The 56071-nt window shown below is 36.4% G+C and carries 65 protein-coding genes and 2 pseudogenes (1 of these 67 cut by a window edge); 44 read left to right on the top strand and 23 right to left on the bottom strand.

Translation table 11 applies throughout. From position 1 onward, the window contains the following. The first annotated feature begins 36 nt into the window (after positions 1-36). The 3 genes from MOC86_RS03340 (at position 37) to MOC86_RS03350 (ending at position 2160) form a co-directional block, all read left to right on the top strand. Positions 37-642 (top strand): SCO family protein, encoded by a 606-nt coding sequence (locus tag MOC86_RS03340; RefSeq protein ID WP_268582709.1) that lies wholly within the window; start codon positions 37-39, stop codon positions 640-642. A 124-nt stretch (positions 643-766) separates the two neighbouring features. Further along, positions 767-1588, top strand: coding sequence for an SGNH/GDSL hydrolase family protein (locus MOC86_RS03345; protein WP_268582710.1), 822 nt, complete (start codon positions 767-769; stop codon positions 1586-1588). Further along, a complete protein-coding gene (locus MOC86_RS03350; protein WP_268582711.1) occupies positions 1585-2160 on the top strand; it encodes a YpmS family protein in 576 nt (191 codons plus the stop codon). The genes MOC86_RS03345 and MOC86_RS03350 overlap by 4 nt, the downstream gene beginning before the upstream one ends. 40 nt (positions 2161-2200) lie before the next feature. Here MOC86_RS03350 and MOC86_RS03355 read toward each other — a convergent pair whose 3' ends face one another. After that, complete coding sequence (locus tag MOC86_RS03355; protein ID WP_268582712.1) at positions 2201-2944, bottom strand: DUF4397 domain-containing protein; 744 nt, start codon at positions 2942-2944, stop codon at positions 2201-2203. A gap of 189 nt (positions 2945-3133) precedes the next feature. Here MOC86_RS03355 and MOC86_RS03360 point away from each other — a divergent pair, with 189 nt between their 5' ends. The 5 genes from MOC86_RS03360 to nagE all read left to right on the top strand — a co-directional run bounded on the left by MOC86_RS03360 (position 3134) and on the right by nagE (position 7219). Next, complete coding sequence (locus tag MOC86_RS03360) at positions 3134-3286, top strand: hypothetical protein (protein ID WP_268582713.1); 153 nt, start codon at positions 3134-3136, stop codon at positions 3284-3286. Then, on the top strand, positions 3276-3593 hold the full coding sequence (locus tag MOC86_RS03365; protein ID WP_268582714.1) for a hypothetical protein: 318 nt from the start codon (positions 3276-3278) through the stop codon (positions 3591-3593). The genes MOC86_RS03360 and MOC86_RS03365 overlap by 11 nt, the downstream gene beginning before the upstream one ends. A gap of 72 nt (positions 3594-3665) precedes the next feature. Beyond that, complete coding sequence (locus MOC86_RS03370) at positions 3666-3794, top strand: YjcZ family sporulation protein (RefSeq protein ID WP_268582715.1); 129 nt, start codon at positions 3666-3668, stop codon at positions 3792-3794. Positions 3795-3943: 149 nt separating this feature from the next. Then, the gene (locus MOC86_RS03375; protein ID WP_268582716.1) at positions 3944-5344 is read left to right on the top strand and encodes an ATP-binding protein; all 1401 of its coding nucleotides are present in this window, start codon (positions 3944-3946) and stop codon (positions 5342-5344) included. A gap of 513 nt (positions 5345-5857) precedes the next feature. Beyond that, positions 5858-7219, top strand: coding sequence for an N-acetylglucosamine-specific PTS transporter subunit IIBC (gene nagE, locus MOC86_RS03380; protein WP_268582717.1), 1362 nt, complete (start codon positions 5858-5860; stop codon positions 7217-7219). 30 nt (positions 7220-7249) lie between these two features. On the opposite strand, the gene MOC86_RS03385 is transcribed toward nagE, so the two are convergent. The 5 genes from MOC86_RS03385 to MOC86_RS03405 form a co-directional block, all read right to left on the bottom strand. Then, positions 7250-9172 (bottom strand): ABC transporter permease, encoded by a 1923-nt coding sequence (locus MOC86_RS03385; RefSeq protein WP_268582718.1) that lies wholly within the window; start codon positions 9170-9172, stop codon positions 7250-7252. 19 nt (positions 9173-9191) lie between these two features. Beyond that, positions 9192-11087 carry an FtsX-like permease family protein gene (locus MOC86_RS03390; RefSeq protein WP_268582719.1) on the bottom strand — a complete coding sequence of 632 codons (1896 nt, stop codon included), beginning with the start codon at positions 11085-11087 and terminating at the stop codon, positions 9192-9194. Continuing rightward, positions 11062-11832 carry an ABC transporter ATP-binding protein gene (locus MOC86_RS03395; RefSeq protein ID WP_268582720.1) on the bottom strand — a complete coding sequence of 257 codons (771 nt, stop codon included), beginning with the start codon at positions 11830-11832 and terminating at the stop codon, positions 11062-11064. The genes MOC86_RS03390 and MOC86_RS03395 overlap by 26 nt, the downstream gene beginning before the upstream one ends. A gap of 112 nt (positions 11833-11944) precedes the next feature. Continuing rightward, on the bottom strand, positions 11945-12928 hold the full coding sequence (locus tag MOC86_RS03400) for a sensor histidine kinase (protein WP_268582721.1): 984 nt from the start codon (positions 12926-12928) through the stop codon (positions 11945-11947). After that, positions 12925-13620 (bottom strand): response regulator transcription factor, encoded by a 696-nt coding sequence (locus MOC86_RS03405; protein WP_268582722.1) that lies wholly within the window; start codon positions 13618-13620, stop codon positions 12925-12927. Before MOC86_RS03405 ends, MOC86_RS03400 begins: the two co-directional genes overlap by 4 nt. Positions 13621-13809: 189 nt before the next feature. Here MOC86_RS03405 and MOC86_RS03410 point away from each other — a divergent pair, with 189 nt between their 5' ends. From MOC86_RS03410 to ablA, 6 genes and pseudogenes are all read left to right on the top strand, one after another. Beyond that, complete coding sequence (locus MOC86_RS03410; protein WP_268582723.1) at positions 13810-15159, top strand: aspartate aminotransferase family protein; 1350 nt, start codon at positions 13810-13812, stop codon at positions 15157-15159. After that, positions 15156-15854: a CoA transferase subunit A gene (locus MOC86_RS03415; RefSeq protein ID WP_268582724.1), complete on the top strand. Its 699-nt coding sequence runs from the start codon at positions 15156-15158 to the stop codon at positions 15852-15854. Before MOC86_RS03410 ends, MOC86_RS03415 begins: the two co-directional genes overlap by 4 nt. Continuing rightward, the gene (locus MOC86_RS03420) at positions 15833-16489 is read left to right on the top strand and encodes a 3-oxoacid CoA-transferase subunit B (protein WP_243513396.1); all 657 of its coding nucleotides are present in this window, start codon (positions 15833-15835) and stop codon (positions 16487-16489) included. The genes MOC86_RS03415 and MOC86_RS03420 overlap by 22 nt, the downstream gene beginning before the upstream one ends. Before the next feature lie 12 nt (positions 16490-16501). Further along, entirely contained in the window at positions 16502-17770 is a 1269-nt protein-coding gene (locus tag MOC86_RS03425; RefSeq protein ID WP_268582726.1) for a peptidase, read from the top strand. 14 nt (positions 17771-17784) lie between these two features. Further along, a complete protein-coding gene (gene ablB / locus MOC86_RS03430) occupies positions 17785-18651 on the top strand; it encodes a putative beta-lysine N-acetyltransferase (RefSeq protein WP_243513391.1) in 867 nt (288 codons plus the stop codon). Positions 18652-18694: 43 nt separating this feature from the next. After that, positions 18695-19699, top strand: a pseudogene (gene ablA, locus MOC86_RS03435) (lysine 2,3-aminomutase); the annotation flags it as partial. A gap of 209 nt (positions 19700-19908) precedes the next feature. On the opposite strand, the gene MOC86_RS03440 reads toward ablA, so the two are convergent. Further along, positions 19909-21465, bottom strand: a complete 1557-nt coding sequence (locus MOC86_RS03440) for a recombinase family protein (protein WP_268582727.1) — start codon at positions 21463-21465, stop codon at positions 19909-19911. 46 nt (positions 21466-21511) lie between these two features. On the opposite strand from MOC86_RS03440, the pseudogene MOC86_RS03445 reads away from it, so the two are divergent. Beyond that, positions 21512-21934 (top strand): annotated as a pseudogene (locus MOC86_RS03445) (lysine 2,3-aminomutase); the annotation flags it as partial. Beyond that, a complete protein-coding gene (locus MOC86_RS03450; RefSeq protein ID WP_268582728.1) occupies positions 21934-22206 on the top strand; it encodes a YokU family protein in 273 nt (90 codons plus the stop codon). The pseudogene MOC86_RS03445 and the gene MOC86_RS03450, both read left to right, overlap by 1 nt. Before the next feature lie 38 nt (positions 22207-22244). On the opposite strand, the gene MOC86_RS03455 is transcribed toward MOC86_RS03450, so the two are convergent. Then, positions 22245-23081, bottom strand: coding sequence for an aminotransferase class IV (locus tag MOC86_RS03455; protein WP_268582729.1), 837 nt, complete (start codon positions 23079-23081; stop codon positions 22245-22247). Between the two features lie 114 nt (positions 23082-23195). Further along, complete coding sequence (locus tag MOC86_RS03460; RefSeq protein ID WP_268582731.1) at positions 23196-24227, bottom strand: acyltransferase family protein; 1032 nt, start codon at positions 24225-24227, stop codon at positions 23196-23198. Positions 24228-24591: 364 nt separating this feature from the next. Here MOC86_RS03460 and MOC86_RS03465 point away from each other — a divergent pair, with 364 nt between their 5' ends. Next, the gene (locus tag MOC86_RS03465; protein WP_019393213.1) at positions 24592-24807 is read left to right on the top strand and encodes a YozE family protein; all 216 of its coding nucleotides are present in this window, start codon (positions 24592-24594) and stop codon (positions 24805-24807) included. A gap of 153 nt (positions 24808-24960) precedes the next feature. After that, a complete protein-coding gene (locus tag MOC86_RS03470; protein WP_019393214.1) occupies positions 24961-25629 on the top strand; it encodes a hypothetical protein in 669 nt (222 codons plus the stop codon). Here MOC86_RS03470 and MOC86_RS03475 read toward each other — a convergent pair. Beyond that, a complete protein-coding gene (locus tag MOC86_RS03475) occupies positions 25624-25794 on the bottom strand; it encodes a hypothetical protein (protein ID WP_019393215.1) in 171 nt (56 codons plus the stop codon). The genes MOC86_RS03470 and MOC86_RS03475 overlap by 6 nt on opposite strands. 144 nt (positions 25795-25938) lie before the next feature. Here MOC86_RS03475 and MOC86_RS03480 point away from each other — a divergent pair, with 144 nt between their 5' ends. After that, positions 25939-26112, top strand: a complete 174-nt coding sequence (locus MOC86_RS03480; protein ID WP_019393216.1) for a YozD family protein — start codon at positions 25939-25941, stop codon at positions 26110-26112. A gap of 36 nt (positions 26113-26148) precedes the next feature. Here MOC86_RS03480 and MOC86_RS03485 read toward each other — a convergent pair whose 3' ends face one another. After that, entirely contained in the window at positions 26149-27222 is a 1074-nt protein-coding gene (locus MOC86_RS03485) for a DUF2515 family protein (RefSeq protein WP_268582732.1), read from the bottom strand. Between the two features lie 168 nt (positions 27223-27390). On the opposite strand from MOC86_RS03485, the gene MOC86_RS03490 reads away from it, so the two are divergent. The 4 genes from MOC86_RS03490 to MOC86_RS03505 all read left to right on the top strand — a co-directional run bounded on the left by MOC86_RS03490 (position 27391) and on the right by MOC86_RS03505 (position 30028). After that, positions 27391-28188 carry a serine/threonine protein kinase gene (locus tag MOC86_RS03490; protein WP_268582733.1) on the top strand — a complete coding sequence of 266 codons (798 nt, stop codon included), beginning with the start codon at positions 27391-27393 and terminating at the stop codon, positions 28186-28188. Between the two features lie 246 nt (positions 28189-28434). Beyond that, positions 28435-29076 carry a phosphatase PAP2 family protein gene (locus MOC86_RS03495; protein ID WP_268582734.1) on the top strand — a complete coding sequence of 214 codons (642 nt, stop codon included), beginning with the start codon at positions 28435-28437 and terminating at the stop codon, positions 29074-29076. A gap of 36 nt (positions 29077-29112) precedes the next feature. Beyond that, a complete protein-coding gene (locus MOC86_RS03500) occupies positions 29113-29529 on the top strand; it encodes a hypothetical protein (protein ID WP_268582736.1) in 417 nt (138 codons plus the stop codon). A 190-nt stretch (positions 29530-29719) separates the two neighbouring features. Next, on the top strand, positions 29720-30028 hold the full coding sequence (locus tag MOC86_RS03505; protein WP_268582872.1) for a YodL domain-containing protein: 309 nt from the start codon (positions 29720-29722) through the stop codon (positions 30026-30028). Between the two features lie 24 nt (positions 30029-30052). On the opposite strand, the gene MOC86_RS03510 is transcribed toward MOC86_RS03505, so the two are convergent. Then, positions 30053-30181, bottom strand: a complete 129-nt coding sequence (locus tag MOC86_RS03510) for a hypothetical protein (RefSeq protein ID WP_268582737.1) — start codon at positions 30179-30181, stop codon at positions 30053-30055. A 181-nt stretch (positions 30182-30362) separates the two neighbouring features. Here MOC86_RS03510 and deoD point away from each other — a divergent pair, with 181 nt between their 5' ends. Further along, positions 30363-31067 (top strand): purine-nucleoside phosphorylase, encoded by a 705-nt coding sequence (deoD, locus tag MOC86_RS03515; RefSeq protein ID WP_268582738.1) that lies wholly within the window; start codon positions 30363-30365, stop codon positions 31065-31067. 158 nt (positions 31068-31225) lie between these two features. On the opposite strand, the gene MOC86_RS03520 is transcribed toward deoD, so the two are convergent. After that, positions 31226-31393 carry a twin-arginine translocase TatA/TatE family subunit gene (locus MOC86_RS03520; RefSeq protein WP_019393225.1) on the bottom strand — a complete coding sequence of 56 codons (168 nt, stop codon included), beginning with the start codon at positions 31391-31393 and terminating at the stop codon, positions 31226-31228. Positions 31394-31529: 136 nt separating this feature from the next. Between MOC86_RS03520 and MOC86_RS03525 the strand changes: the two genes are divergently transcribed. Continuing rightward, complete coding sequence (locus tag MOC86_RS03525; RefSeq protein ID WP_268582739.1) at positions 31530-32831, top strand: hemolysin family protein; 1302 nt, start codon at positions 31530-31532, stop codon at positions 32829-32831. Between the two features lie 213 nt (positions 32832-33044). Here MOC86_RS03525 and MOC86_RS03530 read toward each other — a convergent pair whose 3' ends face one another. Then, entirely contained in the window at positions 33045-34220 is a 1176-nt protein-coding gene (locus tag MOC86_RS03530) for an FtsW/RodA/SpoVE family cell cycle protein (RefSeq protein ID WP_268582740.1), read from the bottom strand. A gap of 328 nt (positions 34221-34548) precedes the next feature. Between MOC86_RS03530 and MOC86_RS03535 the strand changes: the two genes are divergently transcribed. The 4 genes from MOC86_RS03535 to yidC all read left to right on the top strand — a co-directional run bounded on the left by MOC86_RS03535 (position 34549) and on the right by yidC (position 36982). Continuing rightward, positions 34549-35124 (top strand): hypothetical protein, encoded by a 576-nt coding sequence (locus tag MOC86_RS03535; RefSeq protein ID WP_268582741.1) that lies wholly within the window; start codon positions 34549-34551, stop codon positions 35122-35124. Positions 35125-35258: 134 nt separating this feature from the next. Beyond that, positions 35259-35750: a PTS sugar transporter subunit IIA gene (locus MOC86_RS03540; protein ID WP_268582742.1), complete on the top strand. Its 492-nt coding sequence runs from the start codon at positions 35259-35261 to the stop codon at positions 35748-35750. Positions 35751-35915: 165 nt separating this feature from the next. After that, positions 35916-36209: a hypothetical protein gene (locus tag MOC86_RS03545; protein ID WP_019393230.1), complete on the top strand. Its 294-nt coding sequence runs from the start codon at positions 35916-35918 to the stop codon at positions 36207-36209. Positions 36210-36220: 11 nt separating this feature from the next. Beyond that, positions 36221-36982: a membrane protein insertase YidC gene (gene yidC / locus MOC86_RS03550; RefSeq protein WP_268582743.1), complete on the top strand. Its 762-nt coding sequence runs from the start codon at positions 36221-36223 to the stop codon at positions 36980-36982. A gap of 138 nt (positions 36983-37120) precedes the next feature. On the opposite strand, the gene MOC86_RS03555 is transcribed toward yidC, so the two are convergent. From MOC86_RS03555 to MOC86_RS03575, 5 genes are all read right to left on the bottom strand, one after another. Beyond that, positions 37121-37678, bottom strand: coding sequence for a class F sortase (locus MOC86_RS03555; protein ID WP_268582744.1), 558 nt, complete (start codon positions 37676-37678; stop codon positions 37121-37123). Next, a complete protein-coding gene (locus MOC86_RS03560) occupies positions 37645-38400 on the bottom strand; it encodes a DUF4397 domain-containing protein (RefSeq protein ID WP_268582745.1) in 756 nt (251 codons plus the stop codon). Before MOC86_RS03560 ends, MOC86_RS03555 begins: the two co-directional genes overlap by 34 nt. A 97-nt stretch (positions 38401-38497) precedes the next feature. Beyond that, positions 38498-38977: a helix-turn-helix transcriptional regulator gene (locus MOC86_RS03565; RefSeq protein ID WP_268582746.1), complete on the bottom strand. Its 480-nt coding sequence runs from the start codon at positions 38975-38977 to the stop codon at positions 38498-38500. 127 nt (positions 38978-39104) lie between these two features. After that, positions 39105-39362: a DUF2651 family protein gene (locus tag MOC86_RS03570; RefSeq protein WP_268582747.1), complete on the bottom strand. Its 258-nt coding sequence runs from the start codon at positions 39360-39362 to the stop codon at positions 39105-39107. A gap of 23 nt (positions 39363-39385) precedes the next feature. After that, positions 39386-40690, bottom strand: coding sequence for a hemolysin family protein (locus MOC86_RS03575; RefSeq protein WP_268582748.1), 1305 nt, complete (start codon positions 40688-40690; stop codon positions 39386-39388). A gap of 253 nt (positions 40691-40943) precedes the next feature. Here MOC86_RS03575 and MOC86_RS03580 point away from each other — a divergent pair, with 253 nt between their 5' ends. From MOC86_RS03580 to MOC86_RS03595, 4 genes are all read left to right on the top strand, one after another. Continuing rightward, positions 40944-41483, top strand: coding sequence for an HD domain-containing protein (locus tag MOC86_RS03580; RefSeq protein ID WP_243513324.1), 540 nt, complete (start codon positions 40944-40946; stop codon positions 41481-41483). A gap of 133 nt (positions 41484-41616) precedes the next feature. Then, positions 41617-42279, top strand: a complete 663-nt coding sequence (locus MOC86_RS03585; RefSeq protein ID WP_019393238.1) for a response regulator transcription factor — start codon at positions 41617-41619, stop codon at positions 42277-42279. Further along, positions 42276-43613 (top strand): sensor histidine kinase, encoded by a 1338-nt coding sequence (locus MOC86_RS03590; RefSeq protein WP_268582750.1) that lies wholly within the window; start codon positions 42276-42278, stop codon positions 43611-43613. Before MOC86_RS03585 ends, MOC86_RS03590 begins: the two co-directional genes overlap by 4 nt. Positions 43614-43950: 337 nt before the next feature. Continuing rightward, on the top strand, positions 43951-44082 hold the full coding sequence (locus tag MOC86_RS03595; RefSeq protein WP_260393240.1) for a hypothetical protein: 132 nt from the start codon (positions 43951-43953) through the stop codon (positions 44080-44082). A gap of 46 nt (positions 44083-44128) precedes the next feature. Here MOC86_RS03595 and MOC86_RS03600 read toward each other — a convergent pair whose 3' ends face one another. Next, positions 44129-44668: a 5' nucleotidase, NT5C type gene (locus MOC86_RS03600; protein ID WP_268582751.1), complete on the bottom strand. Its 540-nt coding sequence runs from the start codon at positions 44666-44668 to the stop codon at positions 44129-44131. 171 nt (positions 44669-44839) lie between these two features. On the opposite strand from MOC86_RS03600, the gene MOC86_RS03605 reads away from it, so the two are divergent. The 4 genes from MOC86_RS03605 to MOC86_RS03620 all read left to right on the top strand — a co-directional run bounded on the left by MOC86_RS03605 (position 44840) and on the right by MOC86_RS03620 (position 48002). Next, positions 44840-45250 (top strand): CBS domain-containing protein, encoded by a 411-nt coding sequence (locus MOC86_RS03605; protein WP_243513310.1) that lies wholly within the window; start codon positions 44840-44842, stop codon positions 45248-45250. Positions 45251-45262: 12 nt separating this feature from the next. Next, the gene (locus MOC86_RS03610; RefSeq protein WP_268582753.1) at positions 45263-46003 is read left to right on the top strand and encodes an NAD-dependent protein deacylase; all 741 of its coding nucleotides are present in this window, start codon (positions 45263-45265) and stop codon (positions 46001-46003) included. Positions 46004-46126: 123 nt separating this feature from the next. After that, positions 46127-46522 (top strand): MerR family transcriptional regulator, encoded by a 396-nt coding sequence (locus tag MOC86_RS27340; RefSeq protein WP_410914930.1) that lies wholly within the window; start codon positions 46127-46129, stop codon positions 46520-46522. A gap of 112 nt (positions 46523-46634) precedes the next feature. Then, positions 46635-48002: a hemolysin family protein gene (locus MOC86_RS03620; RefSeq protein ID WP_268582754.1), complete on the top strand. Its 1368-nt coding sequence runs from the start codon at positions 46635-46637 to the stop codon at positions 48000-48002. A 41-nt stretch (positions 48003-48043) separates the two neighbouring features. Here the strand turns inward: MOC86_RS03620 and MOC86_RS03625 are convergent, their stop codons facing one another. Continuing rightward, the gene (locus MOC86_RS03625; RefSeq protein WP_268582755.1) at positions 48044-49144 is read right to left on the bottom strand and encodes a mechanosensitive ion channel family protein; all 1101 of its coding nucleotides are present in this window, start codon (positions 49142-49144) and stop codon (positions 48044-48046) included. Positions 49145-49334: 190 nt separating this feature from the next. Here MOC86_RS03625 and MOC86_RS03630 point away from each other — a divergent pair, with 190 nt between their 5' ends. The 5 genes from MOC86_RS03630 (at position 49335) to MOC86_RS03650 (ending at position 52029) form a co-directional block, all read left to right on the top strand. Further along, positions 49335-50435, top strand: coding sequence for a M24 family metallopeptidase (locus tag MOC86_RS03630; protein WP_268582756.1), 1101 nt, complete (start codon positions 49335-49337; stop codon positions 50433-50435). 115 nt (positions 50436-50550) lie between these two features. Then, the gene (locus MOC86_RS03635; RefSeq protein WP_243513301.1) at positions 50551-50775 is read left to right on the top strand and encodes a hypothetical protein; all 225 of its coding nucleotides are present in this window, start codon (positions 50551-50553) and stop codon (positions 50773-50775) included. A gap of 152 nt (positions 50776-50927) precedes the next feature. Then, positions 50928-51218: a polymorphic toxin type 35 domain-containing protein gene (locus MOC86_RS03640; RefSeq protein WP_061803754.1), complete on the top strand. Its 291-nt coding sequence runs from the start codon at positions 50928-50930 to the stop codon at positions 51216-51218. Between the two features lie 83 nt (positions 51219-51301). Then, positions 51302-51742 carry a hypothetical protein gene (locus tag MOC86_RS03645; protein WP_268582758.1) on the top strand — a complete coding sequence of 147 codons (441 nt, stop codon included), beginning with the start codon at positions 51302-51304 and terminating at the stop codon, positions 51740-51742. Between the two features lie 68 nt (positions 51743-51810). Further along, positions 51811-52029, top strand: coding sequence for a hypothetical protein (locus MOC86_RS03650; protein WP_268582759.1), 219 nt, complete (start codon positions 51811-51813; stop codon positions 52027-52029). Positions 52030-52075: 46 nt separating this feature from the next. Here the strand turns inward: MOC86_RS03650 and MOC86_RS03655 are convergent, their stop codons facing one another. Both MOC86_RS03655 and MOC86_RS03660 read right to left on the bottom strand, forming a co-directional pair. Further along, complete coding sequence (locus MOC86_RS03655; protein WP_268582761.1) at positions 52076-52993, bottom strand: ABC transporter permease; 918 nt, start codon at positions 52991-52993, stop codon at positions 52076-52078. After that, positions 52990-53901: an ABC transporter ATP-binding protein gene (locus tag MOC86_RS03660; RefSeq protein WP_061803758.1), complete on the bottom strand. Its 912-nt coding sequence runs from the start codon at positions 53899-53901 to the stop codon at positions 52990-52992. Before MOC86_RS03660 ends, MOC86_RS03655 begins: the two co-directional genes overlap by 4 nt. 385 nt (positions 53902-54286) lie before the next feature. Between MOC86_RS03660 and MOC86_RS03665 the strand changes: the two genes are divergently transcribed. Further along, complete coding sequence (locus MOC86_RS03665; protein WP_268582762.1) at positions 54287-55603, top strand: MATE family efflux transporter; 1317 nt, start codon at positions 54287-54289, stop codon at positions 55601-55603. A 90-nt stretch (positions 55604-55693) separates the two neighbouring features. Further along, positions 55694-56071, top strand: the 5' portion of a protein-coding gene (locus MOC86_RS03670) for a DinB family protein (protein WP_268582763.1). 108 nt of this gene lie beyond the right edge of the window; only the first 378 of its 486 coding nucleotides appear in the window; it begins with the start codon at positions 55694-55696; the stop codon falls past the right edge of the window.

A 56071-nucleotide genomic window follows, 5' to 3' on the forward strand; every position in this document is an offset into this window, starting at 1 on the left:
GAAAGCGCTTTTTAACCTTTTTAGGAGGGATTGGAGATGAAAAGAAAAAGCTTTTTATGGTTAGTATGCTCTCTTTTTTTACTGACAGCATGTGGGGAGAAGAAAGAAGAAAGTAAGGCAGAAACAAAAGCAGAACAACAATTATCAGATCCAATTGCTGATTTTACATACGAAAATCAAAATGGTGAACCATTTTCATCAAAAAGTTTAGATGGAAAAGTATGGATAGCGAACTTCATCTTTACAAGCTGTACAACAGTCTGTCCACCAATGACGTCTCATATGGCGAAACTTCAAGAAAAAGCGAAAGAAGAAGGAGCAGATGTGGAATTTGTCTCTTTCACAGTTGATCCAACAGTTGATAGCAGTGAGAAGCTGAAAGAATTTAGCGAAGGATTTGAGGCAAATAGCGATAATTGGCAATTTCTCACGGGATACTCTCAAGAAGAGATTGAAACATTCGCAAGAGAGAATTTTTATATGAATGTTCAAAAGCCGAGTTCAGGAGATCAAGTGATTCATGGAACAACATTTTTTCTATTAAATCAAAAAGGTCAAATTGTAAAGGACTATGATGGGGTGTCTAATGTTCCTTATGATGATATTATTCATGAAGCAAAGGAATTAGAAAAATCGTCCTGATAAAACCAACTGACCCCTTTAGTAGGGGGAATATAGGTTGGTTTTTTTTTGTATGATTTTTTAGTTTTAAAGAATATGATATGATAATACATTAGAGACATCTAGTAACAGGGGTGAACATAGGATGAAAAAAATAGGTCTTATTTTTCTTATTCTCTTTTTGTCAGCTTGTTCTGCTTCACCTCCAACTCAAAATGAGGAAGAGTCCAAAGAAGTGTCAACAAAACAAGGAAAAGATATATTTCCTGCAAGTGTGAACATGGTTGCAATTGGTGATTCTTTAACAAAAGGAGTTGGCGATTCAACGAAGGAAGAAGGCTATGTAACACGCGTTGCTTCAGAAATTGAAAAACAGCCTTCTGTTGGAAAAGTAAAAGTGAGCAACTTTGGGAAAACGGGAAATCGTACAGATCAGCTTCTTAAAAGATTAGATTATGAAAATATCAAATCAAGCCTTGAAGATGCGGATATTATCTTCGTCACAATTGGCGGCAATGATATGATGAAAGTTATGCGAGATCATTACGATAACATTACCTTTAAAACGTATAACAAAGAGCAGAGAAAGTATGAAAAAAGACTACAAAAAGTAATGAAAAAGATGCGCAGTATTAACGAGGATGCTCCAATTTACCTTATTGGATTTTACAATCCGTTTTTAAACACGCTTAGTGATTTAAAAGAAATCGATACTGTTGTAGAGGAATGGAATGGTTCAAGTGAACGAGTGGCATCTCAATACAAAGGGATAACATATATTGAAATTGCTGATATTTTCACAAGTACAAATGAAAACTTGTTATCAAATGACTATTTTCATCCAAACACAAAAGGGTATAAATTAATTGCAGACAGAATTAGCGAGCGCGTTTTTCTTGAAAACATGGATGATGAAAAAATGGTGTTCGCCAATCCAACATATAGAGGAGAGGACATAGCAGGATGAAAAAATGGAAGACGCTTTTCTTTAGTTTACTTTGCTTAAATATTATTTTAGTTCTAGTCGCTGTAGTAGCTATTTTTCAGCCAATTGAAAAACGACAGGCTCCTTCAAAAGAAGAGGTGAACGGTATAGAACTCGGAGTTGTAGGAGATAAGAAAAACTTGAATGCGCTTATTGATAAGTATTTAAAACAAGAGTTTGCTAGTGATACGTTAGCATATAATGTTGTTTTAAATGACGAAGTTGAAGTATATGGAAAAATTGTCGCTTTTGGCCGTGACGTTGATATTAAAATGACATTTGCACCTATTGTCCAGAAAAATGGTAACCTTGTTCTTGAACAAACAGGTCTTTCCGTCGGGGCGTTACCATTACCGGTTGAGACAGTCTTGAAGTATGTAAATAATCATTTCCCAATGCCTGAGTGGGTAAGTATTAATCCGAAAAAAGAATCCATTTATGTTGCTCTAAATCAAATGGAGCTTGAAAATGGTTTCCGAGTAAAAGCTGAGAAATTCGACTTAAAAAATGACGAAATATCAATTAAACTTATTGATCCAAGTGTTCAACCGTAAAAAAAGAGCCTTCTAACGAGAAGGCTCTTTTTTTATTGAGCTAATCTTGTGTAACTAAAGCTTCAAGAGGAGGATTTCCATTTACAAGTCCAACTCCGTATACCGTATAGGCTCGGTCTGGACGAAGACGAAGCGGTGGGATTTTTAATAAAACTTCTTTTGATCCGCTTCTTCTCAACTCAAGGTTCACCTCCATTGGAGTTAATGCTAAATAGCTTGTAGCCTCTTTAAAAGATACATTAGGGAAAACAACGTCTCCACGCACTGCTGCAACATCAATGGAAGGAGCGTTTGGAGAAAGATGAATAAAGCGCAGCTTTGCTTCTCCTTTTGGTACTGTGTCTTCATCTTTTATAGCGAGCAGTGACAAATTAGTAGGTTCCCCAGCTGCAATAATTGTATATTGCATATCTTTTTTGATTTCTATTTCTGCACTAAGGAGAGGTCGAGCTGTTTCGCCTGCTTTGTACAGATCAATTCTATAACGCCCACCTTCTCTTAGTTCAATATAATCTGTTTCTTGTTTAAAGATTAAGTTTGGGATTGTTTTTCGTCTATTAAGGTATACATCAACAGAAGGAGCACCTGGAGAAGCGTGAAGAATACGGATTCTTGTTCCTTGTCTATTACGCATATTTGACAACGAATAGGAAAGCTTTGTAGCATATTTAAAATGTTTTTGGTAGTAAGCAATGTGTAAAGAAGGATCTCTGTATTTGTAGTACTGAGCTAATAAATCGTACATAGCCGCTTTTTGAGCATAGTGCTGCTGTTTACTATTCAAGACTTTGTCCTCCTCAAAGCAAAATTTTTACGTAGCAAGTTTATGCAAGAAAAGAATGAAAAATGCTACGTATCCTGTTTTTAAAGCTTATTTATGAATAACCTTTAAGGCGATAGGCGCATATAATGGGGTACGGAGAACTCGAAAGTAAAAAGATACTCGCTATACTGAAAAGTAAGGAGTGAGAGGATGAAACATTTCTATGTTAAAACATTTCGCTTCATGTTAGGAGGCATTATCCTCCTGTCGTGTTTAACATATTTTACGGAAAACGCAGTGGAGCATTCGCCTTCTAAAGCGAAGCACACTATAACGTTTGAGGTGGAGAACAATGGAGAATAAGAAGAAAGTTTTTACTGCCTACCGTTATATCCTTGTTCTATATACAATTTGTTTTACACTGTTTTTATTAGCTCTTTTGCCTCTTCTAGCCGGCTATGACGTGAGCGTTGTAAATAGCAATACATCTGCTTTTGAAGGATCACTAGTTGTCACAGAATACGTAAGTGGTGAGCATCATTATTTGTATGAAATTCCTTATATTGGTTATGTTGTAGGTTATGTAAAAAGTATGATCGTTCCTATTCTTTCCCTTTCTTTATTTCTCTTTTTTCTTACTCTTTTGTTCAATGATAAGGAGAAAAAATAGGCAAATGCACAAACTATTTTTATAAGAAAACATAAGCTGTTTTTGTAAATGAAAATGAGGAGGAATAGAGAGATGTATGATCCGTATGAAAACTGTGGCTATTACTATCCATATAGCGAGGGCTGTGAAAGCTTTAACTTCGCAACAATTGTAGTACTCTTTATTTTGTTAATCATTATTGGAGCGGTTTGTTTCCATTAATAATAAAGTAAACGGGGTGGATGATGATCCATCCCGTTTACTTTATAGAAGGAAAAGAGAAAAACTTTCGAATAAATGTTGAAAAACCATATAAATCTCTTATTTTCCATACTATACTAGTGATACATAAGCAAAATGAAGGTGGATTTATGGATAATTTAATATTATTAAAAGAAGCTTTTAAGAAGAGCGTTGTGCCAACTTTGATTATCGACCAAAGCGGGACATGTGTTTTTGCAAATGATGAAGCAGAAAAGCTTCTCGATGTTGAAAAGGAAAAAAAGCGTTCTTTTTTCTTTTACTTCACGGCTTTATTCAATGTGTCATTAGCACAATTATTAACCTTGTTAAAAGAAAGCATTGAAAAAACAATAAGGGTTCAGCACATTTCTACTTTAGAGTACGATATGACGATAAAGCCTATTAAGACGAGTAAAAGTACGTATCAGCTTATTCAGTTTAATGAAGTGTCATTGTCTCTGGAAAAGCAGGATGCTGTTTTAAGAGAGTTGAATCAGTACAAACGCTTTATTGAAGAAAGTCAAGATGCTTTTTTAGTTGTAGTGGATGAAAAAGTGCGCTATGTAAATCCGGCAGCTATTCGACTTTTAGGTGGAAGGAGTAAGTATGAATATATTGGGAAAGAGCTGCTGACGTTCATTCATGAAGACGATATTAGGTTTGTAAAAGAACGAATGGATGCCATCATGCAAGACAAGCCGTTTAGACCAAGAGTAGAAGTGAAAATCCTAGCTAAGGAAGGCGTGAAATTTATTGAATCATCCGTAACTAAAATGGAGTTTCAAGGAAAGCCTGCTATTCAATATTTTATGCGTGATATTACGAATCGAAAGAAATATGATGAGATGGCAAGAACCTCTGAGAAATTAACAATGGTAAGCAAACTGGCCGCTGGAGTGGCGCATGAGATTCGCAATCCAATGACAGCTGTTAAAGGGTTTATTCAGCTTTTAAAAGTATCTAAAGAATATAATGAAGAATATAGCGAAATTATGATTGCTGAAATTGAACGAATTGAGGTCATTATTGAAGAATTTTTAACGCTTGCAAAATCAAAAAAGGAAACCGCTTATAAACCTAAACAGCTATGTCGTATTTTACAGCATGTCGCTCTGTTACTTAACACACATGCAAGCTATCGAGATTGTCAAATTACAACAGATCTTACAGAGGTAGATGTATGGATCTACTGTGAGGAAAATGCTTTAAAACAAGTATTTATTAACGTTATTCAGAATGCAATTGAATCAATGACGCGAGGAACCGTTCATATCTCTTTAAAAACAGAAGGGAGCTTGGCCGTTGTTGAGATTACGGATGAAGGTTGTGGGATGGAGGAAAGTGTTTTACAAAAGATCGGTGAACCTTTCTTTTCTACAAAAGAAACCGGGACAGGTTTAGGATTAATGATCAGCTACAAAATCATTGAACAACATAAAGGAAAAATGACGTTTACAAGTAAAATAGGTGTAGGAACAAAAGTGAAAATTACACTTCCCATTGTTTTAAATTGTGAAAAAGAGTCTTAGAGGGCTCTTTTTTTAAATATAAGTGGTAAAGATAACCAGTTCATTAGAAGATACGCTGAAAGTAATGTAAGAAAAAGGATTTTTAAAAGTGAGCAAAATATGGCTTTTCAACGGCTGGCATAATATTTGGCACATAGCCTAACATTGTTTTTCCCTTTTAATATAGGAATAAAGATGTTGTTATCTTTCGTCTGGATGAATAGAGTGAAACTTTTAGTAGTTATAAACCAAATTCTCATTATGATATGGGGGTCAAATTTTCAAATAAATTGATGTTCTAAAAGAAAATATATATTACAAGCAAATGAAATAGAAATATCCCAATGGCATATTAAAGAAGAAAGTGCCGTATTATTTATGGAATGATGCAGAAAGCTTGAAGCTGTGTGGTCGTTATATAAAGGATCTCGGTGAAAATTCAAAGTTAAGATAGCCAGAAAATTGTTATTCACATCTTTCTTTACTAGAAAGTGTGATTATAAATAAAAAAGGTGGATATGGGGGGGAATCAAAATGTTAGGCTTCTTACAAAGAATAGGGAAAGCACTTATGCTTCCAATTGCTGTGCTGCCAGCAGCAGCTCTGTTGCTTCGCTTAGGGAAGGAAGATATGTTAGATATCCCGTTTATGGAAGCTTCAGGTGATGCCATAATGGCACAGCTTCCGCTTATTTTTGCTATTGGGGTTGCCATTGGACTAGCAAAAGACAGCAATGGAGCAGCGGCTCTTGCAGGAGCCATTGGCTATTTTGTACTTGTAGGAGGAACACAAGTCATTGACAAGCATAACGATATGGCTGTTTTTGCAGGTCTTATTGCTGGGACAGTTGCAGGTCTGTTATATAATCGTTATCACGATATTCAACTGCCGCAGTGGCTCGGATTTTTTGGTGGAAAGCGGTTTGTCCCCATTATAACGGCTGGATCTATGCTTGTACTCGCAGGGATTTTTGGATATGTATGGCCGCCAATTCAAAACTTTATTGATGGAATTGGCCAGTATCTTATTGATTTAGGAGCTCTTGGTGCAGGGGTTTATGGTGTATTAAATCGTTTACTTATTCCAGTCGGTCTTCATCATATTTTAAATAATATCGTTTGGTTTTTATTTGGCGAATATAACGGTGAACGTGGAGATATTGCTCGCTTCTTCGCAGGAGATCCAACAGCAGGCACGTTTATGACAGGATTTTTCCCTATTATGATGTTTGGATTGCCAGCAGCTGCACTTGCGATGATTGCAACAGCCAAAAAAGAGCGTCGCAAGCTTGTAACAGGAATGCTTGTAAGTCTTGCTTTTACGTCTTTCTTAACAGGTGTAACAGAACCAATTGAGTTTCTTTTCCTGTTTTTAGCTCCTGTTTTATATGTTGTACACGCTCTATTAACAGGATTATCCATGTATATTACGGTAAGCTTAGACATTCACGATGGATTTGGATTTTCCGCAGGTGCTATTGATTATCTCCTGAATTATAACATTGCACAAAAGCCGCTGCTTCTTCTAGGTGTTGGTGTTATTTACGGTATTTTGTATTTCATTATTTTTTATGCTGTGATTAAGAAATTTGACCTTAAAACACCAGGCCGTGAAGATGAGATTGTAGAAGAAGCGCATTATGTTGGAGAAGGAAAGTATGAAAAGGCGGCAGAGCAGTATATTGCAGGTCTTGGAGGCGTTTCAAATATTGAGGAGCTTGATAACTGTGTTACAAGGCTTCGCTTGAAAATAAAAGATACATCACTCATTCAAGAAGAAGTATTAAAGAAAGCAGGGGCAAAAGGGGTAATAAAACTAAATGAACGAGATGTTCAAGTTGTCATTGGAACAGACGTTGAATTTGTAGCAAACGAGATTCGTAGAAAACTGGAATAGAAGAAAGCCGCTCATACTTGAGCGGCTTTTTTAGATGAGTGATCGCTTGATTTTTTTTAGATAACGAGTTTGAATGAATATAAAATAGCAAGTCTGGAAAATGAAAAAGCTAATAAGTACAGTAATGATTTCTTTTAAAATTGAGAGAGCAAAGAAATCTTGCAGAGCGGCAAAAGCAAAAGTACTATGAATAGTCGCCACAAGAAGAGGAATGAAAAAGAGCAAAAGCCGTTGTTTTGTTACAATATGGCTCAGCTCTTTTTCCGTTAAACCAACTTTGGCAACTGTTGCATATTGACGTTTATCATAATCTAAATCAGCATAAAGACGAAAATAGAGGAAACTTCCGGCCGCAATAAAGAAGACAGCGCCAACAAGTAGAGAAACAAACAGAAGCATGTTCGCCATTTTCATTTGTTCAGCATAAGGATTTCCACTAACGGCTATGGAATAGCTCTTGTTCGGGTTGTAGGGGACAATTCCATTTTTTCCAGCTAAACGGGGTAGGAGTCCCGCCGTTTCTTTCCACTCTCGAATATTAAATCCTGTGAACATTTCAGTTTTTCCCTTTGAAAGCAGGCGTTCGTACACAGCGTCATTTACAATAAGAGTATCTGAAGCCATGATATCAGGAGGAAACAAAATGTGTTCTGCTTTATCTTTAATATACATTACAGATTCTCCAGGGATTTGATACTTATCTTTTTTCAAAACATTCATATAGCTCTCATCCATAAACATTTTGGTGAGCGTATTTGCTGGAGGGATGAGTGCTTCATTATCGTTTAGATGTGACAGAGACGAAACATGATCGCCAGCTCCTTCTATATACTTTATATAATTTGATTGCGAAATAAAGGCAAAGGGACGATTTTCACTTACGCCGTTTCTTTGAATAGAAGCTCCTGCTGATATGTTCGCCTCTTTTGTTTCAATCTTTCCTTGAATGATGAGAATTGGCATGGAGAATGCCGTATAGTCCAAGTTTTTTTCTTTAAGCGCTTGTTTAATTTCTTCAACATGCTTTTGCTCTGCGAACGTATTAAAAGAAGCGAGCGTACCGATAGCACATATGGAAACCGTCGAGACGATTGTTACCATAAAGAACATACGTGCATTGTCTTTGAGACGGTAAGCAAGACTTGCGATTGTGATTATATTTGTTTTCTTGAAAAAAAAGTGCTTTTGCTTTTTAGTAAGATTAATGATAAAAATACTTGTTTGACTAAAGAAAAAGTATGTACCAATAATCGTAAGAATGACAGCAGGAAAGAAGCGTTTTAAAACAGATAATCCACCTTCTGCTGTTATCGGTAAATAGTAGGCTGTAATAAGGCACGCTAAGCCAATAAGAGAAAGGATAATTGAGTTTTTTGGCTCTTCTTTTACCCTTTGAGATTCTTGGAAAAGATCAAGAAGTTTTTTCGTTCGAATCGTTAAACTAGTAACCAATGAAATTACAAAAAATAATCCTAAGAATGAAAAAACAGTTAAGAAAAAGGCTTTTGATGCAAAGTAGAAAGGGATATTTGTTATTCCCACGGCTTTTGCACCCATCATTAAAAATAGTTTTGCGGTTAAAAGCCCAAATAAAATCCCTGTTATAATTGCCCCGATTCCAATAAGCATATTCTCTAAAAAGACCATTCGATTAAGCTGATGCCGTGACATGCCGTGCATCATTAAAATCCCAAATTCACGTTTTCGCGTTTTTAAAAATGCATTCATTGAGTAGAGTACAAAAAAGAATGAAAAAAGGAAAATAATATATTCCGCAGCTTTCATCACATCAATGGCTGCTCCTACAGTAATTCCCTGTTGAATGTAGGGATTAAAAATGAATAGGGCGTACACGAAGAAAATCATAACGGAAAAAGCGCTGCTTAAAAAGTAAGCGGCATATGTTCTTAAGTTTCTAGTAACGTTTTTGTAAGCGAACTGGCGAAAAGTCAAGAGGTATCTTCTGCTTGTATTATAAAAGCATTGTTTTGAGTATTTTTAAATATCGTGTTCGAATAAGTAGAAAATAAGCAATTTGAGCTGCTAAGAAGCTTAATAGAACAAGACTCATATTATGAGCAATTGAAATAGAAAATAGGCTTTGTAGCGCTTTAAAAGCAAACAGGCTGTGAGAGATAGCGAGCGTGAAAGGAACAAAGAAAAGCAAGAGAAGTTGTTTTGTAACAATGGTATGCAACTCTTGATTTGTTAGTCCAATTCTTGCAATCGTATTATATTGTCTTATGTCGTACTCTAAATCCGCATAGAGTCTGAAATATAAAAAGCTTCCGGATGCAATGAAAAACACAGCTCCAACAAGCAAAGCTACAAAGAACATCGTATTGAAAACTTGCTTTTGAGAAGCTAACACTGTTCCTCCAACGGCGAGTGCATAGGATTTATCATCCCTCGATGAAACAAGGCCGGTACGACTAATAGTTGCGCCAATACCGTTTGTTTTGGAGAAGCTTTCTGTGTTCCAACCAACATATGTTTCAGTATTAGAGGGAGAAAGTTTTTCGTAAAGTTCATCACTTACGATTACGCCTCGACTTGACAAAAGGGTGTTTGGCAACATAATGTGGCTAGCTACATCCTTAATAGATAGGGAATCACGGTTTTCTCCCATAAGCGAATATGTTTGTGCTGTAAACTGTTTTTCGTCCCAGAGGGTTGTTGGGAGAAGGTAAGCTTCGCCAATTTTTAACGGGCGAATCGTTTCCGTCTTTCCTGTTTCCTTCAAAAACTTTTGATATTGGGAAAATGAAACATATAAAACTTCTTCTCCTTCTGTTGTTTTTACATAGCGAATAGGGAAAGTCATTTTGCTATACGATACGTTGTTTTGTTGTAAGCCATCTTCAATAGCCTGCACGTGTTTTTCTTCCAACGTATTGTTCTTTTTTGAAATATAGTTTACAGCTACTGGATAACTTTTTTCTACTTCTTTGTTTAATACATTAAACGAAGAAAATGCTCCAATTGCACAAAAAGAAACGGTTGAAACAATCGTAACGAGAAAAAACATCCGAGCATTATCTTTCAGTCGATAAGCAAGGTTTGCGATTGTCACGATATTTGTTTTCTGCAAGAAAATCGTGCGTTTTTTCTGTAAAATCTTAAGAATAAAAACGCTCATTTGCGTATAGAAAAAATAGGTCCCAACAATCGTCATTATAATGACTGGAAGCATTCTAATAGCAATATCTCCGCCTTTTGTTGTAAAAGCTAAGAAATAAGAAGAAAAGAGCAGGAGCGTACATAAAAGGGAAAGTAAAGCAGATGCTTTCGGTTCTCTTTTTGGTTTTTGCACGGCTTGAAAAAGGTCAATGAGTTTATTCACTCTAATTGTAAAAAGAATGAATATGGATACAACGGCGAACAAACATAAAAAGGAAAGAGAGGTTAAACTGACGGCTTTCCATGATAGATAAAAAGGAATTTCGCTAATACCAAGTATACGGGCCCCAAGCAGTAAAAAGAGTTTCTCAAACAGAAGTCCGCATACCATTCCGGTTATAATGGCGAAGATACCAATGAGCATATTTTCCAAAAAAACGAGTTGATATAGTTGTTGTTTAGACATACCGTGCATTATTAAAATGCCAAACTCTCGCTTTCTTGTTTTTAAAAAGGTGCTAACGGAATAGAGCACAAAGAAAAACGAGAAAATGTACATAATATATTCAGAGATTGTCATTGCTTGAACGGCGACTCCTACAACAAGACCGGTTTTAATATGAGGATTAAAAATAAACAATGCATACATGAAGAAAATCATAACGGAAAAAGCGCTACTTAAAAAGTAAGCGGCATATGTTCGTTTGTTTCGGATTACATTTTTATAAGCGAACTGTTGAAAGGTCATGTGTGTCGCCTCCTAAAAGAGAAAGCATATCAATAATTTTTTGAAAGAATGCTTGTCTATTTTCTCCTTTGTAGATTTCGTTATAAAATTTTCCGTCTTTAATAAAAATAACGCGATTACAGTAGCTTGCAGCAACAGCATCATGAGTTACCATCATCGTTGTGGCACCATCTTCAATGTTAATAGCAGACAATGTTTCCATCACATCTTTGGATGATTTAGAGTCCAAGTTACCTGTTGGTTCATCTGCTAATACGAGAGACGGATTATGAATAATTGCTCTAGCAATGGCGGTTCTTTGCATTTGTCCTCCTGAGATTTCATAGACACGCTTTTTTAAAATGTTATCAATTCCAAGCTTTTTTGAAACAGAAACAAGTTTCTTTTCCATTTCTGTTATTTTCACGCCATCAAGTGTTAATGGAAGAACAATATTTTCTTCAACTGTTAACGTATCAAGTAGATTGAAGGATTGGAAAACAAATCCGAGCTCACGACGTCTAAAAAGAGCCGTATTTCGTTTGTTTAAAGAATGAGGATTTTTTCCTCCAATAAATATTTCTCCCGATGTTGGCTTATCGATTGTGGCAATCATGTTTAAAAGGGTTGTTTTTCCGCTTCCAGATGGTCCCATAATGCCCACAAATTCACCTTTTTCAATCGAAAAGTTGATGTTATCTAGCGCTTTATATGAGATTTTCCCTTTGTATATTCTTGTTAGATGCCTAACATCTAAAATAGCCATCGTAAGCACTCCTTTTTGGTTGATAGTTTTATTGTAAAAGAGAGGGGTATATGTTGCTATGTTGCTTTCTTACAAGAACCTTACAATGTTGTAATATAAAAAAGCAGTGCACTTAATGCGCTGCTTTTTGGAAGAGAAGTCGGATTGTTGTGCCTTCTTCAAATTTTGAAGTAATCGTAATGTTATGATGAAGCTTTTCACCAATCTGTTTCACAAGATAAAGCCCCATACCCGTTGATTCTTGAAATTTCCGACTATTTTCTCCTGTAAAATAAGGATCAAAAACGCGTGAAAGGTCTTCTTTAGGAATCCCAATGCCTTCATCTCTCACTTCAAGAGCTATATGGTCTTTTTCATTATAAGAGGTGAAAAATAATTTGCTTCCTTCGCTTGAATAGCGGACAGCATTTGTGATCAACTGGGTAAGCGCAAAAGACAACCATTTCTCATCAGATGTAATCCACGTCTTTTTTTTGATGTCGATATGTGGATAAACGCGGTTGCGAATAAATAGACGTTTTTGAGAAGATGTCACTTTCCGGATAAGCTCATTTAGTTCTAACATTTCAACGTGAAAGTCATGGGTGAAAGCACCAAGACGCGACGTATATAAAACAAGATCAAGCCCTTTTTTAAGCCGATCTACTTCATCTTGAATTGCAAGGGCCTCCCGATCATCTCGCCTTTCCATCATAAGGTGAATGACAGATAGGGGTGTTTTCATTTGATGAACCCACTGATTCATAAAGGTAATATGATGATCAAGCCTGTGCTTATATTGGTGAATGTTTTGTTGATATTGCTGCAGTCTTTTTCTTTCAAACTCATAAAACGCAGATGATAAAGGAGTTTCTTCTTTTTTCTCTCCAACATCGTCTAGACTCTCTGGAGGGTAAGAAAGTTTTTTATAAAACGAACGATGTGTTGTATAGCGATAAAAAAGGTACACAACGTAAATCACACTGCTTAATAAGATAGAGTAAAGCGCTGTTGTAATACGCACGTTTCCGTCAAGCCAATAAATAAGTAAAGTGAGAACAAGCTGTATACCATAGAGTATTGTGAGAAGAAGGTGATCTTTGAAAAAAAGTTTCATCCTCCTTCACCAACATAGAGCCGATATCCTGCGCCTCTTACTGTTTGCAGAGCGTTATAGATCTCCAATTCTTTTAGTTTTTTACGAACGCGAGCAATGTATACATTTAGCGTATTATCATCCACAAAAGCTTGTTCATCCCAAATTTTTTCGAGTAATCGGTCACGGCTTACGACATGTTCATGCTTTTTCATCATTTCATCTAAGATTTTTGCTTCTGTTAAACTAAGTTCTACCTTTTTTTGATTATAAGATAAAAAGAGACGTTCAAAGTCTAAGGTAAGGCCTCCAGCTTTAATGTTACGATCATGATAGTTATTAGCATATGTGCCATATGCACGACGAAGCTGACTTTTAATCTTGGCCATTACAATCTCATAATCAAATGGTTTCGTAATATAATCATCAGCCCCATTTTCAAGCGCCATCACTTGATCCATTTTTCCTTTGCGCGCTGAAATAAATAAAATAGGGCATGTTGAACAAGCACGCATTTGTCGACACCAGTAATAGCCATCAAATTTAGGTAAGTTCACATCAAGAAGAACAAGATCTGGTGCAAAGGTCTGAAATTCTTCTGTTACCTTTTCAAAATTTTGAACGCTGCATGTTTCATATTCGAACTTTTGTAAGTGTTCTTCTAGCAGTACAACAAGGCTTGGATCATCTTCTACAATAAAAATTTTTCGCATCTTGTAATCTCCTTATGTACAATCTCCCTTCCTATTTTACCAAATTCTTCCTTTTTCTACTGTTGATATCCAAAATATGCTTTTAAAAATTATATGAAAAAAAGACCTTCTTCTCACATATCTATAAAGTAGGCGGGGTAAATCTCTTTTCTAGACAAAGGCTCGACTGCGGGATAGGAGGAAAAAGAGATGTCTCATTTAATTAAACCTATTCTTGACGGCACATATCCAAAAGTCTCATATGGAAAAGGCGTTTTTTTATATGATGAACATGGTAAAGACTATTTGGACGCTTCTTCAGGAGCGGTTACTGTTAGTGTTGGTCACGGCGTTCAAGAAATAACAGATGTTTTAGGAAATCAGGCAAAACGCGTTAGTTTTGTTTATCGCTCGCAGTTTACAAGCGAAGCTGCTGAGAGATTGGCTGAAAAAATTTATAAGCTTTCTAATGGCCATCTAAGCTATAGTTTTTTCGTTAACAGTGGAACAGAAGCAACGGAAACGGCGATGAAAATGGCGCTGCAACACTTTCAAGAAAAAGGGCAAGGAAGCAAACTGAAAATTTTATCACGCTGGATGAGCTACCACGGTATTACAATTGGGTCTTTATCAATGTCAGGTCACTCTATCCGCAGAACGCGTTTTGTTCCTCTTTTGCAAGATTATCCAACTGTTTCAGCTCCTTATTGCTATCGATGTCCATATCATATGGAGTTTCCTTCCTGCCAGTTACGCTGTGCTGATGAATTAGAACGAGCCATTATTCGAATTGGAGAAGAGCATATTGCGGCATTTATTGCAGAACCAATCATTGGAGCAGCAGGAGCTGCCATTACACCACCACCTGGGTATTATGAACGTATCCGGGATATTTGTGACCGCTATAATATTTTATTTATTGCAGATGAAGTCATGACAGGGCTAGGCCGAACAGGAAAAATGTTTGGATACGATCATTGGGAAGCAAAGCCAGATATTGTTACGCTTGGAAAAGGATTAGGTGCAGGATATACGCCAATTGCAGCAGCTGTTGCAACAGAAGAAGTGATGCTTCCTATAAAAAAAGGTTCTAAGCTCGTTATGAGTGGGCATACGTTCAGCGCAAATCCTTTGTCTTGTGCAACAGCTTTATCTGTTCTTCAATATGTTGAAAAACATAATCTAGTCGATGAATCAGCTCGAAAGGGAGCGTATTTAAAGAAAGAGCTATTAAAGTTGAAAGAACGTTTTTCTATTATTGGCGATGTAAGAGGAGAAGGACTTTTATTAGGAGTAGAATTTGTAGAGGATAAGAAAACAAAAGATCCATTTCCAACTTCTGCTCAACTGACAAATCAAATTATCCAAATCGCAATGCAAAATGGTCTACTTCTTTATCCTTCAGCAGCAGGGATTGAAGGTGTTAGAGGAGATGCTGTTATTATTTCACCTCCTTTTACAATAAAAGAAGGGGAGATAAAAGAACTCTTATGTCGATTTGAAAAAACGTTATTAAGTATAGAGAAGCGCTTAAAAAACAATCAGGAGGAAAGAGAATGAATAATGTGTACGGGAAGGTTGTCTCAGTTCAAGAAGCGCTCTCACATATTAAATCTCATTCTACTGTAATGTTTGGGGGATTCGGAGGAATTGGGAGTCCACCAACACTCATTCAAGGAATGATTGATAAAGGGATAGAAGATCTTGTTCTGATTGGGAATGATACAGGATTTCCGACAATTGGAATTGGCAAGCTTATCGTCAGCGGCTCCGCAAAGAAAGTGATCGTATCTCATATTGGGTCAAATCCAGTAGCAGGGGAAAAGATGACAAATAAAGAACTTGAAATCGAGTTTTCTCCACAAGGGACGCTAATTGAACGGATACGAGCAGGCGGGGTTGGGTTAGGAGGTATTTTAATAGACATTGGAATGGATAATGAAACAGTCACAAAAGGGAAGAAAAAAGTAGAAGTACAAGGGAAAACGTATTTACTTGAAACACCTCTTACAGCAGACGTATCTATTATTTATGCTAAAAAGGCAGATTCGTTCGGAAATTTAATTTATGACAAGACTGCTCAAAATACAAACCCTTTTATTGCAATGGCAGGAGAAAAAACGATTGCTGAAGTAGAGGAAATCGTCCCGCTTGGAAGTTTGAACCCAGACGAAATTATGACACAAGGATGCTTCGTTGACATGGTTGTGCAAAGCAAAGGAGTGAACTGGAAATGGGTATGGGAAAAGACGTAAGAAATAAAATTGCCAAAAGAGCAGCTAAAGAAGTCAAAAATGGCATGATTGTGAACTTAGGAATCGGCATTCCATCGCTCGTTCCCAACTTCTTAACCGCACAAAACGTTATGTTTCACGCTGAGAATGGAATGTTAGGAATGGGAGAAACTCCGTACGAAGGCCATGAAGATCCTCATATATGTAATGCAGGAGGATTGCCTGTTACAGAAGTGGAGGGAGCTTCTTATTTTGATAGCTCTATTGCTTTTGCTATTATAAGGCGCGGTCTTCTTGATATGACGGTTTTAGGAGCTCTTGAAGTAAGTGAAAAAGGAGATTTAGCCAATTGGATTGTTCCGGGGAAACGCGTGCCTGGTATGGGGGGAGCAATGGAGCTTGCTCAAAAGGCTAAAAAGGTAGTTGTAGTTATGAGTCATCTCGACCGAAAAGGGCGCTCAAAGATTGTTAAAAACTGTTCTTTACCGCTTACATCTTCAAGGTGTGTGGATATGATTATTACCGATTTAGCTGTCTTTCACATTAAAGAAGAAAAACTTTGGCTTACGGAAGTCATGGAGTCCTACAGTGTAAAAGATGTTGTGAAAGCAACAGACGCTACGGTTCACCTTGGAAGTTCCATTTCGTCATTTTAAGGAGGCAAAGGGATGAAGGAATACAAAGAGAAAGTACATGAAATGTTAACAACATATAAAAGCGAAGGAATCAATCTATTAAAAAGGTTAGTAAATGAAAGAAGTGTTCAAAACCATGAAGAAAGCGTTCAAGCTATTGTCATTGAATATTTACGTTCACTTGGTCTACAAATTGACGTCTGGGAACCAGATATTAATGAACTAAGAGCACATCCTGCCTTTGTTTCGACAAGAGAAACGTTTAAAGGAAGTCCAAATGTTGTGGGGCTTTTACGTGGAAGTGGGGGAGGGCGTTCGCTAATATTGAACGGTCATATTGATGTTGTGCCAGAAGGAGATATAGCGTGGTGGGATTCTGATCCTTATGAAGCAGTTGTAAAAGATGGGAAGGTGTACGGGCGCGGTGCAACAGACATGAAAGGGGGAAACGTCTCAATGCTTTTAGCTCTTAAAGTGATGAAGGAGTTAAAGGTTTCCTTAAAAGGAGACGTTATCTTTCAAAGTGTGATTGAAGAAGAAAGCGGAGGGGCTGGGACACTTGCTTGCATTTTAAGAGGATACAAAGCAGACGGAGCTTTGATTCCTGAACCAACCAACATGAAAATTTTTCCTAGCCAGCAAGGATCAGCCTGGTTTCGCATCAAAGTGAAAGGAAGATCGGCACATGGTGGAACACGCTATGAGGGGGTAAGTGCAATTGAAAAAGCTCAAAAGGTACTGCACCATTTAAACATGCTTGAGAAAGTACGAAACGAAGAAATTACAAGTCCTCTTTATAAAAATGTGCCAATTCCGATTCCCATTAATGTTGGAAAGATGAGCGGAGGTTCTTGGCCTTCTTCTGTACCAGATGAAGTAGTTTTAGAAGGGAGACTTGGTATTGGACCGCATGAAAGCATCCATGATGCAAAAAAAATGGTCGAAACATCGCTTTTAACGCTCAGTGAGGAAGATGAATGGTTCGCTCTCCATCCAGCAGAGGTTTCTTGGTTTGGAGCGCACTGGCTTCCAAGTGAAGTAGAAGAAACGCATCCACTTATAAAGTGTCTGACTGATGCATATTCTTTGACATGTAAACAGGAGCCAACTGTTGAAGCTTCCCCATGGGGAACAGATGGGGGACTCTTAACAAACTGTGCTAAAACTCCAGCTATCATTTTTGGTCCTGGCGTGACAGAAGTAGCCCATTTTCCAAATGAATATATTGAAATTGAATCGGTGTTTCAAGCAGCAGAAATTATTGCATTAACAATGCTAGATTGGTGTGGGGTGAAAGAATAAAAGGGAGTGAGGAGATGAAAGAAAACGGGTACTATGAGGAAATAGAAATTAAAGAAGATGCGCTATGGGCTGAGGTTATTATTGATTTATTTAATGAACGTATTCGCGTTGAAGACTATAGAGGCTCAACTCCTTTACTTATTGAGAAAGTTCAGTTTCTAACGCGTAAGCATCATCTTCATAAAACAATTGTTAAAGCACGACAGGCTCAGTTTCTGTCTCTTTTATCAAATGGTTATGAGTGTGAAGCATTGATTCCTTCTTATTTTAACGGAGATGATGCTTTTTTTATGGTTCGCTATGAAGAAGATCAACGTCGCTATAGTGAACAATATGTAAAAGAGTCTCAAACGTTAAGAGCCGTTCAGTCTATCGAAAAGGGAGACGAAGCAGTTGAGTCGTCTCTTTATAACATTAGAAAAGGAACAGATGCGGATAGCGAAAACCTTTCAAAGCTTTATCAAGAAGTTTTTTCAGTTTATCCAACACCTCTTCATGATCGAGCATATATTTCATCACTTCTAAAAAAAGATTACTTATGGTATGTTGCTGAGCATAAGGGAGAGATTGTGAGCGCAGCATCAGCAGATGTCAATATCATGTATCACAACGCAGAGCTTACAGATTGTGCAACACTTCCTTCTCATAGAAAGGCAGGACTGATGAAAAGATTGCTTCTATCGCTCGAGCAAGAGCTCACAAAATCTCAAATCTTTTGTTTGTATACAATTGCACGAGCTCAGTCATTTGGGATGAATGTAGCATTTCATCAGCTTCAGTATCGCTATTATGGTCGACTTGTTAACAATTGTTATATTTATAAAACGCTTGAAAATATGAATGTGTGGGTGAAGAATTCTGACAAAGAGATTGTCTTCTAGGTAGGAACCCTCTCACATATAATGGAATAAGGAGGTTGATAATGTGAAATCATCACTCTATAAACCAAAGCGACATTGGAAAGATATTGAGTTATGGAAGGATGTAACAGAAGAGCAATGGAACGACTGGGTATGGCAGCTAACCAATACGATTCGCACGCTTGAACAGCTAGAGAAAGTGGTGGATTTAACAGAGGAAGAAAAAGAAGGAGTTCGGATTTCAACGAAAACAATTCCTCTAAATATTACGCCATACTATGCTTGGCTTATGAATGAAAAAGACCCGCGCTGTCCTGTTCGAATGCAGTCTGTTCCGGTCGGAAAGGAAATTTATAAAACACGTTATGATTTAGAAGATCCGCTTCATGAAGATGAAGATTCTCCTGTTCCAGGACTTACACATCGCTATCCTGATCGCGTTTTATTTCTTGTTACAAATCAGTGTTCTATGTACTGTCGCTACTGTACGAGACGACGTTTTTCAGGGCAAATTGGCATGGGCGTTCCTAAAAAACAGCTTGATGCAGCGATTAGCTATATTGCGAATACACCAGCTGTACGAGATGTTTTAATTTCAGGTGGGGATGGTCTTTTAATTAATGATAGAATTTTAGAGTATGTTTTAAAAAGTTTACGAGATATTCCACACGTTGAAATTATTCGGATCGGCACACGAGCACCTGTTGTATTTCCTCAGCGCATTACAGAAAACTTATGTACCATTTTAAAAAAGTATCACCCTGTATGGTTGAATACGCATTTCAACACATCTATTGAAATTACAGAAGAATCCAAAAAAGCATGTGAGATGTTGGCAGATGCAGGAGTTCCTGTTGGCAATCAGGCGGTTATTTTAACAGGAATTAATGACAGCGTTGAAATTATGAAAAAGCTTATGCATGACTTAGTGAAGATCCGGGTTCGCCCATATTATATTTATCAATGTGACCTATCAGAAGGAATTAGTCATTTCAGAGCACCTATCTCAAAAGGATTAGAAATTATGGAAGGGTTGCGTGGTCACACATCAGGGTATGCCGTACCTACCGAGGCTCCAATAATATGTATAAAAAAAGAGATTGCTTCTAAGAAGCAATCCCATGTTCTACAAATAGCTCAAAAAGAACAAGAGCCATATTTTCAAGGTCTGGCTCATTGCTTGTCACAACTGAAGAAGGTCTTTGTTCAGCATGTTTCATAATGAGTCCCCCCTTATTCACCATATGCAAAGAAGGGTTGTCTCTATTTGTAAAAGAGTTACTTATAATGAATATTAAGTGTGAACGGATAAAGCTTGCGTTCTTTATTCCGCGTTGATTTTTTTAAAAGATCTTCTGGTAGGACTCTCTTATAATAAATCTTATGAATGATCCTTTTCATACTTCTATTTGCTTCCTCACTCATATCGTTTTCTAACACAATTTCTAGTTCATGAATCCCTTCAACAGCTGTTTGCAGTCTTTCTTTTGTATCGAGCTTTTTTAAATTTGTTAACTCATCTATAATTGCTTCTTTTTGAGCTGTAAACGTATGAAGCGTGTTCAAAAGCTCCTGTCGTTTTGTTAAGATTTGTTCTTCTGAAAAAAGGCCCTTTATGGCAAGATTTAATAAGTTTTCTTCTTCCATTCGAATGCGGCGTATCTCTTTTTCAATCTGCTCAAGATGGTTGTTATAGTCTTTTTCTGTTCCGCTCCACTCGTCAAGCTTTAATGAATATAAGATGGAAATAATCTCATCTTTATATTGCTTAATATGTTCGACAACATCTTCTTCTACATACTTCAACATAACCCCTCTGTTTGGACATTTCTCCCCACTTGGAAGCAAATATTCACAGCGTTTTAACATATATTGTGAACTTTTATCTTTTCGAATGGTCATTTTTTTGCCGCATACGCCGCAGTATAAAAGATCTTTCAATAGAGTGACGCCTGTTTTATTTGCCGCTTTTTCCCGTGTTGTTTCGGCATGCTCGGCTCTTTTTTTTCGATCTTCATTTGCTTTTTCCCATTCTTCAGGAGGAATAATAGGATCCCATGCGTTCGGTACTTGAATCGTTTCTACGATTTTGTATATAAACCTATCCTTTTCTTTTACCTTTCTGCGGTCATTGAAGACGTTTGTTCCTTTATAAGCAGGATTTCTTATGATTCGCTTAATTGTTGGAAGCTCAAAGTAGCCTCCTTTAGCTGTTCTATATCCTCGTTCATTTAAAATATTACGAATAGAAAAGCTGCCATAGCCTTTCGCATGAAGCTGAAAAATAAGCTTTACAATTTCTGCTTGCTCTTGTTGAATTTCAAGCTTTTTAGTATGAGGATTACGAATGTACCCAAAAGGTACACTGCCGCTAATGTGAAGACCTGACTTTGCCATAATTTTTTTATTTGTTTTCGATCTTTTTCCAATTAGCGCATGTTCTTGTGAAGCAATCACAGATCCGAAGTCATAGAGAAGACGATCATTGTGATTATTTGCTAAATCATAAATCTGATAAGGGGTGATGATTTTTTTATCGTAATCAATACAAACTTGTTTAATTTGTTGAGAAACAAGGCCATTCCGGCTTAAGCGGGACAACTCAAAAACTAAAATTCCATCAAACAAGTCAATATCATTAAGAAGGCGGTAAAGCTCTGGTCGGTTCTCAAGCTCTGAACCACCTCCGCTCACAATTTCCTCATAACGTTCATATGTCCACTGAGAAGAGCGACAAAAGTCAATTAAAATGTCTCGATGATTAGAAAGAGTATCAATTCCCTCTTTTTTATCCCTTGAAATGCGCAAATAAATAGCAACATGACGAATAGTCATTTTTAAGAGGAGGCTCCTTTCTATGATAGGATCAATAAAAATGTTCGTACCTACCTTTGTTGTGGATGCTCCAGGAGGAGGCGGAAAGATTTCTGTTCAGCCAAATTATATTATTTCTCAAAGCGCTAAAAAAGTTGTGCTCAGAAACTTTGAAGGTGTTATTACAACATATCCAGAGCCTGAAAGTTATACAGAAGGAACAGCAGATGCTTATTTTGAAGAAGTTTATCCATATATGAAAGAGCAAAAGACAACAACAGGTATCTCCAGTTTAATGAATGATGAACAGTTCAACCTTGTGCCAGAAGGATTAAAAAGATATAACAGACGCCAAACGTACGAAAGTAATCCAACACATGAAACATTGAAAAATAAACGAGAAAAGCGTGATGAATTAAAAGAAAAGAAATATGAAGCAGAGCGCCGGAAAGAGAGTGAACGTGACAAACAGGAAGGGAGCAGAGGATGATGAACTGTTTATGGTGTGAAGCAGAAGGAGCAAAAATCGAAAAAAATACAGTGTATTGGGAACTTCCTGATGGCACGAGAAGCATTGAAATTACAGAGACTCCTTGTGTGAAATGCGAAAACTGTTTAATGGAGTATCAAGAAGAAGAGATTATTGCAAATATTGAAGATCAACTTTTACTGATTGATACGAACAAAATTGACGACTCTATTTCATTTCATCACTTAATGAAACAACCTCGCTTGCTCAAGCGCAACTACTTTAACTTTTAGGGAGAAGAGAAAGCCTTTCAATATGAAAGGCTTTCTTTCTATACTTCTTGTTTATAAAAACTCTGATAAGCAGAATAAAGTCTTTTTGTTACAGGGCGCTCTTTCTGCAGTATTTGATCTTCAATCGAATAAATAGGCATAATTTCAATGGATGTGCTTGTAATAAATGCTTCATCACAGTTTTTGAAAAATGTTGTATTAATGGCTTGCTCCCGAACGGGAATATTATATTCGCGCGCGCAGTCTAGCACAGCTTTTCTTGTAATGCCGTGTAAAATATGTCTTGTTGCAGGAGGAGTATAAAGAGTGCCGTCTTTTACCATAAAGACATTGCAACTTGTACCTTCACGCACGAAATCTTCATGTACAAAAATCGCTTCATCATATCCTTTTTCAATTGCTTCTTGTTTTGAAAGCACATTCGGAAGCAAGTTCAGTGATTTAATAAAGCAGTTGGCCCATCGTTCGTCCTGCTTTAGCATGACAGAAATACCTTTGTCGCGAGCTTCATCTGTAAAAATCGTAGCTTCCTTTACAGTCATAGAAAATACAGCTTTAACATTTGGAAACGAATGGTTACGAGGAGCAATCCCCCGTGTGACTTGGAAATAGACCGCTGCCTCCTTTAAGGAAGAACGTTTAATTCCTTCATAAATAATTCCTGTTATCTCATCTCTTCGATACGGAAGGGTCAGCTTAATTTCAGCTGCACTTTTTTCTAAGCGATCAAGATGCTCATCTAAAAAAAGCGGAGTCCCGTCATATACTCGAACATACTCATACACTCCATCTCCGAACTGATGTCCTCGTTCATCAATAGGAAGAGCTGGGGAGTCTACGTCTATAAATTTGTTTTGATAGTAAGCAATTTCCATGTTTAATTCTCCTTACGTTTTGAGATAGTCCTTTAAAAGAACAATTCTCTCATATAGAGAAAAAACCTTCTTTTCCATAGAAAAAAGCTTCTTCCAATTTGGAAGAAGCTTTTTTTATTTAGAAGACGCCGTAACGTTTTTTGGTCGAAACAAGCGTTTCATTCCTTTTATTTTACTAAGCACAATATCTACAAGTTTGCTTCCTGTTAATAGCGTAATGGCAATGGACAGAAGCGTTAGAAATGCAAAATCACTGACCGTTTGCATCGTCTGAGCATAATCTGTTGTGAAAAACCATTTTAGGAAGAAGCCGTGTAGTAAATAAACGTAAAGGGAGCGCTGCCCAATTCCTGTGAAAATGGAGCGTTTGCTTGGAATAAGGGCCATAAATGCAAATGATACAATGAAGGCAATAACGTAGTGAGCAATTCGAATGTAGAAATCTGAAAAGCTATCATACATTTTTGTACCATAAAGCATTTCCGTATATTGCGTATCGTTTAAGAAATAATACGATCCAATAAGCGTGCAAAGTAAAATAACGACTGATAATACCCGTCCGACAGGAGTTACTAGCAAACCAAACGGATTTTCTCGTTGTGATAAATAATAACCAAGAAGGAAAAATGGGAAGAAAACAAGCATACGGCTAATGCTTAAGAAATCTTCAATTCCATCATAAAAGTTAAAGAGCCCAACGAGTAAACCGAGTAAAATCGAAACGATCATTCCAATCGATGGTTTGAGCTTTGCGAAGTAAGGAAGCATAAGTTTCCAGAATACTAAGCTCAGTAAAAACCACATTGCCCATCTAGGAACAAGGTAATAGTCTACGCTATACGTATCAACGTCATAGATGAAATTATAGAAAAAAGTATATACCGTTTGAAATATTAAATACGGCAGAAGGACTTTTGTAAAAGTTTTTTTATAGTATCCTTTTTTATGAAAATTCTTTGAAAAATATCCGGCAAGTAAAATAAATACCGGCATATGAAAGATAAAAATAAAGTGATAGACAGATAGAAGTTCGCTCGTTTCAGTTCGGTAAGGAGATATCGTATGACCAAACACAACGAGGAAAATAAGCACAAACTTGGCGTTATCAAAATACGCTGTTCGTTTATTTGTTTGACCTGTACTCATAGGTACCTCCAACGTTTGATAAAATTAGTTAACTTTCATTTAAGAAATAGTGTATTCTTATCTTATCGCGTAAGTGTGAATATTTGTCCGCTGTTAACGTTTCTTCAATGATTTGTAATCCTTCTTTAACAAACATTAATTTTATGTTACGATTTCACATAGTTTCCCACACTTTGCAGTGGGAGTAGACAGAAGGGTAGTCTATATCCTTATCCATCAATTTACCCAACTTTTTGAAATACAAACAGCAATCTTGAAAATAAAAGAGTATGATTATAAGCTTAAAAGCTCAAGTATCGCTACTGCGAGAATTCACTCCCTTGCTGCTTCATAATAGAAATTATCGTAAAGAAGGAGAATCACAATGAAATCTTTTTACCACTACATGATGAAGCATCGTCATAATAAAGCTTCTGATCCACTTGGTAAGCTTGCACGTCATATGTATGAAGACCATAGTTTTCCTAAAGATTCAACAGATTATAACGAAATTAGCTCTTACTTAGAACTTAACGGTGACTATTTTGACGGAATGTCAACGTTTGATCTAGCATGGGAGCTTTACGAAGAAGAGCGTTAAAAGCCGAGGGAGTTCTCCCTCGGCTTTTCTATGTGAAAGTTTTTTAGGTTAAATGCATCTTTCTTTCATCTTCCTATTGCGCTTTTTCTCTTTTTGCATATACTATCTTAACTTTTCGTAATTGTTGCTGAGGTGTTAAGGAGGTGCAAGAAGATGGCTAATGGAAAAGAACCGAAATTTAGCATTGGAGATACTGTTGTCATTACCATCTATGGAACAGTTGGCACCATTACCGACATCAAATTGATGGACGGGATGCATGTATATGAGGTTAATCATAGCGAAGGCTTGTTTCTAGAAGATGCGATTGAATCCCTTGAAGAGTATGATGGACAAATCATTATTCAAGAAAGAATCGACCTAGAGTACAAATATTTTTTTGGTGATGTTGTGCAAGTCCATAATTATGGTGAAGATTTGTTTAAAATTATTGGGATTCGCACTGAAATTTGGCGCTATCAAGAAGACAGCTGGGAAGATATTATTTACGAACTATCTCGTGTAAAAGACGGAGAGTGGCTTGAAGCAGGAGAAGAAGAACTTCATCTTGTTGCTCCGTATGAGTATGCAGAACGTTACATTCAAAATGTTGGTATTCTTTATTCTGGAAAAGAAATTAATAAGACGGAGTTGTTACCAGCGATGAAAAAGCCGAATGAAGTAGGAGAAAACAAGGAGCGTCTTATGGCAGAACGTTTAAAAATTATCGATGGTCTATTAGATGTCTATAATGATTATTCCTTTTTATATGAGTGGTTCAAAGATGAAGAATATAAAGAAGTGATGGAGTTAGTATTGAAACATTTACGTAAAATTTCATAGAAAGCTAGTGAAAAACTGTAGGATGATCCAGAGCGTCACAGGTAGCGCTCCGGCGTAAAGTAAAATATGAAGACCCTTTTCCAAGCACTCATCAATTCTTTCTTCCAACGAAGAAGTTGTATTGCTTTTTGCTTGGATTTCTTTTTGTGCAAAAGAATTTTTCATGATAAACACGCTCCTTTTTACTAGTTACTCTACTTTATGGATAAACTAGAGTTAGTAGAACTAAAAAAGAAAAAAGAGTTCTGTTTATGCTTTTTGTACATACATAGCTTCTATATTTCATACGTTTTACAAAGGAGGGATTCTGTGAAAGAAATCGAAGTTGTGATTGACACGGAAGAAATGGCTGATTTTTTCTATGAGGAGTTAATACGCCGAGGGTTTGTCCCTTCATCCCAAGAGCTAGAAGAGCTTGCGGACATTATGTTTGACTATCTTATTGTGAAAAGCATCATTGATGAAGAAGAGGAAGAAGAATAGAAAAAGAGAGCGCAGAGCTTTGTTCTGTGCTCTTTTTTATGAAGAGAGCGTATGAGAAAGCGAGTTTAGCGCTTTAATTTTACGAGAATAGCTTGCCGTTATATCTTTAGGAATGACACATTTCTCACTTGCAAACAAAGCTAAAACATAATCATTTTTATACCAGTCTTGATGAGGAAGAGAAGGATGAACAACATTAGGCCAAGCTGTTTTAAGAGGAGGACTATACAGCTTTGTTTTTTGCATTTCTACAATGGAAAATAAGTGCTGGGCATAGTCTTCACGTGATCCTCTATGAATCGTAGATGCTGCGAAGAGAAAGAAGTCATCAAATAAAACTCTATCGTACAGGATACTATACAACATTTTCCCTACTTTAATACGTTCTGTAAGAGATGAGAAGTCATTTACAGTAATGCTGAACAAACGGGAAGATGACGGTAGTAAGACTTCTGTTAATCCTAAAGATTGCTGAAGTAAAAAAGGCCATGTTCTAAGTACGTTCTGCTGTACGACTTTTGTGGTCACAAGCTTCTGTTCAAGATGATGTTGCTCATTAATAATAAGAGCTGTAGTAAGAAATTCACTGTTAGGATATTTCCAAAAAACGTTCCATACTTTTTCCATAAAACAAGAAACGTTAAAAAAAGGGAGAAGATGAAAAAGAGGTTTTTGACAGATTGTACTTTCTTTAAAAAGAAGAAGCTGTGGAAAGGCATCATGAAAAATAAGAGCATTGGCTCGTTCTAAAAATAAGAAGAAAGCTTTCCGGTTTTTTTGTTTTAAAAGATGCGGAATTAACCTTCCTTCTAAATCTGTCATATGATACCCTCCATTGCGGGAAACAAAGTGCGCAAGAAGTGCCCAATGAATAGAAGGGTGCTTCTTAAAAAAGTCGAGGTAAGCATTTGTCCTTGTTATATTATTAATATTTGCACGTCTTGTGATTGAGCGAATATCTTTAATAATGGCTTCTTCTTTTGTCGAAAGAAGAGATGAAGATTGCGGTTCCTTTAACTTCGATTTTAATAACGATACGCACAAAGCCATTGAAATTGGAAAAGAGTCGTTATTTTCTTTTTTGAAGGAAGACCATAATTTTGTGAACAACGAAAACCACTTCCTTTTCATATTTCTATGTATAATAGGTTTGAAAATAATCTAAAGGGGAACATAATTAAGGTGTATGTTCTCTCGTATTGTGAAACTCTTAAAGCTGATAAAACGTTATTCAAGTAGATGAATTTCACTATAAAAGCAGAGGACGGGAATCATGAATTGGAGAAGAAAACAAAAAGCCAAAAATCAAAAAGCGGTAATTACATGTTAAAACATATAAAACGATTGCTGTGTGATCATCCAATTAAACTGAATACGATTATTATAAACCGCTACGTTGTCAAGGAAGTCTTAGGATTTGGAGGCTTCGGCATTACGTATATTGTCCAAGATTTACGAAATAAAGAACATCACTATGTGTTAAAACAGCTGCGTCCTTCCCGAAAAGGAACAAAAAAAGGAAAGAACTCGTTTTTAACGGAAGCCGATATTTTAGCCTCTTTAACAAATACGGAATTTCCCACTCTTCGTAATGCCTTCATTTGGAATAACCACTATTGCATTGTGATGGATTACATTCACGGTAAAACATTTGAAGACTTGATTTTTGAAGAAGACAGAAAATTTTCTGAGCAGGAAGCGTTAAAGGCTCTGCTTGATGTTACAGGCTTGGTTCAGATCCTTCATAAAAAAGGCATTGTTCACAACGATTTGCGTATTCCAAACATCATTTTACGAGAAAAATCTATTTCAATTATCGATTTTGGATTAGCTAGGAGGGTAGAAGAGCGTAAGAAGCAAGAAGAAATTCAAGATGATTTATATATGCTTGCACATTTCTTGCTCTTCTTGCTTTACTCTACATACACACCTAGTGAAAAAGAAAAGTCTTGGGAAGAAGAGCTTTCCATTCACGATAACGTGAAAGCTATTATACGTAAAATGTTTGGTACAGATCCTTGTTATCAAAACATTGAAGCATTACAAAATGATATTCAAAAGCACCTGAAAAAGTGATTAGCGCGGATAATGTTCTCCACCTTAACACACATTAATGTGTGAAAGGAGGCAATTTCATTGCGTAATCGTTATGAGGAGAAGAAAAAAAGGAACACGAATGAGAAAGAGAAAATGGAGTTTTCACACGAATTTCTTCCATATATCAACCAATCTCCCAAAAGTGAACATTACTTAAAACCTAAAAAATAACATGTCAGAAGAAGACAGAGGGAGCTTTGTCTTCTTTAATAAAGGATGAAAATAATGGGGAAGTTTCGTTTAACTGTATGGTTATGTTTAATGATTTTACTTTTTTTAATAATTGGATTTACGTATGAAACATCTTTTATCGTAGGAATTGATAAAGAGGTTGCTTTAGTCTCCTCTTCATTTCAAAGCGATGCAGCTACAACTGTTTTCTTATTTATTACAAATTTAGGATCGTGGAAATTTGTTATGTTCTTTACGCTTATCTTGTTTGGATATAGCTTATATAAAGGTGACAAAGTTCTTGCTTTGTTTGCCATTCTTTCTTTTATTGTGCCACGCACTTTAAACTTTATGCTAAAGGAGTTTTTTGCAAGAACACGTCCACAAGACCAGCTTGTCCCAGCTACACATTTTAGCTTTCCAAGCGGTCATTCAATGAATTCGTTTGTTTTCTTTGGGTTTGTAGCTTATGTATTAATAACATACTTTGTTTCTCGCAAAGCAAAACAAGTTGTTGTGGTTGTTTTGTTTAGCCTACTCATTGGCTTAATTGGTTTTAGTCGCATTTATTTGGGCGTTCACTATTTTACAGATGTAACAGCTGGATTTCTCGCTGGAGGAGTTGTATTAATTTTGTTAATCAAAATTCATCAACGATTAACAGATTCAGCGGAAGAAAAGCGAGCCCATGAATGATGAGTTGATTTAGGCAAAGGGAGGATTATACATCTAATGGAACAGAGAGCTTACTTGTCTTTACAAACTTTATTTTTAAAAAGCGCCTCTAAATTGTTACAAGAGTCTCCTCTTTTAGAAGTAAAAGAATACTATGAAAAGCTAAAGTCGATGGTTCCATATCGACAAATTCAATATATGTTTGAAAAAATTCCGTTTTTACACGGAGAAGCACACGGTGAGATGATTAAAATTTTAACCTCTTCTTTTGGGTATGCAGTAAAGGAGAGAGCATTAACCTTTTTAGAGGATATTAAGTTTGTGCCAAGCAGGCGTCCATATGTTTTATGTGGTCCCCAAACTTATGAGCTAAATGAAGCTGGAGAATTTGCGGTAACAGCGGATTTATCTGTAACATGCTATCCGCTGATACCGTGTTTTTCGTTTCACTTTCTGCAACTCAATATGACTTGATTTCTCATGCTACTTTAAAAATGAAAGATCAAGACATACGGTCACAAATCCATGCTCAAAAAGAACCGCGCAATCGCATTTCCTAAATATGTAAAAGTTCGACAAAATTAGTTTTTTTTAGAGAAAGGAAATCGTTCTCCTCTTAGCTAATAATGTAAAGAAGAAAAAGCAGGGGGGAATTAGCGTGTTAATGACTTTCAAACGACTTGTCAAAAGACCATTGAAATATGAAATTACCATTATGCAAACGCCGAATCCTGGGGACCGAAACGGCTATCGCCAAGTATATAAGATGTCTTTAAAAGGGCACAGTCATTCGGATGTTATTAGCCAAGTATTTCGAAATTTTAATGTATCAGATCGTTTGCCAAAGGATTTTCACGCTCGCTATGTTGGAACGCGAGATATTATTTTAATTGATGAAGGAACAAAAGGGAAATATTATTATAAGCTTCTTTCAGGAGGATGGAAGCCTGTCCAGCTTCATTCTCACGTATAAAAAGAGCCATTACAGGCTCTTTTTTTATAGATGATTCCCAGGGCCATTTTTTCGTTTTATAGCGCTGTGTTCTTTTTCATGAACCTCTTTATCAACTGTTACATGGTTATTTTTCTTTGGGCTATTAATGCGGTTACGTTGCTTTTTTCCCACTTCCATCAGCTCCTTACTTTCGTTTTTAATGTGAACGGTAGGTTCTTTCATAGGATGAGCATTTCAACAAAAAATAGCCATCCATTTTTCACTAAGAAGGAGGAGGGACCTTGGGAATTACAAGTTCAGCTTTTTATATGGTATAGTAAAGAGAAGCTATTTCTATTAGGAGGACAATTGAATGAGTGTACATATTGGAGCAGAAAAAGAACAAATTGCAGAAACGATTTTACTTCCAGGAGATCCGCTTCGTGCCAAATACATTGCTGAGACATTTCTAGAAGATGTAACATGCTATAACGAAGTGCGCGGCATGCTTGGATATACAGGTACATATAAAGGAAAGCGCATCTCTGTGCAAGGAACAGGTATGGGTGTTCCGTCTATTTCTATTTATGCAACAGAACTAATTCAATCTTATGATGTGAAAAATCTTATCCGCGTTGGTACGTGTGGTGCTTTAAAGAAAGATGTAAACGTTCGTGACGTTATTTTAGCTATGACATCTTCAACAGACTCACAAATGAATCGTATGACGTTTGGTGGCATTGATTATGCTCCAACAGCTAATTTTGATTTGCTGAAAAAAGCGTACGATGTTGGCACAGAAAAAGGGTTGAGTCTTCGCGTTGGTAGCGTCTTTACGGCAGATCAGTTCTACAATGAAAATGCAGATTGGGAAAAATGGGCTCGCTATGGTATGTTAGCGATTGAAATGGAGACAACAGCTCTTTACACGATTGCTGCAAAGTTTGACCGAAATGCGCTATCTATTTTAACGGTTAGTGATCATGTGTTAACAGGAGAAGAAACAACAGCAGAAGAAAGACAAACAACATTTAACGAAATGATTGAAGTAGCGCTTGAAACAGCGATACAGCAATAAGAAAGAGGCTGCTTTGTCCGGGTGGGCAGCAGCTTTTTCCCTTTCTTTTATATCTTTATGATAAAGCTTTTTTAAAAAGGTTAGCAACTTTATGAAAAGGGTAACGATATTCATGGAACAAGACTTTAAAGCTAAAAAAGTCCCTTAAAGGGACTTTTTTACTTCAGTTTCTCTTCGGTGTCTGAAGAGCTTTCACCAGAGAGCGCTTTTTTGAACTCACGAAGAGTTGTACCAGCGGCTCGGCCAAGCTCTGGAAGTTTTTTAGGACCAAAAATAAGGAGAGCAACAACAATAATAATGAACCATTCACCAGGACCAATTGCCATTTTGTTCACCCACCTTAATAAAGATGTATCACGTGCATTTATCATACACGGAAAAGCTTGTAAAGGAAAGAGTGGAAGAAATTTACTAAAATTTTTAAGGAGGTGTAGTTCGTACATTTTAACGTGTACGACGAAATTGATTGCCATTAAATTAGTTTCATTAATTTTGCTTTTAATATGTTCGGGCTTTTTTGTTGCTTCTGAGTTTGCCATTGTAAAAGTTCGAGCTTCACAATTAGATCAGCGCATAAAAGAAGGAAACAAGCAAGCGATTGCTGCGAAAAAGCTAGTCACTCACCTTGATGAATATTTATCTGTTTGTCAGCTTGGGATTACGCTAACGTCTCTTGGGCTTGGATGGTTAGGAGAGCCGACAATACATCGTTTACTCCTACCGCTTTTTGAAAAAATAGGTTTAGCTGCTTCTCTTTCATCAACCATTTCTTTTGTCGTTTCCTTTGCTCTTGTTACCTTTTTACATGTTGTAACAGGGGAGCTTGCACCAAAAACATTTGCGATTTATAAAGCTGAAAAGATTGTGATGTTTACAGCGACCCCACTTATTTGGTTTTATCGCATTTTTTATCCATTTATTTGGTTCTTAAATACATCAGCGCGAGTATTAGCTCGTATGTTTGGCTTTAAAGCCGTTGGAGAGAATGAAATGGTTCATAGTGAAGAAGAGATTCGCCTTCTAATAGCTGAGAGCTATCGAGGTGGAGAGATCAACTCTTCGGAACTGCAATACGTGCAAAATGTGTTTGAATTTGATAATCGATTAGCACGTGAAATTATGGTGCCCCGAACAGAGATGTTTGTGCTGCAGCTTGAAAAATCACTACAAGAGAACTTACAGGAAATTAAGCAGCATAAATTTACTCGTTATCCTGTTGTACATGGCGATGACAAAGATCAAATCGTTGGAATGGTTAATGTCAAAGATTTATATAACGACATTTTGATGAAGAAAAAGAGCCCAAATGTGAATCTCAGTCGTTACGTTCGTCCTGTTATTCAAGTCATTGATTCAGTAGCCATTCATGATTTGCTCCTGCAAATGCAAAAAGAGAATGCGCATTTAGCTGTTTTGTTTGATGAATATGGAGGAACGTCTGGCATTGTTACACTTGAAGATATTGTAGAAGAAATCGTAGGAGAGATTCGTGATGAATTTGATATCCATGAATTACCATACATTGAAAAAGTGGATGATTCTACAGTTTTACTTGATGGAAAAGTACTTATTGCAAAAGTGAATGAGCTTTTAGATCTTTCACTCGAAGATGATGAAGTTGATACAATTAGCGGCTGGCTTCTTATGCAAAATTACGATGTGAAAGAAGGAGATACTGTTTCATATGATGATCATGTGTTCTTTACGGTAAAAGAGATGAACGGTAAAAGCATTCAAAAAGTCGAAGTGAAACATGTTGCTTAACGAAAAAAAAGCACCCCTAGAACGCGGTTCTAGGGGCTAATCGTTTGTATAATGAAAAAAGGATAAAAGGCTAATGGCAAGGCCTTTGAGCAAAAGCGTTCAGCAACAATGCTTCAGGAAGAAATCATATTGAAAACGCTTTCTGTAAAATAAATATACCACTTTTATATAATTTTGTAAATAAAAAAAGTAGAGCAATTTTTAATTGCTCTACTACCCGTTTGAACTAAACATATAGCGTTTGTGATGATACGAAACACCAAGCATAAGACCCATCGCAAGCATATTCCCCATAAGGGAGCTTCCTCCATATGAAATAAACGGAAGAGGGATACCTGTAATCGGAAGAACTTGAATTGTCATACCGATGTTTTGGAAAACGTGAAACGTAACCATTGAAATTACACCAACACAAAGGTAGGAGTTAAAAGCTTCCTTTGTTTCAAGACCTAATTTAATGAGATAGTAGATAAGTACAAAGAAAAGACTAATTACGACGCTTCCTCCAATAAAGCCAAAGTCTTCGGCGATAATAGCAAAGATAAAGTCTGTATGACCTTCAGGAATATAGACGCCTTCTCCGCTAATTCCTTTTCCTTCAACCATTCCTGAACCAATTGCCATTAACGACTGCAAGAGGTGATAAGCGCCTTCTCCACTGTAAGTACGCGGATCAAGCCATGAGTAAATACGTGTAAGCTGGTAAGGATCGACTCCTAGATACTTTTCAAGAAATTCAGGAGCGTACATAACAAGAGACAATACTGTTCCCCCAAAAACAGCTAAAACAGAAAAAGCAGGAACGATAAGTTTCCATGAAATACCTGACACAAACACAAGCCCAACAAAGATAGCAAGAAGTACAAGGCTTGTTCCAAGGTCAGGTTGCTTCAATACAAGTCCAAGTGGAAGAGCAAGCGTTAGGCCCATTTTCAAAAGAAGAATAAAGTCTTCGCGAAAACCGCGGATACGATACTTTTCGTTATGTTTTGTGATGACATTACTTAATGCAATCACGAGAAAAACTTTCACAAACTCCGAGGGCTGAATAGAACCTATCCCAGGGAATCTAAACCAACTTTGTGCTCCGTTAATAACAGGAGTCAGTTGGGTATTAGGTGCTATAAATAAAATCAGAAGCAAAAATATACCAAATGCATAAGCATACCAAGAAAGTTTTTGGATTTGGTCACTGTCTAAAAACATAATACCAACGGCCATACTTACTGAAACAACATACCATATAATTTGTTTTACTAAAAAGTTTTCGTTGTACTGTCCTGAAGATTGAGCGCTGTAGATGCCGATACAGCTAACACAAAAAAATAAAAATAGCAAAAATGCTATATTAACATCAAAACGAGGCACATTAGATCGATTATTTCCCATTCTCTTCACCTAGCAATTTCATTGTTTTGTAGAAAAATATTATATCGTAATTCCTTTGAAACATAAAGCTAAACTTCTCTTTTCATCAGCTCTCTTCTAACACTTATAAAAGGAAAAAAGAGGGTTCTAGTCCTTCTTAATCTTAGCGATTCTTTGTGAAATGTGCAAAGTATTTTCCACCATCTTTAAAAAAATAGTTCAATTAACATAGAAGGTAGAGAAGAAAGGACTAAATCTAGCAAAGTACGCATATATGTAAGATAGAGTTACCTTACTAAATATTTGAATGATGAAGTGCGAATATAAATAGATTTGAAGGAGGAAAAATATGCTGTTTTTTATTCTGCTTTTCTTACTATGGTGCTTTACTTGGACGCTTTTCTACCTTTATCGTTATCAAACATCACTAAAAGAAAAAAAGACGACAGTGGCGCTTATTACTTTTTTCACCACTATTTCAGCTACCTTTTCCGCCATCTACCTCTGCTGCTTCCATTTACCTTTGTCTCTTTATAATGCACTTGTTCTTTGTTTTTTCATAGGAGTTTTAACAGCCTTTGTTATTGGTAGAGTATCAGGCATAAGAATGGTTCTCCTCGGTATACTCACAGCTTGCATAAGCTCTCTTTCTCTTCTAGGGATATATCTTTCGTTTGAGCGAAGAGATGCAGGTGATTTATTTGAATTACAGCTCCTTTTGTCTGTTTTATTAGCAACGTTCGCTCTTTATCTTCTATTTAAGAATATACCTCTTGAAGAAGGTGCGCTCATAAAAAACTGGCTTCAAAGTCCATTTGTAGCTGGGGTTGTCCTTCTCATCATCTTCTACACGTACGAGATTTTCCATTCTTTCTTTAATATAAAAAATAACTCTACAAGTATGAACGGTTCGAAACGAAAATAGTTGCAAAAAGTGCAGAAAGGTTTCTGCACTTTTTCTTATAGAGCCTTATTTTTTGCAGAGCGAAAGAAAAAATGATTAAATAAGCAAAAGATTAAAAAAATTAAACTATTAAAAAATGTAAGGGAGAGAGAGACGTGTTCAAAAAATTGTTTGGAAAGAAAACGAGAGAAGAGAATATTACCGCCCCTCTTACTGGCCACATTTTTAGCCTTGAAAACGTTCCAGACCCTGTTTTTTCGCAAAAAATGATGGGAGAAGGGTTTGCAATTGAACCAACAAATGGAGAAGTTGTCGCTCCAATAGACGGTGAGATTGTCCAGCTTTTTCATACAAAACATGCCATAGGATTAAAAACAGAAAACGGAGCAGAGATTATTATTCACGTTGGGCTTGAAACAGTAGCTATGGAAGGAGATGGATTCACTGCTCATGTAAAAGAAGGCTCAAAAGTTAAAAAGGGGGACAAGCTATTAACTGTTGACTTAGAAAAAGTAAGAGAGAAGGCTAAAAGTACAGTAACGCCTGTTGTTGTCACAAACAGTGCTGATTCGGAAAAAATCTCTTTGGTAGCTACGGATTCTGTTATAAAAGGAGAAACCGTTTGTATGACAGTAACAATGAAATAATGGACATTCAAAGCGTTCTTCCACTAAAGGGATGGGAGAGCTTTTTTTTGTATAGAGGAGAATTTGGCATTTTTCCCTATAATCTTAAATGAACAGTTTTATATTACAAGTGAAAATGGTATACTAGGGAAGGAATTAAGTAGAAACGCGAAAGAGAGTTGTTATATGGACTTTTCAATTGAATTATTGCTGTGCGTTTCATATGCAAGTTTGTTTCTACTAGCGGTTTCCTATTATTTAGCATGCAATAAAAGATCTTACTTTTATGTTCGTGCCCAAAGAATAGACAAGCAGTTAGTAACAGGGAAACATTTATTTGAAAAAGGGAGAGTATGTAGACCTTTACACTATTTTTCCTACTTGCAAGTGAAAAAGCCCGTAAAAGAGCCAGCTAACATAGATGAAGAAGATCCTTTCTCTTCTGCAATGAACGTCGTATTTCAACCACGATTTTTTTAGGAGGAAGGATTATGAAAAAAAAGTTAGCCTTATTTATCCCGGCCCTTTTTCTTTTAGCTGGCTGTAGTATTAAAGAACCTATTACTGCAGATAGTACAGGGATTTGGAATGAGTACTTTGTGTATCCAATGTCTCAATTATTAACACATGTTGCTCACTGGTTAGGAAACGAGTATGGACTGTCAATTATTTTAGTTACCATTTTAATTCGTCTTATTCTATTGCCGCTTATCATTAGACAACAACGTAGTACAATGGCAATGCAAGCGCTTCGTCCTGAAATGGAAAAACTTCGTGAAAAGTATCCGTCAAAAGATGCTCAATCACAACAGAAATTACAGCAAGAAATGATGCAGCTTTATCAGAAACATAGCATCAATCCGATTGGTGGATGTTTACCAATCTTTATCCAGATGCCGATTATTATGGCTTTCTATTATGCTATCGCAAGAACACAAGAAATTGCTGATCATTCGTTCCTATGGGTAAGTTTAGGAACTCCAGATCCATACTTTATCTTCCCGATTGTTGCTGCTTGTACAACGTTCTTACAAGTTAAAGCAGGGATGACAACTGATGAAGTCTTACCACAAATGAAAATTATGATGTACATTATGCCAGTTTTTGTTTTAATCGCTGGTTTAAGTTTACCATCTGCGTTAGCTCTTTATTGGATAATCGGAAACGTCTTTGGAACATTCCAAGGTCTTTACCTTAAGAAACGTATGTCGCTTTTAAAAGCAAAAGATGCTGAAAAAAAGAATAACGCATAAAAGAAGCGCGGAGATTTTCTCCGCGCTTTTTATACTTGTTCTGAAAACCATTTCATAACTTATACTAAAATTAAGCAGGCTCGCGTAACCTTTGGGCGTAAGAGCGTGACCAAAAGCGTTTGTAAAAGAACGCTTTTTTTAATGTGAAAAAGGATTTAATGTTGCAGTCACAAGAAGACGGTCTGCATGTGTTCCTTCTGCTTTATTAAACAGCCCTGTACATGTAACTAAATGGACGGTTCTTTTTGAAGAAGAACCAAAAACTTTGTTCACGGGAAACTGATTTCGTTCATATACTGCTGTTTTTGTCACTGTGAAAGACATCGTTTTTCCACTTTTCTTTTGGATAAAAAACGTGTCGCCTTTTCGCAGTTTAGGAAGTGAATAAAAAATAGCCCGTCCTTTTTTACTGTCAACATGTCCTGCAATAACAGCATTCCCTCGTTCTCCTGGGGAAGAACTATTTTGAAACCACGTTACGCTACTGCTGTTTTCGGGTAAAATAAGCTCCCCGTTTTGTGAAAGTCCATGTGCTTCAATAGGGGCTACAATGTTTGCCGTTGGAATAAGAAGCAGAACAGGCTGATCATGATGAGCAGCAAGAGTATAAGGTGAATTAAAAAACAGGAAAACTAGAAAAATACTGCCTAAAAAGAAGTGCTTCATTGGTGACGGCGACGGAGGAAAAATACGCATCCTCCTAAAATAACAAGAGCAGCATATGAAAGGGTATGGGAAGAACTCATTCCACCCATTCCAGTTTTCGGAACAAGAGATGGTGACAAAATGGCGTTATCCTGAAGGAGAACGGTCTCAACTTGATTTCGCGAGTTTACCGCCAATACTGTATAAGCAGATCCTGACTGAAGTGTTTGCGACATTGACGTTACCTTTTTATTATTATCTTTAATGTGAAGTTTTGATTCCGCCTTAATTTCTTCATAAGAAGAAACATCATTAAAAGCAAGATTATCAAAAAGTTTTTTTCCATCTTTAATACTTGCTTCAAGATCTTTAGAAACAGGAGCAAGGTTTAAAACTCGTACATTTGCTTTTCCTTTCGGGGCTGAAGTTTCATCATTAAGAAGTTTTAAGCTCATTTTTTTTTCTTTTTCGAATGCAATCACAGTATATGCTTGATTTCCTTCTGTTTCTACATCACCTACGATGAGTGGTGTTTCCTTTTCACCAGAACGATAGACCTCTATTGTATGAGCTCCTTCTTCTAAAGTCATATAATCTGTTGCGTTTTTAAAAAGAGCCCCTTCCACAGCTGGCTTATGGTCAATGTAGATGTCAACAGATTCATTGTTGCTTGAAGCGTTCACAATACGGACTAGCGTTTCTTTTTCTTCAGCATGTGCTAAAGAAGGAAGCATAATTATAGCGCTAAATAAAACAAGCCAAAGCTTTCTCATCTTTTTATCTCCTTCATTATAATAGGTTATTCTTATAATGGCTCGGTTGCTGAAATATATGCAGAAGGGGAAAGGAGAAAAAGGCAAAAATAATAGCCTATTTTTTTAAAATAGGCTGCAGTGGGCACTGTTTAAGTAATTCGTTCATTCTACTCATCATTTCTTTCTTTGAAAAAGAGCTTGAATAACGATAATTATGAAAATCTAAAATGCGATAGTGTTTACTAATAATGTTTTGCTGTAAGCGAAATGGGCCGCTTGATTTTAATTCGCGCCACCAAATACCGCCGCCAAGTCGTTTATCTTTCGGAGGATCGGAGTCTTCTAAAGCAATAAATTGAACTGTATCAACAGGATTGTCTCCAATAGCTTTTTTCAATGCTGTACTTTCTTCAAAAAGAGCGCAAAGGGTTACAATAACAGCCCAGTTTGCTGTTTTTTTTTCCTTCTCAATTTGAGAAAGTGTTTTTTTTGAAATGCCAAGTAAATAAGCCATTCTTTCTTGAGTAAACTTTTGTTCTAAACGTACATAACGAATCTGATTTGATATGAGTTCTGTGAAGTATTGTTTATCCATAGTTCCCTCCGTACGAAAAAGCTATTCGTTCGTATCATATCGTATAGAAAGCAAAATACAAGCGTTGTAACCAAAATGTAAGGAAATGTATAAAGAAAGAAACCTCTTTGTTACGGGAATGCGATTTTTAGAGGTTAAGCCACTTTTTAGTTATATAAGAAGAAAGTAAAGAAATGAACGCATATCCTATACTGTATAATATCCAATTCAGCGAATGTTGAAAGGAAGGAATGCTCCAGTAGAGCAAAAGTGGAAACCAAAAGGAAAAGAAAGGACCTATAAAAATGTTGCGAAACAAAACTTCATAAAGAAAACCTGCAATAACAGCTAAAAGCGGTAGGGTAATAAAAAGCTGCTGTTCTGGAGTAATATAAAATATTTCCACATTCCTTCACCTTCTTTCGATAATTAGTGTTCAGCGGGAATCTTATTTACTTCAACAGATTTAATTTGATTTCCAATCATGTTTTTGGGGGTGAATCGGTAGCCTTCCACATCCGCATACAGGTTTGACCCATCTCCAATTTGCTGGAGAAGCAAATAGCCGCCAATTGTGTCCACTTCATCCTCCTCAATAGAGATACCAAGCAAATGATTAACTTCTTCAATGAGCACTTTTCCATCTAAAATATAGTGAGTTTGTGAAAGCGTTTGAATATAGGGGATTTCGTTTACATCAAACTCGTCTCGTATTTCTCCTACAATTTCTTCTAAAATATCTTCTACTGTAACAAGTCCTTGCGTTCCTCCGTATTCATCAAACAAAATGGCCATATGAATTCGTTCCTTCTGCATTTTTAAGAGAAGATCACGAACAGGGATAGAATCTAAAACAGTGATGATTGGTTTAATGAGCTCCTCGATGGTTCTTGAGTTAGCAGAGTCTTCGCGAACATAGCTTTTTAACGCTTCTTTTACATTAATTAATCCAATTACATGATCTTTATCCCCTTCAATAACAGGATATCGTGTGTAAGGTTGTTGATCTGTATATTGTGAGAATTCTTTCAGCGTCATATTTTTGTTAACAGCAACCATTTCTGTACGAGGAATCATAATTTCATGAGCAACTCTGTCATCAAATTCAAAAATGCGATCAACATAGCGAAATTCTGATTGATTAATTTCGCCACGTTCGTAACTTTCGGATAAAAGCAAACGAAGCTCTTCTTCAGAATGAGCCATTTCATGCTCGCTAACAGAGGGAAGTCCAAATGTTTTCGTAATCATGCGAGCAGAATGATTTAAAAGCCATATAAACGGATACGTAATTTTATAAAACCAGATAAGGAAAGGAGAAAACATGACGGTGATTTTTTCTGCTTTTTGGATGGCGAACGTTTTAGGCGCAAGTTCTCCAATCACAACATGAAGAAATGTGACGATTAGGAAAGCTAAAACAATCGAAAATGCTCTTGGAACATATGGCTCAAGATGTAGAAAAACAAAAAGGGGATGTAAAATAGACTCTATTGTTGATTCTCCAATCCATCCGATTCCAAGAGCTGTCACTGTAATACCAAGTTGACAAGCAGAGAGATACTCATCAAGATGTGAAACAACTTGCTCAGCAGCTTCGGCTCCTTTTATATTATCTTCTACCATCTGCTTAATTTTAGAGTGTCTAATCTTTACAATTGCAAACTCTGTTGAAACGAACATAGCTGTTAGTGCAATTAAAATAACGATAATAAACAGGTTAAGAAAAATCATCATAGTCCTTGAAAAGCCAAGGTCATCTCCTTTCCAAAATATTTCTCCTTAGTTTGTCCAACAAACGTGTTTCTACTAACAGAAGGAGAAGGGAGGGACAAGCGTACAAAATGCAATACTGTGAAAAAAAGGGCACTTTTTTACGAACTATTTTGATGTTAATTTTGTAAAATAGCGTAACAAAACTATTGATAATCTCACATGATTTATGTTAATGTTTATAGAAATACCCAAAACAAAGGAGGGATAGAAGTTGAGAAACGTAACTTTGACAGATGTTTTTACACATCCTATCGCACAAAAATATCTAGGACGATCAGGGATTGCTCATGCAGTATCTGTTGCTCATCACGCTTTTCGACTAGCGCTTGAATATGAGGTTAACCCAGATCTTGCTACAAAAGCCGCCCTTCTCCACGATGTTGGACATTACGAGTGGTACACGAACGGACAGTGGGATTATGAAAAATACCGTGAAAACGATATTCATGCGATAAAAGGCGCAGAGCGCGCTCATAAATTATTAATTCGTCTAGGTGAAGATCCTGCTTCTGCAAAAGAAATGGCACTGGCGGTTTTACTTCATACAGATTCTTATTTACCAGAGGGTTATCTTGATAAGAACAATCTTCAAAAAGTCGTTCGTTTAGCAGACGAAGCAGACGAAGAGCCAGGTGGTAACCATCACTACCGAAAGATGGACTATGACTTAGCGCTAAGAAAGATTCAAGCATTGGACCAAAAAGTAGCGGATGTGCTTAAAAAAGATCAGCGCTACAAAAAATCAAGTTAACTCCTTCAACCAGCTTTTTTGAAGCTGGCTATTTCCTATGTCTTCCCCACCTTTCTCCTTGCCATCCTCCTTACTTTTTGTACAATAGAAAAAGAGTAGTTGAAGAAAAGTAATCGTGGAGGAATCCTTCGTTATGTATGATATTTATTTAGTAGAAGATGAAAAAACGTTGAACACTGTACTTAAAACGTATTTAGAAAAAGAAGGCTGGAATGTAACCTCTTTTTTAACAGGAGAAGAAGCTAGCCGGTTTATCCCTCAAAAACCTCATCTATGGATTTTGGATATTATGTTGCCAGATTTAGATGGCTATGAGCTTTTAAAACGAATCAAAAAAGTAGATGAGAATGTTCCGATTATTTATATTTCAGCTCGAGATGCAGATCTTGATCGAATTATCGGTCTTGAAATGGGGAGTGATGATTACTTGGCAAAGCCGTTTTTGCCAAAAGAACTTGTTGTACGAACAAAAAAATTGCTTCAGCGTATATATGGACAAGCTCGACCGAGTGTTTTGCAATACGGTCCATATAAAATCAATCAAACTATGCGCACGATTGAAGAAAATGGAGCGGAAATTTCTCTTTCTCCAAAAGAGTTTGATATCATTTTCCTCTTTGCTTCCCATCTTGGACAATCTTTTTCAAGAGAAGAAATTTTGAACTTAATTTGGGGAGATAATTATTTTGGTTCTGATCGCGTTGTCGATGACCTTGTCAGAAGAATTCGGAAAAAGGTGCCATACTTAAAGCTTGAAACAATCTATGCTTATGGATATCGAGCCGTTTCGCTATGAAAAAGCAACCGCTTTTTGCACAAATTTTAATTGTATTTACCGCGGTTATCTGTTTAATGGGAGCGATGATTTTAATTTTTGTCAGAGGAACGCTTAATGAATTTTTCACAAGTGAAACATATGCAACAATTGAGGCTTCACAGCAAACATTAACAAGTCATAACGAGCCCTTTCAAACAACGCCTCAAGACTTGAAACAACAACAAAACCTGCGATCTGTTCAACATGTATTTCTTGGAGTTGATGGTGAGATTGTTAATGATACAAGCTTGCCAAGAGACGTACTCAATTTCTTATATAAGCAAGCAATAAGCCAAGAGAAGAATACACAGCGTTATAAGCTGAACGTGCATGATCAAGAAATGCTTTATGCCATTAGAAAAATTCGTATAGAAGGCGAAGGTTTTTATCAAGTTTCCTATATGTGGGATTCTTACCGTCAGCAGCTTGTAAAAACATTGTTTAAACGTATTTTTCTCGTTTCTTTAATTGTTCTTTTATGTGGAATTTTAATTGCTTTTTTCTTTTCAAAATGGCTCGCAAAGCCGATTGTAGAAATGAAGCAACATGTTCAGCGCATTGCTAATCGAAAATGGGATAGTATGCTTGAAACAGATCGGTCAGATGAAATAGGGGTTCTTGCTCGTTCGATTGACGAAATGCGCATTCAGCTTAAAAAGCAAGATGAAGCACAGCAATCAATGCTTCAAAATATTTCGCACGATTTAAAAACCCCCATTATGGTTATTCGAAGCTATACGGAAGCTCTACGTGATGGCATTCATCCAAATGGAACGTTTGAAAGCACACTTGAAACGATTGATGGTGAAGCAAATCGTTTGGAAAGTAAAATTAAAGATTTGCTTTATTTGACAAAGCTTGACTATATTTCTCAACAAAATCAAGAGAAGCACAAAGTGGAAATGAGCATTCTTGTAAAAGAGGTTGTTCAGCGACTGCGAACAAATAGACCGGATGTTTCTGTTCATGTAGCATGTCCGTCCCTTGTTGTTTATGGTCAAGAAGAGCATTTTCGTGTGATATGTGAAAACATGCTAGATAATGCGTTAAAATATGCAAAAGAGCACGTTTCAATCTCTTTGGAAGAAAGAGAAGACACGGTTTTTCTTTCTTTTTATAACGATGGACCACATATTGAAAAAAATTTAATTCAGAGATTATTTCAACCTTTTCAAAAAGGAGACAAAGGAAACTTTGGTCTTGGATTAGCGATTGTGAAGCGCCTTGTGACGCTTTATGAAGGGGAAATCTCAGTAGAAAATAATGAACATGGAGTTCTATTTTCACTTGAATTTCCAAATCAAAAGCAATAAATTTTGATTTGTTATGCAACAATTCATCTTTCCTTTCATATGTTTTATAACAGAATGAAGGAAAGGGGACATGAAAATGGAACAAGGAGAAGAAAAAGAAAAAGGAAAAGAGCAACAAATTTTTACGCCTGTTGAAGAGTTTCCAACCATTTTAGATTTAATTAACGACTATTACGGATACTGTAAATAAGTGAAAGCTCTAGGTTTTAATATAGCCTAGAGCTCTTTTTTATTTTTAAAAACGAAATTGGGAACAATTAACTTTTTATTTCATTAAATTAATGTTATACTAAGTGTAGTAATTGTTAACTTTTCAAACAAAGGGGAGTTGAAATATATGTTAGCGATTATGAGACCATTACTTATTGGGTTTTTCTCAATAACGGCAACATTTTTATTAGTATTTCAATCAATTGAGATTTCACACGCTTTTCAAGCGTTATTTTCTCATAACACGTATGATAAATAAACGTTCAGTTTATAGAAAAGGAAGCACGCAAACTCGTGCTTCCTTTTTAATAAAATGCTTTTTTTTGAAGAAAGTCTTCAAATTCGAGCCAGCTTTTTACACGAGGAACATCGATGTTGCGGTTGTATAGATAATCCATTGCAACAACCTCTCGTCCTGCATTCTTAAATGCTTCTAAGTTATGAGGAGCATCGTCAAAAAGCAGATCACCCTTTACTTGATTTTTTTCGTGTGTAAAAATGATTTTCTTTGCCCCAATAAAAGGGATATGATTTCTGACCCACAGTTCTTTTTCGGTGTATGCATATGTATGGCTTGTTGTAACAATAAAAATGTTAAAGTGTTTATGGAGCCTTTCTAGAACTTCAATAGCATTTGGCAGCGGCTTTAAATGTAGAAAAAGTCCTTCTTCATCTAAGTAGTCGTAAATTTTATTTCCACACTCTTTTTTTACATATTTTGCTGAGTCCCAGCATAGTAAACGATCTACTGATAAATTGTCGTTATAATCTTCATTGTACCGCTTATGCCAATCTGTCATAAGGTCGCATAAAACAGAATCCATATCAATAAGCAGTGTCTTCATTATAGTTACTCCTTTTGTGCAATCTATTTTTTATTATATAAAACATAATCCTGAAAAGAAAATGAAGTTTCCTATTATTCTTTGAGCGTAGCGTGAATTTACGGTAAAATGAAGAATAGCAAGGCAAGGGGATATTGCTGTTGTACGAACAAACGATAAGGGGAATTATACATGAATATTGCTTTTTTTCTGATACCAAAACAAGAAGTTGTTACTGTTAACATTGAATGGACGATGAGGCAAGCGTTAGAAAAAATGGAATATCATCGTTACAAATCCATTCCAGTTATTGATCAGCAAGGTCATTACATAGGGGTCTTAACAGAAGGAGATTTGCTCTGGAAGCTAAAAAGTGAACAGCATCTTACATTTGAGGATACGCCTCGCATTCCTCTTTCTAACGTGCCAAGGCATGAGAAAGTAGAAGCAATCTCGATTAATGAGAAAGTGGATCATATGTTTTTAAGTGTGATGGAGCGCAACTTTGTCCCAGTTGTAGACGATCAGGGGATTTTTATTGGGATTATTAGAAGACGCGAAATTATGGAGTTCTATGTTAATAGACTAGTCATAGAGGAGTGAATATTAATTTTCATGACAGATATTGAAAAAGTTCAAAAGCTAGTTAAGCAAGCAGATATAATTACCTTCTTCACAGGAGCAGGAATGAGCACAGAATCAGGCCTCCCGGATTTTCGCTCTTCAAATGGATTGTATAAACAAAATATGAATTTTACAGACATTGTTTCGCTTGATTTTTATGAAAAAGATCCTGTCTTATTTTGGACGCTTTTTAAAGATATTTTTAGAATTAGAATGCTTCATAACTATGTACCAAATAAGGGGTATCATTACATATCAAAACTGCAAGAAAAAGGGAAAAATATTCGCGTTATTACCCAAAATATTGACGGCCTTCATTATGATTCAGGACATGAACCGGTCTATGAAATTCACGGTACAATTAAAAAAGCGCACTGTCGTTATTGCTATCGTGAGTATGATTTAGAATATCTAAATGAACATGATTGTCCAAGATGTAAGGAATGCGAGGAAATTTTAAAACCTAATGTTGTACTTTTCGGCGATCCAATTCAGCAATTTGAAGAAGCGGTAAGAGATGCTCTGCAATCCGATTTGTTTTTTGTGCTTGGCTCGTCACTTGAAGTAGGACCAGTAAACCAAATTCCACTTATCGTGAAAGAACACACAGATGCAAAGCTCATTATCATTAATCGAGAGGAGACGCGCTTTGACTCGCTTTTCGATTATGTTTTTCATATGAATATTAGCGATGCTTTTCAACACATTTTAGGACCGCTGCATAACGTATAAGAAAACAAGCTTTTATGTTAGAAGCCAAACTGTCACGTTTGACTGTATGGTTTTTGTATTGTATGATTAATTTAATTAAAATGAAAGAGGTGATAGGATGGGGCAGAGTATCGGATAAGTGAATTGGCTCAAAAAGCTAATGTATCTAAACGGACAATTGATTATTATACAACAAAAGGGTTATTAAAAGCTGTTCGTTCTCCATCAAACTATCGCTTCTATTCGGAGCAAGCTTTAGAAGACCTCAAATTTATTGAGCAATGTAAAAATGAACATATGCCTTTGTGTGAAATTAAACAGCGCTTAGATATGGTTCGCTCATTAGAAAAAGACAATGAGGCTCTTAAAAAACAGGCTGAATATTTAGAAGGACGGATGGAACGGCTAGAACACGATATTTGTGAGCTTTTGCCTTTTTTTCAGCTGTTAAATGACGGGGAAAAACGTACAATAAATCACAAATTGTCCAATCGTAGCTCAGCACTTATGAACTCGCTAGCATCATTGCGAAATATTTGAGCTTATTCGTATAAAAGTTAGTCTGAATATTTAAAAATAAAGATATAATAGTAAAAATTTTGGATTATTAGGAGGTGACACCTCGCTTACTTTTGGTAAGTGGGGGCTTTATTTGGACATATTAAACTTGGTGCTTGTGGCGATTTTGATCGCCTTAACTGCTTTCTTCGTAGCATCGGAGTTTGCCATTGTGAAAGTGAGGAGCTCACAAATTGATCAGCTCGTTGCAGAGGGAGGACGAAATGCTCTTGCAGCTAAAAAAGTCGTCTCACATCTTGATGAGTATTTATCAGCGTGTCAGCTTGGTATTACTGTAACAGCTCTAGGATTAGGATGGCTTGGTGAGCCAACTGTTCAAAGGTTGCTTAACCCGCTGTTTGTAGAGCTGAATATACCATCTACACTTTCTCATATTCTTACATTTGGTATCGCATTTGCTTCTGTAACGTTTTTACACGTTGTTGTTGGGGAGCTTGCACCAAAAACAGTAGCCATTCAAAAAGCTGAGCAAGTGACGCTTTTATCAGCGCGTCCTCTTATTTTGTTCTACAAAGTAATGTATCCATTCATTTGGGTATTAAACGGTTCAGCTCGTTTGTTTGTAGGAATGTTTGGACTTCGTCCAGCAAGCGAACATGAGATGGTTCACTCGGAAGAAGAGCTCCGTCTTTTGCTATCTGAAAGCTATAAAAGCGGCGAGATTAACCAATCTGAGTTTAAATATGTAAATAAAATCTTTGAATTTGATGATCGTGTAGCGAAAGAAATTATGGTTCCTCGTACAGAGATGATAAGTCTTTCAAAGGATGAGTCTATTACAAAAGCAATTGAGATTATCCGTGAAGAAAAATTTACTCGTTATCCGATTATTGACGGAGATAAAGATCATATTATCGGGTTATTAAATGTAAAAGAAATGTTTGCAGATCTTGTTCACGAAAAACAGCCAGACGAAAAGTCACTTGAACAATATACGAGACCAATCATTCAAGTAATTGATTCTATTCCAATTCACGATCTTCTGCTTAAAATGCAAAGAGAGCGAATTCATATGTCAGTCTTAATTGACGAATATGGTGGAACAAGCGGTCTTGTAACTGTTGAAGACATTTTAGAAGAAATTGTGGGCGAAATTCGCGATGAATTTGACACAGACGAAATCCCAGAGATTCGTAAAATTAAAGAAAACCACTATCTTGTTGATGGAAAATTACTTGTAAGTGAGATTAATAACTTATTAGGAATTGAAATTGACGATGAAGACATTGATACTATTGGAGGATGGATTCTAACAGAAAAGCTTGATGTGAAACAAGGAGACGTTGTCGAGCACGGAGAATTCAAATTCAAAGTGGTAGAAATGGATAGCCATCACATCAAGTATATTGAAGTAACAAAACCATCTGCTCCAAGGTTGCTAAAAACGCAGCAAGCGTCAGCTCCAATGCAGACGGCACAGCAGTCTGAAGCAATGTCTTAATAACAGAAGAAAGAAATGAAAACAGCTAATCGCTTTTGCGATTAGCTGTTTGCGCGTTGAAATTGATTTTCAGCAAGTGGATGGTCATTTTGCTGGACAACAAGCGTTTGTGTTGGATATGCAATAGAAACGTCGTACTTTTCTAAAATACCGATTATTTTATAGTTTACATCTTCACGAATGCGAAGATACTCTACATAGGCAGTGTTGCTAGAGAAAAAGTAAACAAGTAAATCAAGGCTAGATTGACTAAAGTCTTCAAAACGAACAATAATGGTTTCTTTATCAACTTCATCATGATTTTCAAGCATACTTTGAATTTCTTCCACACACGCTTTCACGACGTGAAGAGGCGTATTGTATGTCAAACTTAACGTGAAGGAAACTTGACGTTTTCCCATCTTAGACCAGTTAATAATCGATTCACTTGAAAGGGTCGCGTTTGGTACAGTAACAAGCGCCTGATCAAATGTTCGTACTTTTGTACTTCGGAACGTAATATCTTCTACAACCCCTTCAACACTTGGTGTTTTAATCCAATCTCCCATTGTAAAAGGTTTTTCTGTAATGATAATAATCCCGCCAAAAAGGTTTGCGATTGCATCCTTTGCCGCAAGAGCAAATGCTAATCCTCCAATCCCAAGGCCTGCTACAAATGTACTTACGTTAAAGCCCCACTCTTGTGCAATAATAGAAATTGCCATAACAATAACAAGTGAGCGAATAAGCTTTTGTACAAATGGAATAATAATTCTATCAACTTGAATATCAAATTTTTTAATAAAGGTAGCCATGAAAATAGCAGTTGAGCCTGCTACATTGTAAACTCCCCATCCAATCATCGCGATAAATAATGAACGAAAAAGATGACGATGAAGATCATGCTCTAGCACTGTAAATGGGAAATATTTAAGTGCTAACTGAAGGCCAATGATAACAAATAGCCATCTTATTGGCTTTTCAAAGCCTTCTAATATTGTCGTAATAAGATTAATTCGTTTATGACGAGCAAAACCAAGAACAAGTTTGAAAAGGTATGACGTAAATAGTTTGCGAAGTCCTAAAAAGATAACAAAGATCACTACTGCTATTCCAATTCTTTTCCATGTTTCAATATCAATGTTTAAACCTAAGATTTCCAAGCCTTTCCCTCCAAATATATAAATCTCACGCCTAATCATTCTATTAAAATAGTAACAAATGCATATATATGATACCCTTTAATTAGCATGATTATACTTATAATAAAACTTTTTGATAAGATTTAAAAGAGTAAAGAGAAATGCTATCTTAGAAAAGTAAACAAGATGAAATAATTAAGGAGGAAGAATAATGAATGAACGATTAAAAAAAGTAACAACATGGTTAGAGGAAGAAAACATTGATGGAGCTTTTTTCACTTCAACAGAAAACGTATTTTATCTTAGCGAGTTTTATACAGATCCACATGAGCGTCTTTTAGGTTTATTAGCATCAAAAAAAGGAGATGCGATTCTCATCCTTCCTAAAATGGAAGCAACACAAGCGAGAGATGCAGGATGGGAAGATAAAATGCTATCATATGAAGATCATGAAGATCCATGGGAGATTCTTGGTCAAAAAATAAGTGAGCTTGGGCTTCAAGGAGCAGAAGAGGTAGCAATTGAAAAAGAAGTTTTAACATACGAAAGAGCTGAAAAACTTAGTGAGATTTTCGAAAAAGCGAGCTTTGTGGATGGATCGAAGAAGATGAACGAACTTCGTCTTATTAAAGAAGAAAAAGAAATTGAGATCTTGAGAAAAGCAGCACAGCTTGCGGACTATGGAGTTGAAGTAGGGGTAAAAGCGTTAAAAGAAGGCGTTACAGAAATGGACGTTGTTGCAACAATTGAATATGAGCTCAAGCGAAAAGGAATTCGTGAAATGTCATTTTCAACGCTTGTACTTTTCGGAGAAAAATCAGGCCAGCCCCACGGTAATCCAGGAAACCGCCCTTTGAAGAAGGGCGATTTTGTACTTTTTGATCTTGGTGTTGTGCTTGACGGGTACTGCTCAGATATTACAAGAACAGTTGTTTATCAAAGCGTAAGTGATAAACAAAGAGAAATTTATGATACAGTACTTCGAGCTAGCAATGCTTCACTCGAAGAGAGCCGTCCAGGAACAAGAATTGGTGATCTTGATATTGTAGCACGAGATACAATTGAGAGAGCAGGTTATGGGGAGTACTTTACGCATCGCATTGGGCATGGACTAGGAATTAGCGTTCATGAGTTTCCATCAATGAGTAAAAATAACGACGGAGCGTTAAAAGAAGGAATGGTTTATACAATTGAACCTGGTATCTATCTCTCAGATCTTGGAGGAGTTCGAATTGAAGATGATGTATTAGTTACAAAGGATGGATATGAAACCCTCACAAAATTTCCAAAAGAGCTTCTCGTTATTTCTTAATAAATTGTGAACAAGTGGTGACACTAATAAGAAAAGGAATTTTTTAAAACGCTATTTTCTTGTTTTCACTCCTCAATATATGGTCTAATTTGGAGGAGGGAAGGAGCTACAAAAAATGAATGAACCTAATGAAAATGAAGATGAATACAGAAAAGGAAAGCGAATATTTTGGCTAATTTGGATTGTTCCAATTATAGGAGCACTTGTTGTGGCGGCTGTGGCCTTTTTAATGCAGCCAACGCCAAATGAAAAGCCTCGTGATATTGGACCACCAGCGCCAAAAGTTCCTCATGAACAGTCAACAAGCTATATAGTAGATATGGATCACTTTCATATTTAAAAAAGAAGCACAAAAAGTGCTTCTTTTTTTATGGAGATTTGTCATTATAACAGAAAGTTCGCAATAAGCTAGTATTAAACGTTAGCGAGGTGTTGCCCGTTGGTTTAGCTCCGTTTTCACCCGTATATTCTACCTCTCTGTTAGTGGATCATTTGTTAGTTCAGCTGCAAGCAATGAATGAAAATCAAATTCATCATGTTATTTATGGGAGTAGGCGAAGCAATCACTATTGGGAACGTCTTGTACCAAATCGAAATTGGGACGAGATTGATAAAATCATTAGACTTGTAATTCAAACAGGACAAGATCAAAAATATAAAAAAATTTTTAAGCGTACAAAGAGGATTGAGGGAGAACCTGTTGAAGTTGTTTATTTACAATTAAAAGACGGATCCTACAAACTTTCAAACGCATGGATAAACTTCGAAGGAAAAACGTTATAGCATGCTGAGAAAGTGGTGCGCCGTGTACTGCTTTTTTTATATTTTATTTATAAAATTATTTGTGAAAAGAAAGGAAGAAAAAAATGAAAAAATTTCAGTATTTGCAAAGCTATGTTCATAAGAAACCTTTAACATCTTTTCCTGCCGCTCTTCACGTTTTCTTTCCTGCTTCTTCTCAAGAAATCAAACAATGTGAGCAGTATTTTACGGGAGGATTACCAAAGGAGCTTGCCGTTTTTTATAAAGAAGTAGGATTTGGATTTGTGTATCCTGAAGCGTCCCAGCGGTTGTTTAATCGGATTATCAGTCCTTCAGAATTAATAGAGCTATCTTCTAGAGAAGCGACAATGCTACCATTTTTAGAAGTAAAAGAGGATATTTATATGTTCATAGATCATACAGGCTCTATTTATTGGCAACATGAACGAATTGCAACAGATATTAGAGATTTGTTGGCTAAAATGGAGCAGCGGTTAACATTTTTCTTAAGAGGTTCATCTTTCACATTATCTTTACTCGCTTAGATTTCAGAAAATTGAAACTTATAGCCTTTCTTTTCGTATTACTGTAATAAGGAAAGGGAGGGGAAAAGATGAACTTTTTTGTAATAGGAGCCATTATTTTATTATTTATGGCAGGTATTATTCTTTTGCTTGTAAATATGAGTAATGATGAAAAGAAAAAAGAGAGAAAGAAAAGAAGCAAAGTGTCAAGCGATGCTGGCCATACGAGCGGTTTTAGCTTTTTTGCAAGTGATTCAAGTTCGTGTGATAGTGGCGGAAGTGATGGCGGTGGAGGAGGATGTGATTAGAGATTTAAAAGAGGTGGATGCGTACGCATCCGCCTCTTTTTTGATATTAACCGTTTGTGATGTCCCGTTTTGAGAAGACAAAATAGGCAGCAAATAAAAAGACGGCAATGTGAACAATTTGGACAATAAATGTAAATGATACGTCTTCAGCTCCGACAAGGGAAGTATTCGCAAAGAATAAATATTTTGCCCAGTCGAATTTTGACTGAAGGAAGAAATCAATTGCGTTACTTGAAAGCATAAGGAAAATAGAAATCCCAACCGCAATGGCGTTCGCTTTAAAAACAGTCGCAAGCGCAAATGCTAAAATAGCGACAAGTAAGATGTCTATAATCCCATAAAGATAAGACAAAAAGAAATCTCCATCAATAGCAACTTCTTTAATTCCACTTACAGAACTCATATCAAAAATTGTAGCGCTTGTTTCAAATCCAAACAAGATGATTCCGATAAGGAAACAAGAAGCAAGCAATACAGCAAGAAAGACAAGAGAAGTTAAGAAAATAGCAATAAGTTTTGATGTTAAAATCTTATAGCGTTTAAACGGACGAATCATAAGAAGTTTAATACTTCCAAAAGAGAATTCACTCGAAACCGTTGTTGCTGCGATTACAACCATAAATAGAGCAACAAAGGAGATTAAAAAGGTAGATTCATTTAAAAATTGAGGAAGTGTATATCCATAAGGATTAATATTTTTATCAAGTGCAAGCTGATTTTTCGCAATATTTTCTTGAGCAAACTGCTTCTCATCATCTGACGCTTTCGAGTCATTTAGCGTTTTTTGATCATCGTTGATTTCATCTTGCACCGTCTGTTTCCAGTCATCTCCTGCAAGGAAGTTAGTTGTTTGCTGACTAATGATGGCAATTCCAATTGCCGCAACTACGGTTAAAATCAGCATTACGAGCGTTCCGCGACGTCTAAAAATTTTCATCCATTCATTTTGTACTAAACTCATCATTTTTGGTCGCCTCCTGTCATTTCAAAGAATGAATCTTCAAGTGTTTTGCGGACAGGATTAAAGCGATAAAGCGTAAATCCATTGTCAAAAAGTTCTTTCATGAGAGGAGAAGCTTCAAGCTTTGTAATTGAAACTTGGACAAGATCTTCTTTTTGCTCCGCTTTTAGTCCTTTTTCTGTTAAGAAAGCGACAACGTTTTCTGCTTGATCACACTGCAATTCATAAATAGAAGAAGTATCATCCGTACTGTTTTGATTCACATCTTGTACGCGAACAAGCTTCCCTTTACTAATAACAACAATACGATCACACATTTGTTCAATCTCAGCAAGTAAATGTGAAGAAACTAACACAGATAGTCCTCTTTCATGAGAAAGCTTCTTTAAAAGAAGACGGAACTCACGAATACCAGCAGGATCAAGGCCATTTGTTGGCTCGTCCAAAATTAAAAACTTAGGATTATGTAGGAGAGCTTGAGCTAAACCTAGTCGCTGCCGCATGCCGAGTGAATATGTTTTCACCTTTTTATCAAGGTAAGAATCAATTTCTAGCCATTCTGCAACTTCTTTCATTCGTTCCTTTGTAACATTTTTATGCATACGAGCAAAATGGAGAAGGTTCTGACGTCCTGTTAAATAAGGATAGAACTCCGGATTCTCAACAATTGCTCCAACTCCCTCAAGTGTTTTTTCAAACTCCTGCTTGATGCTGTGGCCGTTAATTAAAACATCCCCGCTATTCATTGAAATAAGGCCAACCATCATCCTGATCGTTGTTGTTTTACCTGCGCCGTTTGGGCCAACAAGTCCAATAATCTCGCCTTTTCGAATTGAAAAAGAAAGATTATCAATAATGGTGTTCTTACCAATTACTTTCTGAAGTTCACGAACTTCAACCATGTTTTCCATTCTATTTCCTCCTTTGATAGATTGTGAGTTTCTTTCACACTATAGTAGTACGAAGAAGGAAGAAGTTGGTTTCGTTAAAAGTTCATTTTTAAATAAGTTATTTACTTTCTTTTGAAAATCCATTATCCTTAGTAAGGATAAATCGTAATCATTACGTATTGTGAGGGTGCCATGAAGAAAATTAAAGGGTTATTTTTATCTTTAACTGCTTTTTCTATCTTAGAATTTTTAAAAGAATAATATGGAATCTCTTATTTGTTTCTTTCGCATAATCTAAGTTCTGTGTAAGGGGGGAGCGACAAAAATAGAGTGATGAAAGAAGGCGCTAGTGTTGATACATGTTAGCCAGAACATTTGCTTTTTAAAAGAGTAAGGAAGTGAAACTATGAGACATAAAGAATATCTTAGCTTAGCTATTCCGCTTATGCTGTCAACAATGACAACTCCCATTCTCGGTGCCGTTGACACAGCAGTTGTTGGACACGTAAGCGGAGCTACATATATTGGAGCAGTTGCCATTGGTAGCTTAATTTTTAGCACGATTTATTGGCTGTTTGGTTTTTTAAGAGTAAGCACGTCGGGATTTTCAGCCCAAGCAGTAGGAAAGGGAGCAAAAGAAGAACTTCTTCATGCTTTAACACGGCCGATGTTTCTTGCTCTACTTGTTGGCGTTTCTTTTATTTTATTGCAGTGGCCGATCGGCAAGATAGCATTAATGGTTATCAAACCAAGTCAGGAAGTTCAGGAACTTGCATTAAACTATTTTTATATCCGCATATGGGGAGCACCATTTGCACTTATAACATATGTCATATTAGGCTTTTTAATTGGCACTGGGCGGGTAAAAGTGTCTCTTTTTCTTCAAATTGGAATGAACGTTGTAAATATCGCTCTCGACTTTTTATTTGTGCAAGGATTTGGTTGGGCAGTCAAGGGCGTTGCTTTTGCAACCCTCATTGCTGAAGTTTTGGGAGCCGTCGTGGGAATAATTATTATTGCTCAAACATTTAACCTTTCTTTAAAAAAATGGTCATTTGGGAGCACTGCTGATTTTTCCTCTTTAAAAAAAATGCTTGAAGTCAATCGTGATCTTTTTATTAGAACGTTTTGTTTAATTGTTATGTACAATATGTTTACAGCAAAAGGAGCGGATTTTGGTACAGAAATACTAGCAGCAAACGCCATTCTTCTTCAAATTCAATTTATTATGGCTTATTGTTTAGATGGTTTTGCTAATGCTACAAGTATTGTTATAGGAAGAGCTGTTGGAGGTAATAACGAATCTCTGTATAACAAAGGTCTTTCGCTTACAATATATTGGGGCCTCATTGTTGTTTGTTTCTTAAGTTTGTGCTACTTCTTTATAGACAGCGCTTTGTTCTCGTTATTTACAAACGACATGAGCACAATTGAAGCCGCTAAAAAGTATAGTTTCTGGCTCACTCTATTTCCTTTTGCTACAGGTGCTGGTTTGCTTTTTTACGGTGTTTTCACAGGAGCAACAAGAGCAAAACCAATTCGAGATTCTACTATTTTTGCACTCTTTTTCTTTTTAGCTTCATATTTCTTGCTTCCCCCGTTTTATGGAAATCACGGGTTGTGGATTGCCTTTTTAATATTTAATGCTGGTCGTTCTTTATTTTTGGTTGCTTCTTTGCCAAAGCTGAAAAAACAAGTACTGACCAAAGGGATGTCTGTTTAAATATATTTGCTCTATTTTAGTAGAGTTTCAGATGTTATTGCTTTATATTTCCTAATTGAAAAGTGTAAGATAGGGATGGGAGGCGATATTATGGAAAAAGGTTTAATAAGTCAATTTCAATTTTTACGTTCAGGAACAATTCGTTTACTAGAGACAACATCAGAGGAAAAGGCTGACGTTATTCCAGAAGGATTCAGCAACTCTATTCACTGGAACTTAGGACATATTGCCGTTATTCAAGAACGCGTGCTATATGGATTAGGATTACGACAAAAACCAGAGCTTTCAGAAGAGTTTATTTCTCATTTTGATATGGGAACAGACCCAAAAGAAGACGGATGGGAAAAAACAGCTCCATCACTACAAGAAGTCAAGAAAGAATTGACTCGTCAGCTTGAACAATTTCCTCAAACATTTGCAGGGAAATTTGGTGAGGAGCTTGTTGAACCATTCAAACTTGGAAGCGTG

This window comes from Priestia endophytica (assembly GCF_026790145.1).
In the GTDB taxonomy this organism is placed as follows: Bacteria; Bacillota; Bacilli; order Bacillales; family Bacillaceae_H; genus Bacillus_I; species Bacillus_I endophytica_A.

Excerpts from the sequence above, each read along its gene's own strand:
- MOC86_RS03340 (WP_268582709.1), top strand. The coding sequence starts at position 37 with ATGAAAAGAAAAAGCTTTTTATGGTTAGTATGCTCTCTTTTTTTACTG.
- MOC86_RS03345 (WP_268582710.1), top strand. The coding sequence starts at position 767 with ATGAAAAAAATAGGTCTTATTTTTCTTATTCTCTTTTTGTCAGCTTGT.
- MOC86_RS03350 (WP_268582711.1), top strand. The coding sequence starts at position 1,585 with ATGAAAAAATGGAAGACGCTTTTCTTTAGTTTACTTTGCTTAAATATT.
- MOC86_RS03360 (WP_268582713.1), top strand. The coding sequence starts at position 3,134 with ATGAAACATTTCTATGTTAAAACATTTCGCTTCATGTTAGGAGGCATT.
- MOC86_RS03365 (WP_268582714.1), top strand. The coding sequence starts at position 3,276 with ATGGAGAATAAGAAGAAAGTTTTTACTGCCTACCGTTATATCCTTGTT.
- MOC86_RS03370 (WP_268582715.1), top strand. The coding sequence starts at position 3,666 with ATGTATGATCCGTATGAAAACTGTGGCTATTACTATCCATATAGCGAG.
- MOC86_RS03375 (WP_268582716.1), top strand. The coding sequence starts at position 3,944 with ATGGATAATTTAATATTATTAAAAGAAGCTTTTAAGAAGAGCGTTGTG.
- nagE (WP_268582717.1), top strand. The coding sequence starts at position 5,858 with ATGTTAGGCTTCTTACAAAGAATAGGGAAAGCACTTATGCTTCCAATT.
- MOC86_RS03390 (WP_268582719.1), bottom strand. The coding sequence starts at position 11,087 with ATGACCTTTCAACAGTTCGCTTATAAAAATGTAATCCGAAACAAACGA.
- MOC86_RS03395 (WP_268582720.1), bottom strand. The coding sequence starts at position 11,832 with ATGGCTATTTTAGATGTTAGGCATCTAACAAGAATATACAAAGGGAAA.
- MOC86_RS03400 (WP_268582721.1), bottom strand. The coding sequence starts at position 12,928 with ATGAAACTTTTTTTCAAAGATCACCTTCTTCTCACAATACTCTATGGT.
- MOC86_RS03405 (WP_268582722.1), bottom strand. The coding sequence starts at position 13,620 with ATGCGAAAAATTTTTATTGTAGAAGATGATCCAAGCCTTGTTGTACTG.
- MOC86_RS03410 (WP_268582723.1), top strand. The coding sequence starts at position 13,810 with ATGTCTCATTTAATTAAACCTATTCTTGACGGCACATATCCAAAAGTC.
- MOC86_RS03415 (WP_268582724.1), top strand. The coding sequence starts at position 15,156 with ATGAATAATGTGTACGGGAAGGTTGTCTCAGTTCAAGAAGCGCTCTCA.
- MOC86_RS03420 (WP_243513396.1), top strand. The coding sequence starts at position 15,833 with ATGGGTATGGGAAAAGACGTAAGAAATAAAATTGCCAAAAGAGCAGCT.
- MOC86_RS03425 (WP_268582726.1), top strand. The coding sequence starts at position 16,502 with ATGAAGGAATACAAAGAGAAAGTACATGAAATGTTAACAACATATAAA.
- ablB (WP_243513391.1), top strand. The coding sequence starts at position 17,785 with ATGAAAGAAAACGGGTACTATGAGGAAATAGAAATTAAAGAAGATGCG.
- MOC86_RS03440 (WP_268582727.1), bottom strand. The coding sequence starts at position 21,465 with ATGACTATTCGTCATGTTGCTATTTATTTGCGCATTTCAAGGGATAAA.
- MOC86_RS03450 (WP_268582728.1), top strand. The coding sequence starts at position 21,934 with ATGAACTGTTTATGGTGTGAAGCAGAAGGAGCAAAAATCGAAAAAAAT.
- MOC86_RS03455 (WP_268582729.1), bottom strand. The coding sequence starts at position 23,081 with ATGGAAATTGCTTACTATCAAAACAAATTTATAGACGTAGACTCCCCA.
- MOC86_RS03460 (WP_268582731.1), bottom strand. The coding sequence starts at position 24,227 with ATGAGTACAGGTCAAACAAATAAACGAACAGCGTATTTTGATAACGCC.
- MOC86_RS03465 (WP_019393213.1), top strand. The coding sequence starts at position 24,592 with ATGAAATCTTTTTACCACTACATGATGAAGCATCGTCATAATAAAGCT.
- MOC86_RS03470 (WP_019393214.1), top strand. The coding sequence starts at position 24,961 with ATGGCTAATGGAAAAGAACCGAAATTTAGCATTGGAGATACTGTTGTC.
- MOC86_RS03475 (WP_019393215.1), bottom strand. The coding sequence starts at position 25,794 with ATGAAAAATTCTTTTGCACAAAAAGAAATCCAAGCAAAAAGCAATACA.
- MOC86_RS03495 (WP_268582734.1), top strand. The coding sequence starts at position 28,435 with ATGGGGAAGTTTCGTTTAACTGTATGGTTATGTTTAATGATTTTACTT.
- MOC86_RS03500 (WP_268582736.1), top strand. The coding sequence starts at position 29,113 with ATGGAACAGAGAGCTTACTTGTCTTTACAAACTTTATTTTTAAAAAGC.
- MOC86_RS03505 (WP_268582872.1), top strand. The coding sequence starts at position 29,720 with ATGACTTTCAAACGACTTGTCAAAAGACCATTGAAATATGAAATTACC.
- deoD (WP_268582738.1), top strand. The coding sequence starts at position 30,363 with ATGAGTGTACATATTGGAGCAGAAAAAGAACAAATTGCAGAAACGATT.
- MOC86_RS03520 (WP_019393225.1), bottom strand. The coding sequence starts at position 31,393 with ATGGCAATTGGTCCTGGTGAATGGTTCATTATTATTGTTGTTGCTCTC.
- MOC86_RS03530 (WP_268582740.1), bottom strand. The coding sequence starts at position 34,220 with ATGGGAAATAATCGATCTAATGTGCCTCGTTTTGATGTTAATATAGCA.
- MOC86_RS03535 (WP_268582741.1), top strand. The coding sequence starts at position 34,549 with ATGCTGTTTTTTATTCTGCTTTTCTTACTATGGTGCTTTACTTGGACG.
- MOC86_RS03545 (WP_019393230.1), top strand. The coding sequence starts at position 35,916 with ATGGACTTTTCAATTGAATTATTGCTGTGCGTTTCATATGCAAGTTTG.
- yidC (WP_268582743.1), top strand. The coding sequence starts at position 36,221 with ATGAAAAAAAAGTTAGCCTTATTTATCCCGGCCCTTTTTCTTTTAGCT.
- MOC86_RS03555 (WP_268582744.1), bottom strand. The coding sequence starts at position 37,678 with ATGCGTATTTTTCCTCCGTCGCCGTCACCAATGAAGCACTTCTTTTTA.
- MOC86_RS03560 (WP_268582745.1), bottom strand. The coding sequence starts at position 38,400 with ATGAGAAAGCTTTGGCTTGTTTTATTTAGCGCTATAATTATGCTTCCT.
- MOC86_RS03565 (WP_268582746.1), bottom strand. The coding sequence starts at position 38,977 with ATGGATAAACAATACTTCACAGAACTCATATCAAATCAGATTCGTTAT.
- MOC86_RS03575 (WP_268582748.1), bottom strand. The coding sequence starts at position 40,690 with ATGATTTTTCTTAACCTGTTTATTATCGTTATTTTAATTGCACTAACA.
- MOC86_RS03585 (WP_019393238.1), top strand. The coding sequence starts at position 41,617 with ATGTATGATATTTATTTAGTAGAAGATGAAAAAACGTTGAACACTGTA.
- MOC86_RS03590 (WP_268582750.1), top strand. The coding sequence starts at position 42,276 with ATGAAAAAGCAACCGCTTTTTGCACAAATTTTAATTGTATTTACCGCG.
- MOC86_RS03595 (WP_260393240.1), top strand. The coding sequence starts at position 43,951 with ATGTTAGCGATTATGAGACCATTACTTATTGGGTTTTTCTCAATAACG.
- MOC86_RS03600 (WP_268582751.1), bottom strand. The coding sequence starts at position 44,668 with ATGAAGACACTGCTTATTGATATGGATTCTGTTTTATGCGACCTTATG.
- MOC86_RS03605 (WP_243513310.1), top strand. The coding sequence starts at position 44,840 with ATGAATATTGCTTTTTTTCTGATACCAAAACAAGAAGTTGTTACTGTT.
- MOC86_RS03610 (WP_268582753.1), top strand. The coding sequence starts at position 45,263 with ATGACAGATATTGAAAAAGTTCAAAAGCTAGTTAAGCAAGCAGATATA.
- MOC86_RS03630 (WP_268582756.1), top strand. The coding sequence starts at position 49,335 with ATGAATGAACGATTAAAAAAAGTAACAACATGGTTAGAGGAAGAAAAC.
- MOC86_RS03635 (WP_243513301.1), top strand. The coding sequence starts at position 50,551 with ATGAATGAACCTAATGAAAATGAAGATGAATACAGAAAAGGAAAGCGA.
- MOC86_RS03645 (WP_268582758.1), top strand. The coding sequence starts at position 51,302 with ATGAAAAAATTTCAGTATTTGCAAAGCTATGTTCATAAGAAACCTTTA.
- MOC86_RS03650 (WP_268582759.1), top strand. The coding sequence starts at position 51,811 with ATGAACTTTTTTGTAATAGGAGCCATTATTTTATTATTTATGGCAGGT.
- MOC86_RS03655 (WP_268582761.1), bottom strand. The coding sequence starts at position 52,993 with ATGATGAGTTTAGTACAAAATGAATGGATGAAAATTTTTAGACGTCGC.
- MOC86_RS03660 (WP_061803758.1), bottom strand. The coding sequence starts at position 53,901 with ATGGAAAACATGGTTGAAGTTCGTGAACTTCAGAAAGTAATTGGTAAG.
- MOC86_RS03665 (WP_268582762.1), top strand. The coding sequence starts at position 54,287 with ATGAGACATAAAGAATATCTTAGCTTAGCTATTCCGCTTATGCTGTCA.